The sequence below is a fragment of the Vibrio sp. A2-1 genome (assembly GCF_021728355.1).
In the GTDB taxonomy this organism is placed as follows: domain Bacteria; phylum Pseudomonadota; class Gammaproteobacteria; order Enterobacterales; family Vibrionaceae; genus Vibrio; species Vibrio splendidus_K.
This window is the reverse complement of record NZ_JAKKCO010000001.1, coordinates 980,417-1,038,087: the sequence shown is the minus strand read 5'-3', so window position 1 is coordinate 1,038,087 and position 57,671 is coordinate 980,417. Positions and strand designations below refer to the sequence as shown.

The 57,671-nt window shown below is 43.5% G+C and carries 51 protein-coding genes (2 of these 51 running past the window's edge); 28 read left to right on the top strand and 23 right to left on the bottom strand.

Features of this window, described 5'->3' with window-relative positions; genetic code table 11:
* Together L3V33_RS04380 and L3V33_RS04375 are read left to right on the top strand one after the other, a co-directional pair.
* Positions 1-911, top strand: the 3' portion of a protein-coding gene (locus L3V33_RS04380) for a HAMP domain-containing sensor histidine kinase (protein ID WP_237289315.1). It extends 343 nt beyond the left edge of the window; only the last 911 of its 1,254 coding nucleotides appear in the window; the start codon falls outside the window, past its left edge; it ends in the stop codon at positions 909-911.
* On the top strand, positions 911-1,522 hold the full coding sequence (locus tag L3V33_RS04375) for a class I SAM-dependent methyltransferase (protein ID WP_237289313.1): 612 nt from the start codon (positions 911-913) through the stop codon (positions 1,520-1,522). Before L3V33_RS04380 ends, L3V33_RS04375 begins: the two co-directional genes overlap by 1 nt.
* A 137-nt stretch (positions 1,523-1,659) precedes the next feature.
* Here the strand turns inward: L3V33_RS04375 and L3V33_RS04370 are convergent, their stop codons facing one another.
* Positions 1,660-2,808 carry a DUF3541 domain-containing protein gene (locus tag L3V33_RS04370; protein ID WP_171310736.1) on the bottom strand — a complete coding sequence of 383 codons (1,149 nt, stop codon included), beginning with the start codon at positions 2,806-2,808 and terminating at the stop codon, positions 1,660-1,662.
* Positions 2,809-3,091: 283 nt separating this feature from the next.
* On the opposite strand from L3V33_RS04370, the gene L3V33_RS04365 reads away from it, so the two are divergent.
* The gene (locus tag L3V33_RS04365) at positions 3,092-4,447 is read left to right on the top strand and encodes a diguanylate cyclase (RefSeq protein ID WP_171310735.1); all 1,356 of its coding nucleotides are present in this window, start codon (positions 3,092-3,094) and stop codon (positions 4,445-4,447) included.
* Positions 4,448-4,611: 164 nt separating this feature from the next.
* A complete protein-coding gene (locus L3V33_RS04360; protein ID WP_054543020.1) occupies positions 4,612-6,195 on the top strand; it encodes a DEAD/DEAH box helicase in 1,584 nt (527 codons plus the stop codon).
* 560 nt (positions 6,196-6,755) lie between these two features.
* Here the strand turns inward: L3V33_RS04360 and L3V33_RS04355 are convergent.
* Positions 6,756-8,285: a DUF3612 domain-containing protein gene (locus tag L3V33_RS04355; RefSeq protein WP_017085410.1), complete on the bottom strand. Its 1,530-nt coding sequence runs from the start codon at positions 8,283-8,285 to the stop codon at positions 6,756-6,758.
* Positions 8,286-8,454: 169 nt separating this feature from the next.
* On the opposite strand from L3V33_RS04355, the gene L3V33_RS04350 reads away from it, so the two are divergent.
* On the top strand, positions 8,455-9,051 hold the full coding sequence (locus L3V33_RS04350; RefSeq protein WP_171316518.1) for a hypothetical protein: 597 nt from the start codon (positions 8,455-8,457) through the stop codon (positions 9,049-9,051).
* A 187-nt stretch (positions 9,052-9,238) separates the two neighbouring features.
* Here L3V33_RS04350 and L3V33_RS04345 read toward each other — a convergent pair whose 3' ends face one another.
* The 6 genes from L3V33_RS04345 to L3V33_RS04320 form a co-directional block, all read right to left on the bottom strand.
* The gene (locus L3V33_RS04345; RefSeq protein WP_171308014.1) at positions 9,239-10,255 is read right to left on the bottom strand and encodes a GGDEF domain-containing protein; all 1,017 of its coding nucleotides are present in this window, start codon (positions 10,253-10,255) and stop codon (positions 9,239-9,241) included.
* Positions 10,256-10,656: 401 nt separating this feature from the next.
* Positions 10,657-10,869, bottom strand: a complete 213-nt coding sequence (locus L3V33_RS04340) for a cold-shock protein (protein WP_004730009.1) — start codon at positions 10,867-10,869, stop codon at positions 10,657-10,659.
* 360 nt (positions 10,870-11,229) lie between these two features.
* Positions 11,230-12,507, bottom strand: a complete 1,278-nt coding sequence (locus tag L3V33_RS04335; protein ID WP_017079618.1) for a cytosine deaminase — start codon at positions 12,505-12,507, stop codon at positions 11,230-11,232.
* A 9-nt stretch (positions 12,508-12,516) separates the two neighbouring features.
* Positions 12,517-13,755: a cytosine permease gene (gene codB / locus L3V33_RS04330; protein ID WP_054547135.1), complete on the bottom strand. Its 1,239-nt coding sequence runs from the start codon at positions 13,753-13,755 to the stop codon at positions 12,517-12,519.
* 719 nt (positions 13,756-14,474) lie between these two features.
* On the bottom strand, positions 14,475-15,698 hold the full coding sequence (locus L3V33_RS04325) for an HlyD family secretion protein (protein WP_054547134.1): 1,224 nt from the start codon (positions 15,696-15,698) through the stop codon (positions 14,475-14,477).
* Positions 15,692-16,042: an MFS transporter gene (locus L3V33_RS04320; RefSeq protein WP_054547133.1), complete on the bottom strand. Its 351-nt coding sequence runs from the start codon at positions 16,040-16,042 to the stop codon at positions 15,692-15,694. Before L3V33_RS04320 ends, L3V33_RS04325 begins: the two co-directional genes overlap by 7 nt.
* Before the next feature lie 133 nt (positions 16,043-16,175).
* On the opposite strand from L3V33_RS04320, the gene L3V33_RS04315 reads away from it, so the two are divergent.
* A complete protein-coding gene (locus L3V33_RS04315; RefSeq protein WP_237289311.1) occupies positions 16,176-17,183 on the top strand; it encodes an AraC family transcriptional regulator in 1,008 nt (335 codons plus the stop codon).
* A 310-nt stretch (positions 17,184-17,493) separates the two neighbouring features.
* Here the strand turns inward: L3V33_RS04315 and L3V33_RS04310 are convergent, their stop codons facing one another.
* Positions 17,494-18,450: a LysR family transcriptional regulator gene (locus tag L3V33_RS04310; RefSeq protein WP_237289309.1), complete on the bottom strand. Its 957-nt coding sequence runs from the start codon at positions 18,448-18,450 to the stop codon at positions 17,494-17,496.
* A 132-nt stretch (positions 18,451-18,582) separates the two neighbouring features.
* On the opposite strand from L3V33_RS04310, the gene L3V33_RS04305 reads away from it, so the two are divergent.
* The gene (locus tag L3V33_RS04305) at positions 18,583-19,344 is read left to right on the top strand and encodes a hypothetical protein (protein ID WP_237289308.1); all 762 of its coding nucleotides are present in this window, start codon (positions 18,583-18,585) and stop codon (positions 19,342-19,344) included.
* Positions 19,345-19,402: 58 nt separating this feature from the next.
* Here the strand turns inward: L3V33_RS04305 and L3V33_RS04300 are convergent, their stop codons facing one another.
* From L3V33_RS04300 to L3V33_RS04280, 5 genes are all read right to left on the bottom strand, one after another.
* Positions 19,403-20,578, bottom strand: coding sequence for an outer membrane protein transport protein (locus L3V33_RS04300; protein WP_171310730.1), 1,176 nt, complete (start codon positions 20,576-20,578; stop codon positions 19,403-19,405).
* Positions 20,579-21,223: 645 nt separating this feature from the next.
* Positions 21,224-22,447, bottom strand: coding sequence for an efflux RND transporter periplasmic adaptor subunit (locus tag L3V33_RS04295; protein WP_237289306.1), 1,224 nt, complete (start codon positions 22,445-22,447; stop codon positions 21,224-21,226).
* A gap of 2 nt (positions 22,448-22,449) precedes the next feature.
* Positions 22,450-22,773: an MFS transporter gene (locus L3V33_RS04290; RefSeq protein WP_065205853.1), complete on the bottom strand. Its 324-nt coding sequence runs from the start codon at positions 22,771-22,773 to the stop codon at positions 22,450-22,452.
* A gap of 250 nt (positions 22,774-23,023) precedes the next feature.
* Entirely contained in the window at positions 23,024-24,451 is a 1,428-nt protein-coding gene (locus tag L3V33_RS04285; protein ID WP_346730218.1) for a sodium-dependent transporter, read from the bottom strand.
* 476 nt (positions 24,452-24,927) lie between these two features.
* A complete protein-coding gene (locus tag L3V33_RS04280; protein ID WP_065205855.1) occupies positions 24,928-25,707 on the bottom strand; it encodes a LuxR C-terminal-related transcriptional regulator in 780 nt (259 codons plus the stop codon).
* 251 nt (positions 25,708-25,958) lie between these two features.
* Between L3V33_RS04280 and L3V33_RS04275 the strand changes: the two genes are divergently transcribed.
* The 10 genes from L3V33_RS04275 (at position 25,959) to L3V33_RS04230 (ending at position 37,209) form a co-directional block, all read left to right on the top strand.
* A complete protein-coding gene (locus tag L3V33_RS04275) occupies positions 25,959-27,506 on the top strand; it encodes an arylsulfatase (protein WP_237290165.1) in 1,548 nt (515 codons plus the stop codon).
* A gap of 292 nt (positions 27,507-27,798) precedes the next feature.
* Positions 27,799-29,103 carry an anaerobic sulfatase maturase gene (locus L3V33_RS04270; RefSeq protein ID WP_171316541.1) on the top strand — a complete coding sequence of 435 codons (1,305 nt, stop codon included), beginning with the start codon at positions 27,799-27,801 and terminating at the stop codon, positions 29,101-29,103.
* Positions 29,104-29,115: 12 nt separating this feature from the next.
* Positions 29,116-29,649: a hypothetical protein gene (locus L3V33_RS04265; RefSeq protein ID WP_237289304.1), complete on the top strand. Its 534-nt coding sequence runs from the start codon at positions 29,116-29,118 to the stop codon at positions 29,647-29,649.
* Positions 29,646-30,677: a hypothetical protein gene (locus L3V33_RS04260; RefSeq protein ID WP_237289301.1), complete on the top strand. Its 1,032-nt coding sequence runs from the start codon at positions 29,646-29,648 to the stop codon at positions 30,675-30,677. The genes L3V33_RS04265 and L3V33_RS04260 overlap by 4 nt, the downstream gene beginning before the upstream one ends.
* Before the next feature lie 63 nt (positions 30,678-30,740).
* Positions 30,741-31,769 (top strand): MoxR family ATPase, encoded by a 1,029-nt coding sequence (locus L3V33_RS04255; protein WP_237289299.1) that lies wholly within the window; start codon positions 30,741-30,743, stop codon positions 31,767-31,769.
* A gap of 11 nt (positions 31,770-31,780) precedes the next feature.
* Positions 31,781-32,725, top strand: coding sequence for a DUF58 domain-containing protein (locus L3V33_RS04250; RefSeq protein WP_237289298.1), 945 nt, complete (start codon positions 31,781-31,783; stop codon positions 32,723-32,725).
* The gene (locus L3V33_RS04245) at positions 32,715-33,227 is read left to right on the top strand and encodes a DUF4381 domain-containing protein (protein ID WP_237289296.1); all 513 of its coding nucleotides are present in this window, start codon (positions 32,715-32,717) and stop codon (positions 33,225-33,227) included. Before L3V33_RS04250 ends, L3V33_RS04245 begins: the two co-directional genes overlap by 11 nt.
* The gene (locus tag L3V33_RS04240) at positions 33,214-34,365 is read left to right on the top strand and encodes a VWA domain-containing protein (RefSeq protein WP_102559218.1); all 1,152 of its coding nucleotides are present in this window, start codon (positions 33,214-33,216) and stop codon (positions 34,363-34,365) included. Before L3V33_RS04245 ends, L3V33_RS04240 begins: the two co-directional genes overlap by 14 nt.
* Complete coding sequence (locus L3V33_RS04235; protein ID WP_237289294.1) at positions 34,362-35,957, top strand: VWA domain-containing protein; 1,596 nt, start codon at positions 34,362-34,364, stop codon at positions 35,955-35,957. The genes L3V33_RS04240 and L3V33_RS04235 overlap by 4 nt, the downstream gene beginning before the upstream one ends.
* Positions 35,944-37,209 (top strand): BatD family protein, encoded by a 1,266-nt coding sequence (locus L3V33_RS04230; protein WP_237289292.1) that lies wholly within the window; start codon positions 35,944-35,946, stop codon positions 37,207-37,209. Before L3V33_RS04235 ends, L3V33_RS04230 begins: the two co-directional genes overlap by 14 nt.
* Here the strand turns inward: L3V33_RS04230 and L3V33_RS04225 are convergent.
* Together L3V33_RS04225 and L3V33_RS04220 are read right to left on the bottom strand one after the other, a co-directional pair.
* The gene (locus tag L3V33_RS04225) at positions 37,206-38,111 is read right to left on the bottom strand and encodes an urea transporter (RefSeq protein WP_237289290.1); all 906 of its coding nucleotides are present in this window, start codon (positions 38,109-38,111) and stop codon (positions 37,206-37,208) included. The genes L3V33_RS04230 and L3V33_RS04225 overlap by 4 nt on opposite strands.
* An 82-nt stretch (positions 38,112-38,193) precedes the next feature.
* Entirely contained in the window at positions 38,194-38,853 is a 660-nt protein-coding gene (locus L3V33_RS04220; protein WP_237289288.1) for a pyridoxamine 5'-phosphate oxidase family protein, read from the bottom strand.
* Positions 38,854-38,943: 90 nt separating this feature from the next.
* On the opposite strand from L3V33_RS04220, the gene L3V33_RS04215 reads away from it, so the two are divergent.
* Positions 38,944-40,401, top strand: coding sequence for a PLP-dependent aminotransferase family protein (locus L3V33_RS04215; protein ID WP_237289287.1), 1,458 nt, complete (start codon positions 38,944-38,946; stop codon positions 40,399-40,401).
* A gap of 46 nt (positions 40,402-40,447) precedes the next feature.
* On the opposite strand, the gene yjeH is transcribed toward L3V33_RS04215, so the two are convergent.
* Entirely contained in the window at positions 40,448-41,716 is a 1,269-nt protein-coding gene (gene yjeH, locus L3V33_RS04210) for an L-methionine/branched-chain amino acid transporter (protein ID WP_237289285.1), read from the bottom strand.
* Positions 41,717-41,972: 256 nt separating this feature from the next.
* On the opposite strand from yjeH, the gene L3V33_RS04205 reads away from it, so the two are divergent.
* The 3 genes from L3V33_RS04205 to L3V33_RS04195 all read left to right on the top strand — a co-directional run bounded on the left by L3V33_RS04205 (position 41,973) and on the right by L3V33_RS04195 (position 44,090).
* Positions 41,973-42,434, top strand: coding sequence for an Lrp/AsnC family transcriptional regulator (locus L3V33_RS04205; RefSeq protein WP_237289273.1), 462 nt, complete (start codon positions 41,973-41,975; stop codon positions 42,432-42,434).
* Complete coding sequence (locus tag L3V33_RS04200; protein ID WP_054547126.1) at positions 42,428-43,348, top strand: LysR family transcriptional regulator; 921 nt, start codon at positions 42,428-42,430, stop codon at positions 43,346-43,348. Before L3V33_RS04205 ends, L3V33_RS04200 begins: the two co-directional genes overlap by 7 nt.
* Before the next feature lie 127 nt (positions 43,349-43,475).
* Positions 43,476-44,090 carry a LysE family translocator gene (locus L3V33_RS04195; RefSeq protein ID WP_237289271.1) on the top strand — a complete coding sequence of 205 codons (615 nt, stop codon included), beginning with the start codon at positions 43,476-43,478 and terminating at the stop codon, positions 44,088-44,090.
* A 103-nt stretch (positions 44,091-44,193) separates the two neighbouring features.
* Here the strand turns inward: L3V33_RS04195 and L3V33_RS04190 are convergent, their stop codons facing one another.
* Both L3V33_RS04190 and L3V33_RS04185 read right to left on the bottom strand, forming a co-directional pair.
* Positions 44,194-45,357 carry an alpha/beta fold hydrolase gene (locus tag L3V33_RS04190; RefSeq protein WP_237289269.1) on the bottom strand — a complete coding sequence of 388 codons (1,164 nt, stop codon included), beginning with the start codon at positions 45,355-45,357 and terminating at the stop codon, positions 44,194-44,196.
* 53 nt (positions 45,358-45,410) lie between these two features.
* Positions 45,411-45,641 carry a hypothetical protein gene (locus L3V33_RS04185; RefSeq protein ID WP_237289267.1) on the bottom strand — a complete coding sequence of 77 codons (231 nt, stop codon included), beginning with the start codon at positions 45,639-45,641 and terminating at the stop codon, positions 45,411-45,413.
* A 274-nt stretch (positions 45,642-45,915) separates the two neighbouring features.
* On the opposite strand from L3V33_RS04185, the gene hcp reads away from it, so the two are divergent.
* Both hcp and L3V33_RS04175 read left to right on the top strand, forming a co-directional pair.
* Complete coding sequence (gene hcp / locus L3V33_RS04180) at positions 45,916-47,577, top strand: hydroxylamine reductase (protein ID WP_237289266.1); 1,662 nt, start codon at positions 45,916-45,918, stop codon at positions 47,575-47,577.
* Positions 47,578-47,696: 119 nt separating this feature from the next.
* Positions 47,697-48,776, top strand: a complete 1,080-nt coding sequence (locus tag L3V33_RS04175) for a hybrid-cluster NAD(P)-dependent oxidoreductase (protein ID WP_237289264.1) — start codon at positions 47,697-47,699, stop codon at positions 48,774-48,776.
* 299 nt (positions 48,777-49,075) lie between these two features.
* On the opposite strand, the gene L3V33_RS04170 is transcribed toward L3V33_RS04175, so the two are convergent.
* A complete protein-coding gene (locus L3V33_RS04170; protein ID WP_004730041.1) occupies positions 49,076-50,512 on the bottom strand; it encodes a glyceraldehyde-3-phosphate dehydrogenase in 1,437 nt (478 codons plus the stop codon).
* 995 nt (positions 50,513-51,507) lie between these two features.
* Here L3V33_RS04170 and L3V33_RS04165 point away from each other — a divergent pair.
* The gene (locus tag L3V33_RS04165) at positions 51,508-54,099 is read left to right on the top strand and encodes an ATP-binding protein (protein ID WP_237290164.1); all 2,592 of its coding nucleotides are present in this window, start codon (positions 51,508-51,510) and stop codon (positions 54,097-54,099) included.
* 32 nt (positions 54,100-54,131) lie between these two features.
* Here L3V33_RS04165 and L3V33_RS04160 read toward each other — a convergent pair whose 3' ends face one another.
* From L3V33_RS04160 to L3V33_RS04150, 3 genes are all read right to left on the bottom strand, one after another.
* A complete protein-coding gene (locus L3V33_RS04160) occupies positions 54,132-54,368 on the bottom strand; it encodes a hypothetical protein (protein ID WP_004730045.1) in 237 nt (78 codons plus the stop codon).
* A 164-nt stretch (positions 54,369-54,532) separates the two neighbouring features.
* A complete protein-coding gene (locus tag L3V33_RS04155) occupies positions 54,533-55,159 on the bottom strand; it encodes a D-Ala-D-Ala carboxypeptidase family metallohydrolase (RefSeq protein ID WP_065205875.1) in 627 nt (208 codons plus the stop codon).
* 151 nt (positions 55,160-55,310) lie between these two features.
* Positions 55,311-55,625 (bottom strand): DUF496 family protein, encoded by a 315-nt coding sequence (locus L3V33_RS04150; RefSeq protein WP_004730049.1) that lies wholly within the window; start codon positions 55,623-55,625, stop codon positions 55,311-55,313.
* Between the two features lie 195 nt (positions 55,626-55,820).
* On the opposite strand from L3V33_RS04150, the gene L3V33_RS04145 reads away from it, so the two are divergent.
* From L3V33_RS04145 to L3V33_RS04130, 4 genes are all read left to right on the top strand, one after another.
* Complete coding sequence (locus tag L3V33_RS04145; RefSeq protein WP_004730052.1) at positions 55,821-56,021, top strand: hypothetical protein; 201 nt, start codon at positions 55,821-55,823, stop codon at positions 56,019-56,021.
* A gap of 63 nt (positions 56,022-56,084) precedes the next feature.
* Complete coding sequence (locus L3V33_RS04140; protein ID WP_054547119.1) at positions 56,085-56,741, top strand: YceH family protein; 657 nt, start codon at positions 56,085-56,087, stop codon at positions 56,739-56,741.
* Complete coding sequence (locus tag L3V33_RS04135; RefSeq protein ID WP_065205876.1) at positions 56,742-57,056, top strand: GIY-YIG nuclease family protein; 315 nt, start codon at positions 56,742-56,744, stop codon at positions 57,054-57,056. It abuts the gene before it with no gap.
* Between the two features lie 307 nt (positions 57,057-57,363).
* Positions 57,364-57,671: the start of an autoinducer 2-binding periplasmic protein LuxP gene (locus L3V33_RS04130; protein ID WP_237289263.1), read on the top strand. 787 nt of this gene lie beyond the right edge of the window; the window shows 308 of its 1,095 coding nt (coding positions 1-308); the start codon lies at positions 57,364-57,366; its stop codon lies off the right edge, out of view.

Below are 57,671 nucleotides of genomic sequence, written 5' to 3'. Positions count from 1 at the left end.
TGATGAAGGGAGCCGAAGTGCGTTACGTTTCTGCTGTGTTTAACCAAAAACAAGACCATTTCTTAGAAGACAAGGCACTGCCTCACTTTGTGACAATTTTCCTGACTGCGTTAGCCGCGATTGTCCTGTTTTTCGCGATTTTAGTTTTGATATTACGTAAAGTAGCATCGCCTGTTGAACAGCTAAAGAATTGGGCCAAGTCGTTAGACAAAGATAACCTCAATGAACCCACACCAGATTTTCACTTTAGTGAACTGAACACTTTGGCTAACATCATTCGTGATAGCTTGAGCTCTGTTCAAAACAGCTTAGAGCGGGAGCAGAAGTTCTTGGGCTATGCGAGCCACGAATTACGTACCCCTATTGCTGTCACAAGAACCAACAGTGAACTGCTAGAGAAGCTGATTCAAAAGGGTAAGAGCCCAGAAAAGCAGCTTGAAGTGATAGACCGAATTAAGCGCGCGGGTTTCACCATGACAGACCTGACAGAAACTTTGTTGTGGCTCACCCGACAACAAGACAAAGACCTGCCTCTGGAAAACGTACATCTTGGCGAACTGTCGCAACAGATTACCCACGATTTAACCTATCTATTGAATGGAAAGGCGGTGGTTGTGAATCTTGAAAGCGACGACACTCAATGCCAGTTACCAGCTGGACTAACCCGAATCGTGCTGACCAATTTGATTCGCAATGCTTTCCAGCACACAGGAAGCGGTACCGTGAATATCGTTCAAGTGGGTTCAAAAGTCACCATTGTTAACAACAACACTGATGGTACGGTGGAAGATAATCATTTGGGCTTTGGTCTAGGGTTAGAGCTCACCGAAAAGCTGCTTGCGCAATATCAATGGCAGTACCATAACCAAGAGCTGGCTGGTGGCCGTGAAGTGTGGGTGGATTTCTCGTAATGCACTGGCGTGATCGTTTTAAGGTGTATTGGTATCACCGAAAGCAGACTAACCGCTCAAATGGCGACCAAGCCAAAGCTCTAGGTTGGACTAGTGAAGAGAGTCAATTGTGTCGCTTTGAAGTGATCGCTCGTTCGGCTGACTTCGAAAAGAAGAGTGTTTTAGATTTGGGTTGTGGCTATGGCGAGTTGTTTGAACTGCTCGACAGCATCTATCGTATTCAATCTTACACCGGCGTTGACCAACACGCAGGCTTTCTAAAAAAGGCTAAGCAGAACTACACAGAAGATCGTTGTCAGTTTTTGTCGGGTGACATGAGCAAAATGAAACTTGAGGTGCATGACATTGTTATCGCTAGTGGTTCACTGAACTACATCTCTCGTGATCCTGACTATCTGACAAACATGATTACTCGTATGTTTGAGTTGGCGAATCAGACGGTGATTTTTAATCTTCTCAACTCAAGCCAATATCCTTCACGTAATACCTTGATGAGTTATCACACTCAAGGTGTCTATCGTTTCTGTAAAACGCTCTGTGATGATGTCTCTTTAATAGAGGGCTACGCAGAAGGGGATTTCATGATAGTGATGAACAAGGTCTGCTCCTAAACCTAAACCTAAACCTAAACCTAAACCTAAACTTGAGCCAGATCGAAGTGATGGTGTGGAAATAATTAAAAAAGCCGCAGGCCTTGAAAGGTATGCGGCTTTTTGGGTTCTATGACCAACCTAGGCTAGGTATGCTGCTAGTTCTTCGGTGGTTGGTTTTTAATAAGTCCGTAAGGGATGTTAGTAAACACTTTAGGATTGCCTTCATAGGTCGGCGCTTCATTCACTTGCTGCCAATCGAGCAGCATGATTGCTAACACGTTGCGGTGTTCACCGTACTCAAGATCAAAATCACCAGTGATAGAAGGAATCATGCCTTGTTTCTCATCGATAGAAGCTTGAATCGCGAGCCGAGTTTTCTCGACAACTGGGTCATCTTCTAAACCTGCCAGTAAGAAGGTTAATCCAACCTCAGCAATCACATCTTCTTTCGCACGTAGCAGAATCGTATCGATATTTTCTCTGAAGTAATCGTAGATCCATTGATGATCTTGCTCGCTCACTTGATGCTGATAGTACTCGGAATCGCCAAAGATGACGTGTGTCATGCCGTAGAGTTTGTTGCCAAATTGCTGACTTGAAAGCTTCTTATCTTCATCGTCTGGGTACGCTTTCTTGAAGGTGTCGACGAACTCATCAACGACATCTTGTTCACCTAATTGGCGCAGCCAGTAGACTTGATTGGCGAGTTGAGCCGCCCACGCTTTCACCATGTCTTCGTTGGTCACGTATCGTGAGAAATCATAGCGACGAATAATTTCGCGCAGCTTAGCATCGTTCTTGTGCTCTAAACCGTATTCATTAGCACGAGCCATAGAGCCTAGGAGGTCAACACCAAGATAAAGGTATTCAGGCATGTGCTTGGTGATGTTGTAGCGTCGAACACTGCGCTCATCGTTATCGCCAACATAAGAAGTAACGCGCTTCTCTGAGTAGAGTACGATTTGTTCCATGGTATGAACGTCATTAGACAGGGTGCTGAGCTTACTTGCCACTCGTGCCATGTCACTCCATACCGCAGCAGAATATTTATCGTCTAATGTTTGGCGATACATACGCAAACCATAGTGACCCTCTTTGAAGGCTGGCAGGGTATAGAGTTGGCTTTCGTAGGTCGTACGAATGAGGTCTGCAGATTGTTTGAAAGATTGTTCATTAGAGTTAAGAGAATCTGCTTGGATTTGAATACTCGGTACATTTGTCGCCAGAGCGTTCTCTTGTGCGTGAACAGCGACCGTAACTGAGGCCGATAGTAATGTGCACAGTGTAATCGTTTTTAGCTTCATGTCGTGAGGTACCAAGCTGATTAATAGTCTATGTAAAATAACATCGATGAATCCTTTAATGTAAGGTTTGAGTCAATACAATGTAAGCTTTATAAGGTTCACTAACCCTTTTTGATTAAGCAATTAGTATAACCAACAGACCTGAAGTGATGAATGGCACAATATTTGATAGATAGTAGACGTTAGTATAGATTTTTAGTGACTTAGCGGCATACTGGAGCAATAAGCCAGAAATGAGCCGTTATAAGGCAGTATATAGAACAAAAGTGTTAGAGGTTCGTAAATGCCAAGTGGTTCTAGCAAGCAGTGGTCTGCCAAAGTAGTATCTTTTCTTTTTTTCCTAGCGATAGTAGGCGCGATTGAGTTCTTTCACGCCAAGCAATTAACTTTTCTTAAGAATGAATCTTATTCTGAGGGGAAAAAACAATTATCCATTATTCGTTCTCGGATCGAAGCCGCGATCGTGTCAGATATGTATATCCTCAACAATTTCTCTACCTTAGTGACCATCAACCCTGATGGTGAGGTGAAAAGTTGGGACAAGATTGCTGAGAATATTATTCAAGATGGCTTCCATATTCGACTTATCGCACTCGCCAAAGACGACATTCTAAACTTTGTTTACCCAATGGAAGGCAATGAGCAGATTCTTGGTATTAATTATCGCGATTATCCCAACCAATGGGAGTCTGTTGAGATAGCCCGTAATCTCGGCAACACTGTTATTGCTGGGCCTTTTGAATTGTTTCAAGGTGGTCAAGCCCTCATTACGCGAACTCCGATCTTTCGAGACCCACCTTTTAATCAAGACTATTGGGGTGTATCCAGTGCTGTTATTGGTTTAGATGAGCTGTTTGACGATGTCGGAATTGGGAAAATCGAGAACAAGTACGAACTCGCGATTCGCGGTGCCAACAGTTCGGGTAAAGATGGCCCAGTCTTTTATGGCACCCAGGATGTGTTCGATAATGCGTTTGCCACCGAGCAGGTGAGCTTTCCTTACGGTGGTTGGTACCTTGCTCTCTCCGGTAATGAGCATGTATTGATGGACGTGCCTTGGTATCGAGTTCAAGCGGTAAGGCTGGTGGGTTACACCATAATGTTAGTACTAGCGATTGCCTTTATTACTATTTATCGCCTGTATCTAATTGCTGATAGCCGTTCTATGCATGATGAGCTTACGATGTTACCGAATCGTCGATACTTCATGTACAGCCTCAAGCAGGCATTTAAAACCACTCAAAAGCAGAGAGCGAGAACCTTTGCGGTTGTCAATATCGATCTGGATGGGTTTAAAGCGATCAACGACACGTTTGGTCATGCAGCTGGCGATCAGGTGTTAGTTGAATGTGCCAAGCGTATAAAGAGTGAGTTGCGCGGTTCAGACATCGTGGCAAGGATAGGGGGGGATGAGTTCTTAGTCTTATTGCCACGCATCATCGATGATCAACATGTATCGTCGATTGTGGCTAAACTTCGTAAGGTGATATGTACGACACCAGTGGTCTACGAGACGTACTCAATTTATCTTCGAATTAGTGTCGGTTGGGTTATTCATAACAATAACTACGATGATGTCGATGCACTCTTGAAAGCGGCTGATGAAAAAATGTACGAACATAAGCGACAAGTTATGTAGGTTGAATTGGAGCTGTGATTAGAATTTAGTTGCTGAATGTGGGGAAAAGCCTCAGAATACCGCGCTTTGCTCCTTATCAATCCTATTGATGAGCGAAAGCTGTAGCAACGACTTCTTTCTGCGCGTTGCTCATACTAAATGTTATTCAACTGAGAAAATAATCTATGAGTTTTACCTCCCTGGGCCTTTCTGAACCGATCCTTAAAGCTATTGAAGCACAAGGTTACGATAAGCCATCACCAATACAAGAGAAAGCCGTACCTGCTGTCCTAACGGGCAAAGATGTTATGGCCGCTGCTCAAACAGGTACAGGTAAAACTGCAGGCTTCACGCTACCTATTCTTGAAATGCTGTCAAAAGGCCCTCGTGTACGTCAGAACCAAGTACGTGCGCTAGTGCTAACACCAACCCGTGAGCTTGCTGCGCAAGTGAATGGCAGCGTAGTGAAGTATGGTATTAACTTACCTCTTACTTCTACGGTGGTGTTTGGTGGTGTGAAAATTAACCCTCAGATGCAAAAATTGCGTAAAGGTAGTGATGTACTGGTAGCAACACCGGGTCGTCTACTTGACCTATACAACCAAAATGCTGTGCGTTTTGATCAACTAGAAATTCTAGTGCTAGATGAAGCTGACCGCATGCTAGACATGGGCTTCATTCGCGATATCCGTAAGATCTTGGCTTTTCTACCTAAGAAGCGCCAAAACCTACTGTTCTCAGCGACGTTCTCTGATGATATTCGTGGCTTGGCGAAAGGTTTAGTTAACAACCCAGTTGAAATCTCGGTAAGCCCTGCGAACTCAACAGCACCAACCGTTGAGCAAAGCATCTACCCAGTAGATAAAAAGAAAAAAAGCGCAATGCTAGCAAAGCTCATCAAAGATAATGATTGGCGACAAGTGCTTGTGTTTAGCAAAACGAAACATGGCGCAAACAAGCTTTCACACTTCCTTGACGAGCAAGGCATCTCAGCGGCTCCTATTCATGGTAACAAGAGCCAAGGCGCGCGTACGAAAGCCCTAGAGAACTTCAAAACGGGTAAAGTCCGAGTATTAGTGGCGACAGATATTGCAGCGCGTGGTATCGATATTCCGCAACTGCCTCAAGTAGTGAATTTCGACCTTCCAAACGTATCAGAAGATTACGTTCACCGTATTGGTCGTACTGGCCGTGCTGGTGAAGTGGGTAAGGCAATTTCATTGGTTTGTGCTGATGAAGTGGGTGAACTGTTTGGTATCGAGCGCCTTATTCAGCAAGTGCTTGAGCGCCGTGAACTTGAAGGTTTTGCACCTGTAAACAAACTGCCTGAATCTCGTTTGGATTCGCGTCCGATTAAGCCTAAGAAGCCGAAAAAGACACGTGAACACTCTGATGGTCAACGTTCTGGTGAGAATGCTCGCGGGCACAAACCAGCAGGTAAGAACAAGCGTCATGTCTCTGGTTCAGGTTCTGCTCCTAAGCGTAAGCCTAATGCGAACAAGCCTAATTCAGGCAACAAAGCTTCTGACAGCAACTCAACAGTTGCGGGTGATGATAAATCTTTAAGAAATAATGGCAGTAACTATAAGCGTGGCAATGCGGCAAACAAGCCTTCTACGAATAGTTCTGGTAAGCCAGCTGGTGCAGGTAAACCTAAGAAGTCTGGTTTCGGTGGCGGTAATGGCTCGAGCAAACCAGCAGGTAATAAGCCTACAGGTAACAAGCCTTCACCATCTAGAAGCCGTTCTAAGCCTGCACCTCAGAAATAGTAGCTCTTTGGTAGACCGAAAGGTTGATAAGGCAGCTTTGTAGCGTTTCAGTAACGAGAATTACTTTTTTAAAAGGTTCTCGTTTATTAGCGTAGCGAATTTCTGCAATTTAACTCGAATAAGCGCGAATATTGAATTTCAATGTTCGCGTTTTTTTATGGGTATTATTTTGCGAATTAGAAGTGATTTCTTGGCTGTAAAAACGACTGAATCAAGAAGAAATACGCTATTGAGAGGAAAGGTAATGATTCGTTAATGATTTATTAATAACAACATAATCACTAGCGTTTTTGTGGATCTTTGCAATTTGCAATTCCAGTTTGCAAAACAAGCAGGGATTTACGGCCAATACGTGTTCAGATGCTTAGTAAATACGTGTTTCAAAAGTTGGCACGTATGCTGCATTAGTAATGGTGACCCTTCTTAAGCCGAGGGTCACCTAGCCAACTGACGTTGTTAGTGAACCCATATTGTTCACACAAAATATATGACCAATCACCTTTATTGTGGTTGGTTTTTTTTTGCCTGAATTTTGAGTTCGACTTGTTGGTTTTACTTTTTTACTCACCACACTTCGAGTAACAGCTTGGTTGGCGAGGGCACTCTCCACCTCTGGAGCAGATAAGCCTAGCCTCTGTCTCAATCCCACGTTCAATCCAATTTATATTTAGAATCTTGGCTATTGTCGTGAGATCTTTCTTGATGTTACGTGGGATTACCACAGAGCCACCATTGTTGACGCATGACGCCTTAAGCTGCTCTGCTATATCTCTTGAATTACCGCCTTGAGCATCAATCGCTGGGTTTAAGTCTATACCAGCACACAACACGCGATTGTTACCCGCAGGATCCGTCATATTGATGGATTCACAGCAATAGATTCTTGGCTCATCTCCCACATTTAAAATGGAGATCTGAGCTGAGCTACCTGCCCGAGGTTCTGACAATCGACGGAATACAGCCCAATGTTGACATGGGTCAGCGACCGTTCTCATATTCCCCCAAGGCAGTGGAATCCCGTTCCCGCGGTATACCGCCTTGAGTTTCCCCGGCCCATAAGCATCAAAGTAGTGCCAGTGAGGGTAGGGCGATACTACCGTCATTCTACGCATCGCAACAGAGGGGGAAACCCCCGCTCTCTTATGAACGTCTATTTCGTAACCAGTGCGGTCTAGCAGCTGTCTAAACGGGACTTTCGGGCACAGAAGTGCTCCTGCAAAGAAACTGGATTCAAAGTCTCGCCACGCTTGCAGAATGTCTTGAGAGTTCAGCTGTGAAGAGCCTGAAACCTGGTTGTCATCCCATGTGTTGTTGTTACCGACCGACAACACACTCTTTAATCCTTCTTTGCTATGCAGAATGCAATGGCCGATATAAACCGAGAGATCGTATTTCAGACGAGTGGGGTACTCTTTGAGGATTTCGTTTAAAAAGATCGTACCGGGAGGCTCAAAGAATGAAGTAACCAGTTGCTTGGCATTAATTCCTAGCTCGTCAACCACGTCTTGCGGCGTGCGCGTAACCCAGCGGATATTAATACCAAGGGTTCTAGCGATGTCTATAAGGTCTTCTACGCTCAGGTTAAGACGTTTTAGGCCAACCTCCTCTGCGGCGCGCTCAAGGTCAGGAAAGTGGTTCTGGTTGCTTTCTTGGTGTGCCCTAATCAAGAGGTGCGCAAACTGACGGCCAGATATCCCCGTTTGTGACAGCATCTCAGGAATCGCAATCTGCAGGATGTCGTTGGAGAAAAGAAAGCTAGGCTCGAGTGCCATGCCACTTATCCCACCACGATTCCCTTTGTCAGGTGCAATGGCTTGTTGTTCTGATTCGTCGTCGAGGAACCACGTTGGGGTCTTCTGAAAAACCTGCGCAATCACTTCCAGCATGTCGATGCTTGGCACACGCTTTCCACGTTCAATCATTGAAAGGTAAGATACGGAAGGTGCGTATTCTGGGTTGATTCGAATACAACGCGCAGACAGATCTTCCATCGTTAAATGGTTACGTTTTCTTAGGTTACGTATTTTCGTACCTAGGAAATGAGACTGACGAACTAAACTTTTTGACAAGGCCATATTTGTAAAATTCACATTGTAAAATTTTTGTTGTGAAATTGTATGTAAAAAAGCGCTAATCTACAAACTAAGCAATTCACAAAATGACAAATAAGTTAAACGTTAGTTTGGAATAATTGCTCTAGGACACATTTTTGCTGTAGAAATCGGTGGTTATCACCGGGCTAGTCAAGAGGGAAAGACTATGAATATGCTTACATTCGATAAAACAGAAATCCAAAAACAATCAAAACCATTTATCGCTGAAGCTGTCTTTGCCGTGGAGACAATCAGTGCCAACCAGCAAACAGAGAAGCAAGTGAAAGCAAAACAGCTGCTTGATCGACTGTTCCCACTAGAGAATGGTTCACATCAAGACGTAACCAGCTACGTAGTTGATTACCGCCATATCATGGCTTACTTTAAAGATGGCCAGCACGGCGGCCTAAAGCACCCTAAACAGTTTGTAGCGTACATGGGTGAGAAGAATGACCCAGACTCTATCTTGTTCCGAGATGGCAGTGGCAGTCACTTAGAAGTGATGTTTGGATGTCATAAAGGGACGGGGTGTATTGAATTGGTAGAGATCGATGATATTCAGTTAGAATCATGTACCACGTTCGGTCAATCGCCAGTGGAAGCAACCAACACAATGCGCGAAGAGACCATTGCAGCAATGCGCCACTGGATCAGTTTGATTCAAGGTGATGCAAAGGGCAAACCAAAGGCATGCAGCGAAGATAAAGAGTTCAGAGCAAAGAGTGGTGAAGATTACTGCCTGAATTACTGCTACCAACTTTAGTCGTATGAAATAAGGTTTGGAACGCTGAAGGGTTTGACCCCAGTAAGTACTAAGCCGATACACATAGCCAACGAAAAAGCCCCAAAGATTAACGTACTAGTTAGTCTTTGGGGCTTTTTGTTGTTTTTTTAAATGTATATCAATTCGCGTTCACGGGTTCTCATTAAGCGGAACCAGCGGTGAAACCTTAAAGAGGCATGACTCGGTTGCGGCCAAGTGATTTAGCTTCGTAAAGTAGCTTATCAGCTCGTTCGATCAGTGATTGCGCCGACTCACCGGGCTCAAGTTCAGCGACACCAAACGATGCGGTGATACTACCGACTTGTTGACCACTGCGACGATCTTTAATAGACAGCTTTTCTAGAGAGCGTCGATTAGTATCTGCGAGCTGACGAGCAATACGCAAAGACTTGTTTGGCACGATGAGTGCGAACTCTTCACCACCAAATCGATACGCAGAAATACCCTCACGACAACTTAGCTTCAGCTTGCGAGCTATCCCTTTAAGAACCATATCGCCAAACAAGTGGCCATAGGTGTCATTGAAATTTTTAAAATGATCGATGTCGAGAAGAATTAAACACAAAGATTCTTTCGCTTCACACAAGGTTTCTATATCACGGTCGAAAGAGCGACGGTTATAGAGTGTCGTTGTACTGTCAAAGAGCGCATCTTTCTGCACTTCTACAAGTTGGGTTTTAAGCTTGGAAATTTCTGATGTAGCAGAGTGCAGCTGAGAATTTAGAAACTGAGTAGAGTGACGAATATGACGAGACTCAGAAACCAGCTGACGAACCAACGACATGACTTCGTCGATCGATAAACTTTCATTATCAACACGAGCCAAATCCTCGAAGCTTTTATCGATCATGTCGGAAAAAGCGGAGGTATCGGTGAGAGTATCATTCATTGAATTCGAAACTTCAGAAACTAACAGTTCTAGGTTAGCGCGAAGATCGTTGATATTGGTTTCAGATTTACTCGCAACGTAATTGTTGTAAAGCTGCTCACCAACGGCTGGAGGACAAATGCCGTAGTGTTCTAAAATACCATCCATGTCTTTAGTTAGCTGTGGGATAGCATTATCGACATAGGTGTACCAAAGTGCGTAATTTGCAGGTGTGGTAGACACTCTGTTCTTCATCATAAGAGGTACCGCTTTTTTTAGATTAGCGGTGGATTTCTGGAATTCGTCTTTTTTCATTATTTTTACTGCAGATACCAAACTAACTCAAGCCACTTGTGGACAAGGTTAGCGGATTTCGCAGGTCTTTGCTTTAAAAATTATATGATTAATCGATGAGGATTGGATAAATAACTCATTTTTATTATGAATATCGATTGCGTATTCATAAATGGTGTCTAATGGATTGTTCTTTAACCATATTTTTGGTTATTCACTATGGAACATAGGTTAAGTTTTTTATTAAAACCTTAGTCTGGGAGAGAACTGTGATTTCAGAATCGATTGGAGAAGTAACTCGATTGAAGAAGTAACGCAGAAATTTGAATCGAGAGAGGGAAAGGATGAAAACATTGATGAGCAGATACAAAAAAGCGCCGATAAAAATCAGCGCTTTAAAATTCTTTTTAGCTAAAAGCTAATTATTGAGCAACAACGTTTGCTGCTTGTAGGCCTTTTTGACCGTTTTCAACTTCGAAAGAAACCTTTTGGCCTTCTTTCAGAGTTTTGAAACCTTCTGAAGCGATTGCACGGAAGTGTACGAATACGTCAGCACCGCCGTTGTCTTGAGAAATGAAACCGAAACCTTTCTCTTCGTTAAACCATTTTACAGTGCCAGTATTTGTGTTAGACATAATTTGTCCCTTATTCATAAATTTTCTAAATTGTTGATTGCATTACTGCAATGCGCTGATAATTGAATTATTTAATGTTGCTAAGAAATAAGGAAAAACTACTTACAAAAACGGGTAACGATTTTACATGTCATTTTTTACTATTCATCTAACTTAAATAACTCCGGCTAACAGAGCGAGTGCATGTTAACACAGTCTTTCCGGTTGTACACTCATTGATTGAGAAATCAGCGAGTTTTTTTGTCATGTTGTGCTCGTTAACAAAACCACCTGAAATAGCTGATGGTTTTATAAAATTACACGCCGTGACAAAGTAAAAAGGACGCCTAAGCCTCCTTTTCATCATTAGTATAGACGATATTATCGTTTGAAGTTGATATCTTCAGTTTTATCTAAATTAATTTTTGTTTTCGCTGGTTGAGTCTCTGCGATTACCTTGCCGTGGCGAATTGAGTACTGCACTGGTACTTGGCGGCGCACGGCATCAAAGCCATCGTCAGCAGGAAGAATTAGCAGGCTTCCTGGCTTACCTTCCTCAATACCGTAGTTGTCTTGGATGTTCAATGTACGAGCTGAGTTCTTGCTGATTAAATCAAGAGAGGTGTTAATTTGGTCGTAGCCCATAACTTGTGTTACGTGCAGTCCCATGTGCAGAACTTGAAGCATATTCGCTGTACCCAGCGGGTACCATGGGTCAAACACATCATCATGGCCGAAACACACATTGATATTAGCCGCTAGCATCTCTTTAACACGAGTCACACCACGACGTTTCGGGTAGTCGTCGAAACGGCCTTGTAAGTGGATGTTCACTAACGGGTTTGCCACGAAGTTAATGCCAGACATCTTTAATAGACGGAATAGGCGAGATGCGTAAGCACCATTGTAAGAACCCATTGCTGTAGTATGGCTTGCCGTTACCTTATCACCCATGTCGAATTTATGAGCAAGGGCCGCCAGTGTTTCAACAAATCGAGATTGCTCGTCATCGATTTCATCACAGTGAACGTCGATCAGACAGTCGTACTTGCGAGCAAGCTCAAACGCATAGTGCAGAGATTCAATACCGTACTCACGAGTGAATTCGAAGTGAGGGATAGCACCAATAACGTCAGCACCAATTTTCACGGCTTCTTCAAGCAACTCTTTGCCGTTAGGGTATGAAAGAATACCTTCCTGAGGGAATGCAACGATCTGGATGTCGACCCACTCTTTCATCTCTTCACGAACTTCAACCATCGCGCGTAACGCAACTAACGTTGGATCAGATACGTCAACGTGAGTACGCACGTGTTGAACACCGTTAGCAATCTGCCATTTCAGTGTTTGTTTCGCACGAGACTTTACGTCTTCGATTGATAACAATTCTTTACGCTCAGCCCAACGCTCAATACCTTCAAACAAAGTACCAGAGATGTTCCAGTTAGGTTCTCCAGCCGTTTGCGTCGTATCTAGGTGAATATGCGGTTCACAGAAAGGAGAAACTGCAATGCCACCTTCAGCATCAAGGATGTCACCTTGATGATTGATTGGTGCGTCATTATCGAGAATGCGAGAAAATTGACCATTTTCAATCAGGATTTGTTTCAAGCCGTCTTGGTCTTGAAGCTTCGCGTTCTTGATTAATAAGGTTGTCATAGTGTGTCCTTAAGCGGCCTGAGATTTCAGAGCGTTTTTATTCAATAGAGGGTTAAGCACGAGGTAACTGATTGCACCACCAAACACGGCATTCAAAGGAACGATGCCAGGAAGGAAGTGACCGGCGGCTACGCCTGTTGCTACCGCGATAATGCCAGCCCAGTTAACGGTTTGGAACTCTGCTTTTGCAAAATCTTTGTAACGTTTACGGTTCGCAAAGAAGTCGGCGATGATTACGCCACCAATGGGTGGAATTGCCAGCGAAAGGAAGGTTAACCAGCCAACGAAGTTGTTGTACAACCAAAGCGCGAAAATCGTACCTACGATACCGTTAATGATAGACATTGTAGTACTTGAGCGACCTGTGATGTTAGATAAACCAAGACCTGACGCATAAAGTGCGTTTTCATTGGTTGTCCAGATGTTCAAGCCTAGCACGATGATAGCTGGAAGAAGTAGTCCTTGCGCAATCATCACGTCTGAAATGTCAGAGAGCCCCGTCGCTGCAGCACCTGCCGCGCCAAAGATAAACATCAGTGAGTTACCGATGAAGAATGCGACCATGGTAATTAACACAGCGCTCGCTGGCTTTTTACCAAAGCGAACGAAGTCGGCAGTCAGCGTACCTGCACTCACAAACGAACCGACAACCATTGCTAACGCCATTGAGAAGTCCATTGGTGTTTCCGGCTCAATCAGTTGTAGCTGTTCTAGCCCGCCAACACTGTCTACCGCAGTCAGTACTGAGTAACCACCCAGAATTGCAATTGCAGGAACCGCAATCGCTGAAAGCACCATGAGTGCTTTAATACCGAAGTACACTGTACCCGTCATCAACAAGCCAGATACGATAATCAAGGTGTTGGTATCAATGCCCGTGGCTTTCTGAACTGGAATGGCAAACATTGCCACGCCCACACCAAACCAACCGACTTGTGTACCACCAAGTAAAGCCGAAGGAAGCCATGAGCCTTTAGTACCGAAAGAGAAACGAGCAAGGAGGTGAGTAGAGAGGCCAGTAGATGAGCCGATGTAGCCAAGAAAAGAAGTGTAAATACCGAGAATTAGGTTACCGATGAGTACGGCGAGGAAGAAATCGTTGAATGAAAGACCTGTCCCGAGTGAACCACCTGTCCACATACTTGCAGAGAAGAAAGTGAGTCCAAGCATTACCATGGTGAGTGAAGCGACTCCTTTCCTAGCCGATGTAGGAACCGGCCCAAGACTGTAGTTATTATCAGCAGCCATTTTTTACCTCCGCAAATGATCAAAATTAAATTTAACGGTCGCCGTATTGCAGGCAAACGTGCGCATTATGGTGATATAAATCACGTAGTCAATGGTAATTTTGTCAATGAAAGCGGTTTGGAATCAGTTATTGAACTAAAAGCAATATAAAACATAAGGTTATGTTTTGTGATTTTTTAATTAAAATAAATAGAAAACGTTTTCTATAACGCATCAGGTATCTGTTGTTCATAGTTGGCTATGAATGTTGATTATTATATTTATGAATGGGTGTCTGTATATTGGGCGGGCGATGTTTCTTAAATGACAGGCAAAAAAATGGCCAATCGCAATATTCGCAATTGGCCTATATATATTGTGAACAACAAAGGTTCACTAACAACGTCAGTTGGCTAGGTGACCCTCGGCTTAAGAAGGGTCACTGTATACATTGCAGTTAGTGTGCCAACTTTTAAAATGACGAAAAGTGGGTGTTTTATAGCAATCTGGTGCGTATTTAAGCGTTTATTTCGCGTTTTTGTAATACTCCGTTGCGTTTTGCAAGTGCGTTTTGCAATGTGTGGTAATTACGTAAGGGTAAGGTTGGTGAAGCGATTACCGAATGTTGCTTAATCTTTTGACTTCTGTGGTGTTCTTCTTGCAATAAATGGTGAAATAAACAAAAAGCCCGTGCGATCTCAGATTTCACGGGCTTTGTATTGTTGCATCTAAGAGAAGTATTAGATGGAGTAGAAGAAGTACAACTGAGACTTCATTCGAATGATGATTCCTCGTATTACGTCTAGGAATGCCATAAAGCTAATTGGCTTCTCACCGCTTACCCAAGCTAGCCCAACGGAGCCGACAGGAATATCGTAACCTTCCGCTTCGTCAATTTTTAAGCGAACAAAGTGGTGTTTGTTCTGGAGGTTTCTGCCTGTGGTAACGCGAACCTGTTCATCAATACCTAATAAGCTAGCTTGTGCCTCACCCGTCGCTTCAACAATGCCTTCTACGGTTGCAGAGAATATTTTTCCTGGGTATACCGCGGTCGAAAATTCTGCTGGCTGACCTACCTTAACATTGCGAATCGCTTGGTGATTGACTCGCATTAATACGTACTTCTCTTCGGTATACATCTGGATACGAGGCATCATCGAAACGCGCTGACCCTCACGAAGGATAAAGTTCGTTACAAAGCCGTCAGTCGGTGCAGTGACTTTGGTGCTGTTTAGATCCCATTGTGCTTGCGCCAGTGTTGCCTTAGAAGAATCAACCTCAGTTTGCTTCTTGCTCACATTGGTTTCAGCTTTGTGGATATTTAATTTCGCATTCTCGGCATCGACTTCTTTTTTACTGAGTTGTGACTCTAGCGTAGTGACATTGTGAGTTGCTAGGTCAACCTTTGCTGTTTGTTGGTCGATGTCAGTTTCTGTAATCGTATGTTCTACGACGCTGTTTTGTTTCTGGTACCGGTCAAGGGTCTTAGATTGCAGCACTAGATCTGTCTTTGCTGACTCTATCTGTGCAATAGATGTTTTGATGTCTTCTAGCGCCGACTGGTAGCTAATTTTAGCAATGCTGACTTCTTGGCGAGCTGTGTCTAAAGCGACTTTTGTTGACTCAAGTTGAACGCTTGCTTTGTCTCTCGCAATCACATATTTGGTGTCATCAATTTCGTAAAGAAGTTGCCCTTCAACCACATCTTGGTTTGGGCTGATGTGAACCTTGGTGGTTTTTCCTGTGACCGCTGTTGAGTCCGGACGTAATTGAATATGCGGAGATTGAACAACTGAACCGCCCGAGAGATCCATCGGCGTGAAGTTGATTAACCCAACCCATACGAACATTAACCAAGATGTACCACCTAAGTAAGCAAACGCTTTGGTGCCTTTGTTCCAAGGCATACCTACCAATCTCAGTAAGTAAATGAACAGTGCCCAAATAGCTAAGCCTTCTAACATACTGGGTTCTCCTCATTTTTATCACTGTGTTCTGGTTGAACGTCAGACTTTGTCGGCGCTTTCCAGGTGTCTCTCAGATTGATGATCGCTTTTTCCATATCAACAAAGGCCAAGATGACGGCGAGTACCCATACCCAGTGCCAGATAAAACCAATCCAAGTTAATGCGGTGATTAAGCCGAGCTGTTGGTGCTCTTTGCTGTGAGCTTTATTGATTGGTAATTCATGCACACGCCAGAACCCATAACATGCAGCAGCGATAGTTGCGATCAATACAACGCCTGCTACGACGTGTAGAGCGGTATCGGCGCCGGTTCCGACAAATGGGACACTTACTAAACTCATTGATAAATCCTAAGTTAAATGATGCTCCGAGTGTGATGGGTGTAGGATTTACAAGTTGTAAATTTACTAATTACTTCGATAATGCTATCTATATGATTTGATCTGTCATTGAATTTATAAAGGTCTGCCATTAATGAGTAATTGTAACTTCTTAAGAGCGTTAGGGATTTTGGGAATCTATCGGTACGCCGTGACGAATCCTATGGTTAATGCGGACAGTTTGGGTATTCCGAAGTCTGTATTTAATAATTCAATGAACCTTATTCCAGTTAGTGAAGTCGACAAATGGTTTGGCTTGTTGGAATTACAAACCAATGATCCGGATATCATTTTGAAATTGGCTGACCGAGTTGATATTGAAAGGTTAGGCCCGTTAACTAATTGGTTTTTTTCTGGGCATGATCTTGCTTCGACGATCCGTAGAGTCAACATCGGACTTCATTGTTTGCAGTCGGGTGCTTTCTTATATGGTGCACAGGTAGGGACAATGATTAAATGGTGCTACGACAACCCTGCGTACTCGGAAACGGGTAAAGTGCATGACTCGATAAGAGTGGCAATTTTCATTATGAAGATTTTACGTCGATATTTGGGTGATGATTTTAAACCCGTTGCGGTATCAATTGCGGGCCACCGAGATAACGTCGATCTTTACCAAGAGTATTTCGGTTGCACGATTCAGTGGGGGCAGCCGCGCACTGAAGTTTGGATCCCTAGTGAGTCGAGGTTATCCATCAATCAATCACCATCGAATAGTAAAACAAATCTGGCGATGAATTTTCATGACTTGGATAATTATCTCAATATGCCGGATGCTGGTGATGAACATAAGGTGACTTATGAGATGATCAATTATAGTCGTCATTTTGGTTTGCCTACCTTACATAAAGTTTCCAGTTTACTCGGTCTATCTGAACAGCAGTTCCAGCGACGATTACACAAATTGGGTGTTAACTTTTCTACCATAATGGGATACGCGTTAAGCAACGTGGCCGTGGAACTGTTGTTGTATTCAGTGCCGATAGAAGAAGTTGCAACGAGATTAGGTTATACCAACGTTGCGAGCTTTAATCGGATGTTTAAGAAACATCGAGGTTTGACGCCCAAGCAATATATTGAGCGCTTAAAAAACGGTCTTTAAATGACTCGACTTGATTACCCTAGGCACTTACTGTCTTCTGATCTTGTAATTTTTGTACCAGTAGCCCGGATATAGGTACAGGTGGTGACGAGTACACGTTTCATAGAGTATTTATTCACCAAGGTGGGTGTCCAATTTTATTTATATCGAGAATTACGACCTTAATGGAACTAAAATAAACACTGTGCAGAAAAAATACTGCAAATAAAGTGGTGTTTAAGAAAGTGAGTCATAATTTATTTAAATATTAAAAATCACCACTTCATTATCATTTTTTTAGTCACATGTAAGCAGTAAATATACGTAATGGCTATATGTTAATTTCGGTTTTTGTTTTTAATATATCTAATTTCTCTTGAAGAGAGTTACGGACAATATTGATACAGAATCGATATAAAGGGTGGTTGTGATTTCGTTCTAGGTAATAAATTGCATGATACGTTTTGTCAGGAGCTAAATCAGTTAGCCATGCAGGTTGTACGCAATCAATAGAGATCGGACACATCGATGCTGAGAGCGTCTCTGTTATCGCTAGAATGTCTGAGTGCTCAGCGAGGCATGTTAAAACAGACATACTGGCAGACCGGTATTTGAAATCAAAAATCTCAGGATGTCGACGTTCAAGTATCGCGTTAAAGTTAGTCAGTCCAGGAACAAGAATCCCTCCTGTAGGATAATGGTTAAAGTGTTCCAATTTGAAATTACCATGAGACCATGGGTGGCCTTTTCTCATGATAACAATGGGTTCACTGGAAGTTAGCTCAACGGAACGGATCGATTTCGGAGTGTCAATTGGGCCGAAATTCAACCCAATATGGACATCGCCATTTTGTATGTCGGTGAGTGTTCGATCTGTCCAGGTGGTAACATTCAGTTTTGCTTTTGGAAATGAGTTAAACACAACCGAGCTAGTTAATTCTGTAGCCATAGCTTCAAGGAATACACTTGATACTGCGATAGTGAGCTCACCATCGAATTCACTTGGATCTTCAAAAAGCTCTGAAAAGATCCGATTGTCTAACGCATCGAGTTGCTCATTTAAGCCCAAACCAATAGCATCTGCTCTATGGGTTGACTGTAATTGACCATTGGCTGAATAAAATAACTTGTCGCCAGTATGGTCACGTAATTTCGCTAATGTTTGGCTAACCGCCGATTGGCTAATACCCAATGCCGATGCAGCTAACTTGGTGCTTCTATGAATATAAATAGCATCAAACACGCGTAGATAATTTAGGTTCACCTGTTCATTATATTTTTTGTACATAATATTCCTAGCCTCTGCTTAACATTATTAATCGATAGAATAAGTGATGCTTATTTTTCGTATAAGTAGCGTGGAAATAGTCATCTACATATAGTTGCACCATCTTCTTAAGTGTCAGTTTTGGTGTATACAATGAAAAATATTAAAATAGCTTCTCTTTCTTTAATAAGCACAGCATTAGTTTTAGCTTCAACTTCGGTATTTGCAGAGCAAAATTCTGAAAAAAACAGTCATGAGTATCATGATGCGGACCCTCGAAACAGCAGCATGAGAGCGGCGGTATTTTCAGACGATGAAGGAGAGCTCAAGCTCCTTGCTGGTGGTGGTGCTTCAGGGCTAACGAGTGATATATCCCAGACCGTTGGTTTTGCTGAATATTACACTCAGTCAGAGAATGCTCGATTGAGAGCCGCTCATTTTGATTCTCTTGGTGGTGTCTATGTTGACGTTTACCAACTAAAAGACGCAGCTAACATGTACACCACAGGCTATATGCTGCCTCTAGGTAGTGAAGATGGCACCTTGTTCTTCCCTTCGTTGAACTATACCTATGTCGACGGTGGTGACGCATACTCAACATTGAATGGACTAGGCGTGCCTCTACAGGGTAATGAAGAAGCTCACTTAGGCTCAGTTAACATGTACGCGCTACACCCTTGGAACGATACCCACTTCTCTGTGTTTAATATCAATCTTGGCTCATCATACGGTGGTGCTGAAATGCAGGTGGCTAATCTAATGTGGTTGCAAGGCATTAAAACTAAGGTTCAAGACAAAGACTTCAACATCATGTTTGAATTTAAATACGATGTGATTTCTATCCAAAATGAGCGCGGCATTGATGAAACTTCCGAAGAAGTGACGGCTTCTATTGGTATTGATTACCGCTTCTAACACCGAGAGTAAAACGTTGAACTCGAGAGTTCAGCGTTTGAAGTTACTGCGAGCAACATTAGAAAGTGATGTTAGTACCAATGAAGTGAATATGGCCGTCGAATGAACCAGTTACATCAACTTTTTGTTTTTCAACATCAACAGTACCAAGGTCTGCGAACTCATAGAACATGTCGATACGTACGTCGTCCCAATGTGTGCTTGCGCCAACAGAGTAGCGATACTGCTCACCAACTGGTAGGTCAACCCATTGCTTTGTTGGGTCGTCTTGTGGAGACGTTTCGTAAGAGAAGCCCGCTTTTAGGGTCCAATCAGCGTTAAGTTGGTAATCGGTACCGATGGCGAATTTCCACACGTCATCCCAGTCACGTTCGACAGATACAATTTCGTTACCATCACCGCCATAAATAGGAGTTTCTGGGTAGTCGCTCCATTTGTGCCACTGTACTGAGCCAAGTAAGGTAAGTTGTTGGTTTAGATCATAGCTGCCGCTTAGGTCAACTATGGTCGGGAACATGAGTTCAGTACTTAGCTTAGTATCTCTGACTTGATTTAGATTTACAGTGGCGTCTACGTCAAATTCGTGTTCTAGCTTAGAACGGTAGCTAAGTCCGACAGACCAGTCGTCTTCTTTATACATTGCACCAGCATTAAAGCCCCAAGCGAAGTCGCCGTCTAAATCGGTTTCTAAAGTGGAGGTTTTTGCTTCCAAAATGCCATAGTTTAGTTGAGCACCAATACCGACAGATACTTTCTCCGTCACCTTAAAGCTTAGTGCTGGGTTAAACTGCACCGCCGTGACTAAGGCTTCGTCTAGGCCAATCGCACCTTCCCAATCATTGCCATAGTCGACAGCGGTTCCGCCAATAGAGCCGAACATCAGGCCTAAGTGGACATCTTCGTTTAATTGAGTGACATGGAAAATACCGATAGATGGCATAACGGTATGTGCACTTGCATCTCCTTGGGCTTTGCCAAAGTTACCATTGTTTTGGTCTGGCGTATCGGTGTAATCCATATGCAGATCTAGAACCATGGCATTAACTGTCGTTTTGCTTTGACCCATGTGGGACATGGTTGCAGGGTTCGTATACGCAGCAGTAGCGGTCTCGGTATAAACGCCGTCGCCAGCGCCAGCGGCACCTGCATTTGCATAAGTCGCTTCTTGCATGAGTGTGCCACTAGCATTGGCTAGATTTGAAAAGATAAGTAAAGCGAGAGCCGTTTTTCTCATGGTGGTTTCCTGCAGGTTAGCTTTGAGGGCATGGATTAGTAAACTGCAGATAGTGTAAGGAAGGACTGGTTGGAGATATTCAGTATTTTTTCTGTATTGAATCAATTCCAAGTATTGAAAGTTCCGAAAACAATGTGATTTCGAGAAGAGTACTAGGGCGTGTTGATCTTTCGAGCTGATTTTTGCAGCGAGTTGCTGGGTATTTATACAAGGCAGAGGCGTCGATGTGTAGCTAGCCTACATGAGAAGCCGATAACGTAGTAGAAATGGCCAGCAAACGCTGCCCGAAGGGTTCGGCTAAAAGCGTTTTACTCTTTGTTAAGGGGGATTTGCTTAGAGTGACTAGGCTACTTCCCCCTCGCCGCGATTAAAACGCTTTTATCTCGAACAAAATTTAACCACGAAAGGTCAACACGCCCTAGCCAAAAGCCTTGTTCGCTGAAGGTGGAGTTTTCATTAAGTTAAGAAACCCAGCAGCCTATAGGGGGAAGGTTGCTGGGTTTCTGATGTGTTTTGTTATCGTGAATTAACTAATAAGTGCAGCGTAAAACAAGATAAATGAATGCTGAGAATAGAATCAATTGACTCTTTTTCCTATGCGTAACATCTATGAAATCACAAATCTTATGGAATTTATTCATAGTCTTACATGCTATATATGAAGTAAATCTGAGCTTTCATTCGGATAATGATGCCGCGAATGACGTTCAAGAAATTCAAGAATGGAATAGGCTTTTCTGCATTAACCCAAGCGAGTCCAACGGCGCCCACTGGTATGTCATAGCCTTCAGATTCGTTGATACGCAGACGCACAAAGTGGTGCTTGTTCATGACGTTCTTTCCTGTTGTGGCACGGACGTTTGTTTCACGAGCAAGCAAAGAACCTTGAGACTCACCTGTCGCTTCAACAATACCCTCTACGTGAGCGTTAAATACTTTCCCTGGATAAATCGCGGTAGCAAACTCAGCTTCTTGGCCTACTTTGATGTTTCTAAACGCTTGATGGTTAATTCGCATCAAGACGAATTTTTCGTCGCTGTACATTTTTAAGCGAGGTATTGCGCCAACAAACTGACCTTCACGTGCCATAAAGTTGGTTACATAACCATCCGTTGGTGCGTAGATTTTTGTTTGGGCCAAGTCCCATTCTGACTGGGCTAGTGCTGCTCTCTTATTTTTAAGGTCAGCCTCTTTGCTCGTCATAGAAATTTGTGACTTTTCAATTAAATTTAGGTTCTTATTTGCCGTAATTTCAGACTTTTGATACTGAGATTCGATGATTGTTAACTGGTTCTTCGCAACTTCAACGGCTGTTCGTTGTTGGTCAAGAACGCTTTCGGTAATCGTACTTTTTACTTTTGCATTCTGGTCAACATAGCGCTTTAGCGTACGTTGCTTTAGCGTCAGGTCTTGTTTTGCTGCTGATATCTGGTTCTTGATTATCTCAATGTCTTCAAGCGAAGCTTGGTAGTTTGTCTTTGCGATATTGATATCTTGTACAGCAGCTTTGTGGCCCATCTTAGCAATCGCTAGTTGTGCTTTTGCTTTGTCAACGGCATTAACGTATGAGTCATCGTCAAGCTCGTAAATTAATTGACCCTTTTTGATCTCACTATTCGGCGAGATGTGAAGAGATTCAATATTCCCCGTGATTCGTGTTGATCCTGGTCTTAATTGAATATGCGGAGATTGCACGACAGAACCGCCAGATAGATCCATTGGTGCCCAAGTAATTAGGCCAACCCAAACAAATACAAGCCAGAACGAACCACCACCATAAGCAAAAATCTTAAATGGTTTGGTCCAAGGCATGCCTACAAGGCGAAGCAAATAAATAAACAAAGCCCAAACAGCTAAACCTTCTAACATTGTTATTCTCCTGCCTTTGTCATTTGAGTCGGTGTAGTGTCATGCCAAATATGACGAATACGACGTATGCTTTGTTCTGTATCGATAAACGCAATGATTACAGCAAGCACCCAAACCCAGTGCCAGATGAATCCTATCCAGGTGAGTATGGTAACTAACCCCATCTGACCGTGCTTTTTCTTGTCTGCGTGGTGGATTGGCAATTCGTGAAATTTCCAAAATGCATAGAGCGCTCCAACAATAGTACCGATGAGTACTACTGCTGCTACAACATGTAGGCCAATGTCGAAACCAGTGTCGACAAAAGGCATAGTTATTAAACTCATAAAGCTTCCTAAAGTGTGTAGTTAAAATTTGAGCCAGAGTTGTTTCACCGACCGTAGTGGTGAACGATTATCGTGATAGTACGTAGCTGGTTAAGAGATCGAATCAGTAAAAATACGGGTCATAACTTTTAGTAGAGGAAAACATGATCTGGAACGAATCTAAAAGGGGAGGTAGATTGAATGGAAGGCCAAAAATAAAGCCTGTCTCTGATGACAGGCTTAAGTAAGTTATCGTGAACAGGAACGGGTATTAGAATCGTTTAGAGATCACCGCGGTGAACGCGATAAATGCGATACCCATTAACATGACTTCACCTTTACCACTGTCAAAACCAGCCTTCACGCCCATAAAAGCAACGATTGCGATTGCAAAAGGAATGACGTATTTAACCAAGCCGTACCAAAGGTTAAACAGAGGAAACGATATTTCACCGTTGTTAGTGATTTCATTTTCTAGATCTTTCTTGTTCAACCTCCAACCCGCAAAGATACAGATGAACATGCCACAAACGGCTAAGAAGATCTTGTCAGTCAACAGATCGAAGATATCGAATACACCAGTATCGAACAACTTAGGGCCAATACCACCAAGTGATAGCGACGAAAGGGTACACATACTGATCATAGTAATGCTTGATATCAACACCGCTTTAAAGCGTGTCATCTGTTTTTCATCGATTAAGTATGAAACAGCAACTTCTAATAGAGATACTGAAGACGTAAGCGCAGCCACGCTGAGACCAACGAAGAAAAGCAGTGCGAATAGCAAGCCGATCACGCCACCCATTTCGGCGAAGAGCTGTGGTACAACAACAAACACCAAGCCTGGGCCTGCCGCTGGCTCCATACCAAATGCAAACATTGCAGGGAACATCGCGATGCCAGCCAGTAGTGCAACACTGCTGTCCATGGCAACGACCATTGCTGTGGTTTGTACTAGGTTCTCTTTTTTCTTTAGGTAGCTACCGTATGTGATCATACAACCTGTTGCTAGGCTCAAAGAGAAGAAGGCTTGTCCGAGTGCAGCAAGTACTACGTTGCTGTCTACTTTAGAAAAGTCTGGACTAAACAAGAATGTTAGACCTGCACTTGAACCGGGTAGAGATAACCCTTTAACAGACACGATAACCAAGATCATGAACAGCATTGGCATCAGGATTTTACCTGCTTTTTCAATACCGCCTGAAATACCTTTCATCACAATAAGTACGTTTAGAATTAGGTATACACTCATCCACATTAATGGCTCTACAGGGGTTGAGATAAAACCACTAAAGCTATCTCCAATTAACTCAGGAGTGCTGAGTAGGCCTGTCGCCACTTTGTAGATGTAAGCGATAGACCAGCCACCCACAACGGGGTAAAAGCCCATAATTAACAAGCCACTTACCACGCTGATAACGCCGGTAAATGTCCAGCGTCGGTCGGTTGCTTTAAATGCACCGACTGCTGATTTTTGTGTATGTCGACCGATAGCAAATTCCGTTAGCATGACACTAAAGCCAATGAAAATAACAAAGGCTAAGTAGATAAGAACGAAGGCACCACCACCACTCTCCCCCGCGGTATAGGGGAATTTCCAAATATTCCCAAGGCCAACAGCGGACCCTGCTGCTGCCATTACAAAGCCAAGCTTTGATCCCCATGTATCTCTTGATTGTGAAAGGTTACTTGCCACAACATCTCCGAAAGTGTTCTAAATAAAATGATTGAATTTGATTACGTTTTTTAATGATCATGAGAACAATGTGCCGTTGTAAATCTGACATCGCTTCAAACCACCGCGCAGTGTAGGGGGCGAGAACGTGAAGCTAAACCGTAGAATTACGGTATAAGCGCGTGTTGGTTATACTAAGAACCAACTTTTTATTAATGTCAAAGGGAGTACCAGCGGGCCATATATTTTTGACAAACATAGACAAGCCCTAGGTAAATAATCAAGAAGCGAAGGCGAATGAAAATATATATGGATTTGTGGTGGCTTTTATAAATTATAGAACCAATAGCGGTAGGAATATATTTAAGGGGTAGGTTTGCTGATGTTCTAAATTAAAGCCTGTCGTTGGCTTTATAAGCAGTAGTATTACGAAAATCATGCAAAAATGGTATGCATGATTTTCAGCAATTAGGAGTGAGACTTATGGGGGGAGAGGACTATTGGGCGATTCCAAGACCGTTGCGCAGTGCAAACTGGACAAGCTCGGTATTGTTTTCAAGCTCCAGTATATCGATCATTCGGTACTTATGTGACTCGATGGTTCGAGGGCTTAAAAACAATTTTTCTGCACATTGTTTTGCCGTAAAACCTTGAGCAAGTAGAGTGAGAACTGAGCATTGTTTAGGCGATAATAAGAGAAGTTTTTCACTTTCATTCGCATTCGTGGGTTGGTCTTGTTTTAAATTACGCACCATCGTTGAATGCTGCCAGTAGCAAAGCCAAATGTCACAAATTAGTTTTAGGCGTTTCATGTCTTGTTCTGTTAAAGGTTCTAAATCACTGGTGAACCTAGAGAAGGACAGTGCCCCCCAGTCTTGGCCAAATAGCTTTAGAGGAATGATACCGTGCCAACGACCGCCTTCTGCATGTAAAGTCTGTATCACGGATATTTTATGGTTACTCATTTCTTGATCATCAAAAGTAAGCCAACTTTTCTTTGTTCGAAGCTGCTTAAAATAATCTAAATAATTACCATTAATGAAGATTGTTTTCTTAAGTTCCGGGATGCCATCTCTCGATACTGTCGATACCTTACCATCATTGAGTATGATCATTGAGTTTGGGAAAAGTGTGACTCTGTCTATTTCAAACCAATCTAAGACTGACTGCGCTATTTTTCGCCAAGTCACATCAAAGTCTTTAGGTGGCGAACCAATTAGCGCATCGGATTGCTCTGTCACCAAATCCTCAAAAGACATATCAGCAGTATTTTTCATCGTAAATAATCAACCTCAACAGTAATATTACTATGTATAAGCTAGCTTTTTATCGGACTGCAAGTCAAATGTTAAACCATATAATCGAATAATATTATCTATGTTCGATATATCAGTATTCTTTGAATCAGTAATACTACTGATTACCAATTCCTCAGTTTCTTAAATAATAGCTCACGGAAAGAAATTACTTTTAAAATTACAAAAGGTCTTGAGCTATGTTCAAAAAGAAAACCTTCCTACAACTTGCGATGGGCGCGGCACTTGCATCGACTGCAATGGCAAGTTATGCGACAACGGATACAAGCCACCCCAACATCCTAGCTATCTGGGGTGATGATATCGGTATCGATAATATTTCGGCGTATACACGAGGACAAGCAGGTCACTGGACTCCGAACATCGATCGTATCGCGAATGAAGGCGTGCTGTTTACTGACTTCTATGGTGAAAACTCTTGTACAGCTGGTCGTAGTGCATTTATTACGGGTCAACACCCAATGCGTACTGGTTTGACAAAAGTAGGCATGCCTGGCGCTGCTGAAGGTATGCGCCAAGAAGATCCTACAATCGCAACCATGCTCAAAGCTAAAGGTTACATGACAGGTCAGTTCGGTAAGAACCACCTTGGTGACCGCGATGAACATCTACCAACCGCTAACGGTTTTGATGAGTTTATGGGTAGCCTTTACCACCTAAATGCTGAAGAAGAACCAGAGCATCCGGATTACCCGCAAGCGCCAGGTTTTAAGAAAAAATTTGGCCCGCGTGGCGTTATCCATTCATACGCTGATGGCCGTATCGAAGATACAGGTGCTCTAACGATTAAACGTATGGAAACCGTTGATGAAGAGTTCCTAGAAGCTGCTTTAGACTTTATCGACCGTGCTCATAAAGAGAAAAAACCATTCTTTGTTTGGTTTAACTCAACGCGTATGCACGTTTGGACTCACCTGAAAGAAGAATCAAAAGGTCTATCAAAACGTGGTGGTCTATACGGTGATGGTCTAGTTGAGCACGACAACATGGTCGGTCAACTACTTGATAAGCTAGACGATCTGAAGATCGCTGATAACACTATCGTTTCGTACACCACCGATAATGGTGCAGAGAAATGGTCTTGGCCAGATGGTGCGACATCTCGTTACTACGGTGAGAAGAACTCGACGTGGGAAGGCGGCTTCCGTGTACCAGCAATGATGCGCTGGCCGAACAAGATCCCAGCAGGCTCTGTTGCAAACGAAATTGCGGCGCACAATGACTGGGCTCCTACATTCTTGGGTGCGGCTGGCGAGAAAAATATTGTTGCTGACCTGAAGAAAGGTAAAAAGCTTAATGGTAAAGAGTACAAAGTTCATTTAGATGGATTTGACCTAATGCCAGCGCTTAAGAAAGGCAACAACACAACGGCAGACAACTCTGTTGATTGGCCTCGTAAGGGCTTCGTTTATGCAGCTGATGATGGTCATATTTCAGCTGTTCGTATGGGCGACTTTAAAGTGATGTTTACTGCAAACGAATGTCACGGTATTGAAACTTGGCAATGTCAGTTCGAAGAACTGCGTTTCCCGTATATCTTTAACCTGCGTCAAGACCCGTATGAAAATGCGCATAAAGATGGCATTGGTTACTCTCAATGGCGTGTTGAGCATGTTCCATACATGTACTTAGGTGCGGCTTACACATTCCAATTCTTGAAAACATTCCAAGAATTCCCACCTCGCCAAGTCCCGGGTTCTTTCTCTATCGACAAGATCGTTGAGAAGATGAATATCTGGCAGCGTGCTCAATACCAATAGTTATTGAGTAATAAACTCATATTATTGAGCTTATAGGTGAGTCAAGCCAGCCCTCGCTGAAAAACTGATGAGCCACTTAAAAGAGCGATCCTTGTGATCGCTCTTTTTGTTTTCTAACGCTCTTTTGTTTTTAGGCGCCCTTTGGTTCTCATGAACAATGAACAGAATCCGTAATACTACTGATTACGGCTGCTAAGTGCTGTTGAATAATAGTCACAGATAACCGTTACAGGTTTCCATCTTAGGGAAGTAATCGCACAGTGAATGTGAGTGAACGAGAAGAGGAATAACAATGACCCAATCAGCTCAACACAATACCATTATGTTGCCAAAAGCAGCCCCGGCGAAACGTATGAATATCATGACTAAGCCCATTGGCTCGGCATGTAATATTGATTGCACGTACTGTTACTACCTAAGTAAAGAGGAGTTGTTAGGCCATGAGCGTGGCTGTGCGACTCAAATGAGCGAAGAAATGCTCGACACCTACATTAAAACCTATATCGAACAACAAAATTTTCCAGAGATTGTTTTCCATTGGCAAGGCGGAGAACCAACGTTACTAGGGGTGAACTTCTTTCGTGACGTAGTTCGCCTGCAAAAAAAATACTGCCCAAAAGGCGTGAAAATTGAGAACAACCTGCAGACTAACGGGACGTTACTTAATGATGATTGGGGCAAGTTCTTAAGTAAAAACAATTTCATGGTCGGCTTGAGCATTGATGGGCCGGAGATGATTCACAATGCATACCGTACCAACCGTTCGGGGCGAGGCACGTTTAAACAAACCATGAAAGGTGTCGGCATTCTGCATAAACACAAGGTTAACTTTGCGACGCTGACCTGTGTAAATAACCTCACTGGTTCAAACCCACTCGAAGTATACCGCTTTCTGCGCGATGAAATTTGCTCACCACAGATGCAGTTCATCCCGATCGTAGAACCAAAATCATTCCGAGAGACAGCACCACAGAAGTGGTCAGAAGAAGAGATTCTTTTTCAAGGTATGCCTGAAACCGAGCCTAGTCACCCAAATTCAATTGTTGAATCTTGGTGCGTTTCTGCTCACCAATGGGGTGATTTCCTGTGTACCATTTTTGATGAGTGGTTGGAAAACGACATCGGCAAAGTGAATGTTCCGTATTTTGAATCTTGTGTTGAAACGTGGATGGGGCGAGTTAACCCGCTTTGTACACTGGCTCCTATGTGTGGAAAAGGTTTGGCTATTGAGCACAACGGCGATGTATTCGCGTGTGATCACTATGTCTACCCGGAATATAAGCTCGGCAATATCAAGGATGCCAAGCTTGAAGATCTGCAATTTTCAAAAGGCCAAGAAGAATTTGGCCGAGCAAAAGAGTCAACGTTACCTAAACAGTGCCGCGAGTGTAATTATCAGTTTGCCTGTTTTGGTGAGTGTCCGAAAAATCGCTTCATTAAAACCCTCGATGGTGAAACAGGCTTGAACTATTTGTGTGCAGGCTGGAAGCAGTTTTTCTCACATATTGACCCTTATATTTCAATGGTTGTTGCGACTATGGGCTACCCAGTGAATAAAGGCATCAATGGCGATGCAATGAAGATTAATTTTAAATAGAGGCGTTATCCGATGAAACTAAAAACTATTGTGCTGCTTGTTGCACTGATTAGCCAAACGGTTACCGCTCAGACTAACGCGGTATCACCTACAGACACTCTATTTAATCAAGGATCGGTAAAAGCTGTGATTGATATGGCTTTTAATACCAAGAGTGAACGATATACAGAGTTTGCTTCGCTTTTTAATCTTTGCCAAAAGCGCCCTAATAACCCTCAATGTGGTGAAAAATACAAGACCAAACGTACTAATTACGAGGTGGCGAATGCGAATTACAATGTACTATTAATGACTAATGAGCCGCAATTTATCACGTTGATGATGCCTCCGGTTAACTATGAAGAGTTGGTTTCTGGCTTACAAATATTGGGCTATCTAGATTGTGAGCAAGAAAGTGTAGATCTCGTACAAACACTTGATGCTCTGAACGAGTGGCTCGTCTTACATCGTTTTGCAAAAACAGATGAGATTTATTTCATGCACGCTCTAATGGTGAGAGCTGAAGAGTTATCCCAGAAACTGCATACAGAGCGTTACCCAGTATGAAACATAAGCTAATCAATTGGTCAGCAGTGTTGCTCATTATTGTTGGAACGCTACTTACCTTTTATTCTTGTGCCTCTCTGGCGAATAGTGTTCAACCTTTAAGTAATGGAAGCACAAGCCAAGTTGTCACCGTTGTTGATCAGCGTGAGCAGTTGCTAGCGGAGCACTCTCAAAATGAAGCTCTACCCATAGAACAACGTGCTGGCGCAACCGTTGAGTTAGGGATGTATTATGGCCCGAACTCGATCATTGCGGTAGCCAGAGCATCGCGTTCTGAACATCCACAAATGCGTTTGGCAGCAATACAAGCTGCAGAACAGTGGCAGGGTAAAGCAAAGTGGGATGTTGTCTCGCCGATGCTAGATGATGTGGATCGTGATGTAGAGGCCCAAGCCGTCCGTACGCTGGTCGTTCTTTGGCCTCAGTTATCCGGAGAGTATCTTGATCGTTTAGTTCCAGCGGTCGATAGGCATTTAGCCTTACTATCTAACGATCTTGATGGAGACTTAGAGCGAGCTTGGGTTTACACCTTACAACGCAATTTCCAACAGGCCGAGTTGATCTACTCAGAACGGTTTGAGAATCACCAAGACCCTAGGATTACTATTGCTTACGCAGAGTATTTGAAAGGCATTGATGACGATGAGCAAGCTCAGCATGTTTTAAAGCAGACGCTAACAGATTTTCCTGAATCGGCGGCATTGCATTATAGCCTTGGCCTGTCTTACCTGCGAACAGGGGAAAGAGTGAAGGCGCTACGTCGCCTGAGAAATGCGTATGATCTGGAACCTAATAGCGGGTCCTACGGATACACCTACGCGACCTTGGTCCGAGAAAATGACGCTGAGACCGCGATTACTGTCTACCGAGCTATCTATCAAAATCATGCTCAACCCGCTTATCTATATGCTTTGTGCGACACATTGTTGAATGCTGGACAAGATGCGAATACGTGCCTTGCTGAGCTTGAATCTATCGCTCCTCAAAATGTTGTCTCAAAACTAAAACAACTCTATCTGCCAAATTAAATCAATGCTGATATCCCAATTCAGGTACTACAGCTTATTTAGGTAGCCTTACAAGGTAACGTTATGTCCACAGATACTCGTGCAGCAGTTTGTCATTTAATTGAACAGACAAACCTATCTATTATCGGCCAAGCTCATGTTACACAATCTATGATGATTGCGTTGTTGTCGGGCGGTCATATTTTATTGGAAGGGCTTCCTGGAACGGCAAAAACTCGCGCTGCTAAAATATTGGCAGAACAATTAAATATGGCTTTTAGCCGTGTGCAATTCACGCCCGATCTACTTCCTTCTGATGTAACTGGCACGCAGATTTATCATCAAGAGCAGTCGAAGCTGGCGTTCCAACCTGGCCCTATTTTCAGTTCGATGGTGTTGGCCGATGAAATTAATCGAGCCCCAGCCAAAGTTCAAGCCGCACTGTTAGAAGCGATGGCTGAAGGCACAGTAACGGTTGCGGGTGAAACAATGTCATTGCCAGAACCTTTCTTAGTGATAGCAACACAGAACCCTGTTGAGCAAGAGGGCACCTATCCGTTACCAGAAGCGCAGATGGATCGCTTCATGATGAAAGTGAATGTTGACTATCCAGATCGAGACTCTGAAATGTTGATTATTGATTTAGTGCGTCAGGAAGAGCTCGCAGTAATGGATGAGGAAGTGAACAAGAGTATGGATACAGGAACCCTACAACAAGAACAAAATGAATTGCTAGCTGCGGTATTTGAAGGCGGTGTTGAGCACATTGCAGCTGGCAAAGAGGCGGTAAAGCGAATCCATACCTCACAACCGATCAAGCAATATATTGTGGATCTTGTGATGGCTACTCGTTTTCCTCATCTGTATCCAGATTCTAATTTAGACAAATGGATCGATGTTGGCGTAAGTCCTCGTGCATCAATTGCCTTGGATAAATGTAGCCGTGCACACGCATGGCTAGCTGGGCGTGATTATGTGACACCAGACGACGTGAGAACGGTCGTGGTCTCGGTATTGGGTCATCGTATTACTCCAAGTTTTGATGCTTTGTCGAGTTCGGTGACAGCAGAGCAGATTGTTGATGAGCTACTGCTCAATGTGCCTCTTTCTTAGGGAGCGTTGTTATGAATGTGTCCGATGACGTAAGGGTTGTTAGTTCTTTTGAATCTCTGATGGCGACAAAATTGAAGTCGACAGGTTTCTCGTTGCCACCCATAGCTAAAAGCCGTTCTCGACAAGCGGGTAACCATTTATCTCGTTACCGTGGTCGAGGGCTTAACTTTGAAGAGTTTCGACACTATCAAATGGGTGATGATATTCGCAGTATTGACTGGAATGTCACACAGAGAATGCTTGAACCTCATGTAAGGGTTCAAAGTGAAGAAAAAGATCTGCCGGTGGTGTTGCTCGTCGATCAACGCAGTAGCATGTTCTTTTCATCGGTCGATACTATGAAATCTGTGGCGGCAGCTCAAGTTGCTGCTTGCTGTGCTTGGAAAGTATTAAAAGACAGTGATCGCATTGGAGCGTTAATCTTTTCAAATGAGCAGTTGTACTGGCATAAACCACAACGTCATTCAGCACATGTTGCACGAATTCTTCAGTCTCTGGCTCTCGCTAATCAAGATTTGTCTCGTGCAGAACATAAAAGTAAAGAAGTCGCAGGTTCAGGGTTATCCGATGCTTTGACTAAGCTAACGCAGCAAAAGCTTAAGGGTTGTTTGATCGTGATGATCAGCGACTTCAATGATGCTACAGAACAAGATGTTCAACGAATCAAATGGTTAAAGCAGCACAATGATTTGATGGGTATCGCTGTCAACGACCCTATGGAACTGGAACTTCAATTTTCTCAACCGATTCATATTAGTGATGGTGAGTGGCAGCTATTGGCTGATACTGCATTGAACGAGAGGCTTCATCGATACAACCAAGCAATCCAACAGGGCTACCAAGATATCCATCAGTTATTGAGTGCTGGTGGAGTTGATATGGTTAGATTAGACACGTCTGGGAACCACATAGCTGATCTTATTCAAAAAATGAGTGGGGGCTACCGTGTCCGATAATCGAGTTTTACTCAAAGGTTTTATCGATCCTGCCTCTACTGTTGATGTCAGTTGGTTGCCAACAACAATTGGTTGGAAAGTCACCTTTGTTCTGATCTTGGTGTGGGGGGCTTGGAAGTCGTTCCACCTTTTTCACTCCTACAAAGCGAACAAATATCGTCGTCTGGCGGTAAAAGCGATCAGTAGAAGTAAACAAGATCCCATTGATAATCAGCGCCAGCAACAAGAGTTACGCAGAATAAACAGTCTGTTGAAGCAAGTAGCTTGTTGTTCGTTCCCTGGAAGTAAGGTCGCGATGCTCAGTGGCAATGAATGGGGGGAGTTCCTCACTGTTTCTTCACCGCATCAGGTTTTTGACCGAGCGCTTTTATTGCAATGGCAGCAAGATATCTACAAGCCCGCATCAGATTATGGTTGGACCGAAGGTGAATTAAGTCAGGTTCGTTTAAGTGCTATTGCGTGGATAAAAGGCCATGTGAGAGGTTCTGATGGTCGAGTTTGAATACCTTTGGGTCTTTGCCCTATTGCCCTTGCCGATTCTTATCTACTGTTTTGTGCCGAGTCATCAAACCCCTCAAATTGCCTTGAAAGTCCCTTTTTTTGATGCGCTGGCATCAAGTTTAGGTCTGAGTGCAGAGAAAGGCTCAAACCAGATTAAGGCGGGTATTTGGCAACGTTCTTCCCTGATTTTAGGTTGGCTTTTAGTCGTGTTGGCAGCAGCAAAACCTGTTTGGCTAGGGCCTGAAGAGACGAGAGAGCTTGCTGGACGTGATGTGATGATTGTTCTGGATCTGTCGGGCTCTATGGCGACGGACGATTTCTCTAATACTGTTGGTAATCAAGTGACTCGTTTGGCGGCCTCAAAAGAGGTGTTGGACACGTTCAGTCAAAAGCGAAGTGGCGACCGACTCGGCTTGATAGTCTTCGGTGATTCTGCTTTTTTACAATCGCCCTTTACGGCTGATCACACGGCATGGCTAGCGTTGTTAAATGAAACCGAGCCTGCAATGGCAGGGCAAAGTACCCATTTGGGCGATGCAATTGGACTCGGTATTAAGACCTTTCTTTCCGAGAATCAGAAAGACAAGCAAGAGCAGTCATCCGACTTACATAGCACTCAACCTGATCAGCTTTCTCCTGAAGACCTTGTTCCTGAAAACCGAGATCCTCAAAACCTGGCTCCTGAAAAACATGAGCATGAAAGCCTTACTCACGAACACCTTAGCCGAGATCACTTGATGATAGTGCTTACCGATGGCAATGATACCGACAGCTTAGTGCCGCCGATTGATGCCGCGAAAGTGGCTGCTGCGCATAACATTAAAATTCATCTTGTGGCAATGGGGAGCCCTAACACTTCAGGTGAGCAAGCGATTGATATGGAAGTCATTGATACTGTCGCCAAGTTAACGGGAGGACAGAGCTTTCTAGCGATGTCACCGACTGAACTGGATAACGTATACGACACCATCAATGAACTCGAACCTAGTGTGTTTGAAAGTTACCGTTACCAGCCAAAACAAAGCCTTCATTATGTGCCTTTGCTTATCGCCTTCATTTATCACCTGCTGTTTATGGTGGTTCGATCTGTTTTGCGATTTCGTAACAAGCCAGAGACACTAAAAGCGAGAGCTTTATGATGGGAAACTTTCATTTTATTCGCTCTGAATGGCTGTTACTAATCGTGCCACTTGTTGTGGTTCTGATCATGAATTGGCGCCGCAGCCAAAAGCAGAATTCGTGGGTAACTCATTTGCCCAAGCACTTGTCTGATGCTTTGCGTGTTGGTGAGTCGTCTCGAGTGAAGCACCTTCCGATCATTCTGCTCAGCGTAATCTGTTTGGCCGTGATAGTGATTGCTTCCGGGCCCAGTTGGTATCGTCAGTCTTCGCCTTTTGCAGAAGACACCACGCCATTGGTGATTGTGCTCGATGTCTCTGAGTCGATGCTACAAAAGGATATTGCGCCAAGTCGTCTGTTTAGAGCGAAACAAAAAATAGCGGAGCTTATTGATCTGCAAGGTAAAGGAAAAACAGCGTTAGTCGTCTACTCGGGTACCGCTCATTTAGCGATGCCTTTAACGCAAGACGTTGCGGTGTTTAAGCCTTTATTAGAGGCTATTCACCCCGAAGTAATGCCAAGAGAGGGGAAGTTTGCGGAATATACCCTGCCTATCATCAACAAATTGGTACCTGAAACTGACAATGCAACGGTATTGCTGGTGACCGATGCCGTTAACCAACTGGCTTACCGTGAGTATCAAGGTTATTTCAAGGAAAAAGGTTATCAACTGCTGATTTATGGTGTTGGCAATCAAGACGTTCCATCTCCGTTACCTATGGAAATTGAAACTCTGTCGAAATTAGCCAGCTCGGTACATGGTGATTTTGTTGCTTTTACTCAAGATAACCAAGATATTCAAAATCTTAGTGGGGAAATAACATCTTTTGCTGAGCTTTCAGCAGACCAAGCTGAGCCTTGGTTTGATGCAAGTTACCCTTTGGTGTGGGTGGTGCTGGTACCGTATTTGTTGTGGTTTAGAAAAGGCTGGCTAGTTCAATGGTGCGTTATGGTTTCTTTATTTTATAGCGCGACTTACAGCCCTAATTTATACGCAGCAGAGTTTTCGTTGGTCGATATTTGGCTAACTAAAGATCAGCAGGGCGCTCTGTATTATCAAGATCAAGAATACCAACAAGCCGCGCAAATCTTTGAAAATGAGTACTGGAAAGCAACGGCCTATTACCAAGCTGGCGAATACGAAGTGGCACAACAATTCTACATGCGCAGTGATACTTTACAGGGGCAATTAGGTGCGGCGGCTTCATTGGCGAATCAAAAAGAGTTTGTTGCGGCAAGGTCTTTGTATCGAGAGATCTTGGAGCAATACCCTGACAATCAAGAAGCTCTTCATAACTTAAAGATTGTTGAAGATGTGATTGCTTATATTGATCGTTTTACGAAGGAACAATCGAAAAGCAATGAACGTCAGGTGAGCCGAGAAAATGGTGATAAGCCAAAACGCTCGGATGGTGTAAAGCAGCAAGTAGAACAAGATCAAGTGATTCAAGAAGTCTTATCCGCTGAACAAATCTTGAGTGATCCAGGCGCCAACGAAAAATGGATGAAGCGAGTTCAGAGTGACCTATCGAGCTTTATCTCAACCAAGTTTGCATTGCAGTATCAACAAGGGGCGGCTAATCAAACGGAGTGGAAAGATGAAGCTAAGTAGGTTATTTCAGCTTTTGTGTTTGGTTATTAGCTTAACGAGTCATTTTGCTTATAGTCAGCAGCTAGCTTCGCTCTATGATCAAGGCAGTGTAAAACTTAATGTCTGGCTGAGTCATGCCAGTTCGGATATTGCAGTGCATGAGCAGGTTACTCTCAATATCGAAGTGATGACAGACACATGGTTCAGCAAAGGCACCAAGGTGCATCGTGTTGAGGTTGATAATGCGGTCGTGTTGCCTATGAGTTCTTTTGCTGTGAACTCCACAGAACGTGTTGATGGGAAAGTGTACTCCAAACAACTCTGGGAAATCGTGCTTTACCCATTACAGAGTGGAGAGTATCAAATCCCTCCTGTCGCGCTTGAGATTGGCGTAAAGCAGGGCAGTAATAATATTGATGGGGTGGTGATGACGAAGGCTTTGTCTTTCAATGCTCATAAGCCTTCTGCCAATATGACGTCTGATCAGAAATGGTTGACAGGTACTGAAGCTAACCTGAAAGAAAAATGGACGTTCGTCTCTCAAAATGAAAGCTCACGGGGCTTGGAAGAACAGCTCAGTGTGGGCGACGCGATTACCCGTGAAATTACATTATCTGCACACGACACTATCAGCGCACTTTTGCCGGAAATCACAACACTCCCTGATACCTTAACGAGTCAATTATTGGTATATCCTGAGTCAACTCAGTATCGAGATGATGAGCAAAGGGGTGTGCGTCAGGCTCAAAGGTTAGAAAGGGTGACTTATATAGTGAACAACGCTGGCCGGGTGACGCTTCCTGCGGTTAGTGTATTTTGGTGGGATTCAGAGTTTCAACAGCAAAGGAACCTTGTCTTGCCTGAGCGAAGTTGGCAAGTGTCGCACACCTTCGCTTCCTTTGTGGAACAGTACAAGGTGCTATTGGCCGGGCTCGCTGTCATCGTTGTTGTTGTGATTTTGAGTACAGCACTGTTGTACCGCTATGTTAAAACAAGGCCTAAAAGCAAATGGCTTTGTTTAGCTCAAGCTATCTATAAGAAAGATATACCTTTGTTCGAGAATTCGATTTATCTGGTTTTACTTGAGCATTTTCAGTCTAGAGTGCTGACTCCAAGAGTAGAAACGGTCGAAGGTATTGAGGTGATATGGCAAAGATATAAGAAAAGCCCTGAGCATGAAAAACTACGAGAGGGTGAATATTCTCGATTAGTCTTGTTTAAAGTACTGATAGCTTTTCTCTTGTCAGCTCAATCGGCTGGATTAAACCGTTAACTAGTAGCGCGATTTTTTTTCATCAACCCAGATAGATAGACAATCCCCCAAGTACTTAAAATAAAAGGGGCGGTGAGTGGTAGCAGTGACAGTGCATGAAAACCAAGTGTGATTAGGCAGCTCAACAGCATGCCTAATAGGATCAACGGCCAAGGGATTCGCGGATAGAGCACAAGTGCTAGAGTGGTAAGAATGGCATTGTAACCATACAGGCCTTGTTTGGTCAGTTCGTCAGACGCACCGATTAACTGGCTGAAAACGGTGCCGACGGTCACCGCAAGTATTACCCATAGCGCTTGCTTGATATTGTTGAACGCAATCGCAGCCAAGATAACTAACCCCGATAACTCATTGTTGATGAAGCTGACTTGGCTGATGCCTTTTAACAACGTTATGGCCATGCTTGGTAGGTTCAACCAATCGTTGAATGTTAAAAACGCTGTCGACTGTAGCGTAGTGTTTGAGGGGGTGAAAAAAGGGAGGTTCAAACCTGATTGAAGCATGTAGATAGACCAAGAGGTGACAATGAAGGCACTGGTGTAACCGCGATACTTCTTAAAGCTGAATACAATGTTGGCAATGGGGACTGTGAGTAATGCGCCTAACACAGTCACTAGAACCAATAATGGTGTGACACCAAAAAAGTTACCAATAAATAAACCAATTAGAGCCCCATTTAACGCGAACATCCCATTATCAAGGTCTTTGCTTTGTTTGATGGAATAACGAGCCAATGCATAACTGCAACTTGCGCCAAGCAGGGTAAGGAAAGCAAGTGAAAGTGATTCAATCGAAATGGCAAGCAGCAGCAAAAGCGACGTCATGGCAGACGGTGTGAAATAGACTTGCCCAATGCCATTGAGCAAGCCTTGAAATGGTAGAATATCCTTATTCGTTTTCATCGTCTGATTACATTATTGAGTCATGTTGATTTTTTGTAATTCAGATTGTATATAACTCCATCCTTTTGACTACCTAAGTGTGTTAATTTTGATACCAACGTTCACCATAAGCTTGTTGGTAATCTGGCGTTTCAATGATGCCTTCTTGCTCTGGAACCGTTTCTAATGGCCCTACAACGGTGCGATAAGGCAACACACCCGCCCAGACGGGAATATCCATGTCAGCCTTATCATCATTCACACCGTGCTTTCCAATTTTGACGGAGGCTTCCGTTAACGGTATTGCCAATAACTCGGTCGCGGTGAGCTCTTTCTCATTACTGAGCCTGACTTCGTCGGTTCTTCCCGGCGCAATTTGCTCAATAAAGATATTCAACAAGCGATCCTTTTCTCGATTGTCATCGATGACTGAAAATGACCCCAATACTACAGCAGAACGATAATGCGCACTGTGGTGAAATGCAGAGCGGGCTAACACCCAACCATCGAACAGAGTGAACGTTAAGCAGGTTGGGTCTCCCTTTTTCAGACCTTTCAATAAGCGACTGTTTTTGGCTCCATGAATGTAAACCATGTCATCGACTCGCCACGCAAGCATCGGGATAACCATTGGTCCTTGTTCGCCTTGTAATGCAATGTGCGCGATTAAGCTTTCATCAATAATTTGGTGTAGTTTCTCTTGTTCAAATACGGCTTTGTGAGCCCCTTTTTTAATCGTGGTTCTTTTCGTGTTAGATAACATAATCGCTCCTTAGTCATTGCCTTTTGATTAATGTAGCGATTAACTGGTCTATTAAATAGAGCCACTTTTAAACACTATTTGGATCCAGTTATGCAGCCTATTGATGTCGGTGATCTACAGTTAGACGAACAACACGACACGCGCCAAACCGCCTTGTTTCACGCGATCAGAGAGAAGATCGTTCACGATTTATGGAGCAAGGGCAGTAAGTTACCTTCAACACGTAAGTTAGCTGCTGAGTTATCGGTGAGTCGAAATACGGTGATTTACGCGTACGAACAACTGGTCACCGAAGGTTATATCGAGAGCAAGCAAGGTTCAGGTTTTTATGTCTCGGTTGAACAGCCAGAGCACTTCCTAAGTTTGTCTCAGCCAAACAGTGTTCAGGATGCACCGGTTAAGCACGTAATAAGTCAACCGATGGCAAACATAGCGACACCTAACGACATTAACCGCAGCTTTGCCCCTGGAGTTCCTGATTTAGATGCATTCCCTTTTGCGAAATGGCAGAGGCTGCTGCAACGTCACTCTACGCGGCAGAACATCGCGGGCAATCAAGAGGTTCAGGGAAGCTTGGCCTTGAGGGGTGCATTGAGCGGGTATCTTGCGAGTAGTCGCTCGGTCAATTGTAGTGCTGACAGAATCATCATCACCGCTGGTGCGCAGCAAGCCATCTCAATCGGATTAATGGCGACGTTAGCGATGGGCGATAAAATCCTTGTGGAAGAGCCGGGCTATCGACAAGTGCATAAAATTATCGATCTGTTGAGGCTAGAGCTAGACGGTGTGAGTGTGCGTGAAAAGGTGGGGCTAGATATTGAAAAAGTGTTGTCCAGTAATGCTAAGGCTCTCTATGTCACGCCGAGTAATCAATACCCAATGGGCACGACCCTCAATACTGAACAACGCCTCAAGTTGATCGATTGGGCTAACAAACATCAGTCATGGATCATTGAAGATGACTACGACAGTGAGTTCCAGTTTGCTCATCGCCCTTATACCTGCATGCAAGGCTTAGCGGGAAAATTAGGATTCGATGATCGCATCATCTATGTCGGTTCCCTGAGCAAGGTGATGTTCAATGGCCTGCGACTAGGTTACTTAGTGGTGCCTGAAAGTTTGGTGGCGAAGTGTCTTGAGATTAAAGATGCGCTCACTGGAGACACGGCGTCTCATACACAAGAAGCTTTGGCGGATTTTGTTCGCGAAGGCGATTTATTGCGTCATATTAGAAAGATGCGTCGTTCATACAAACTCAAGCATGAAGCCATGATAGAAGCGATTAAAAGTGAGTTTCATGGCGATCTTGAAGTGATTAGCCAAGCGGCAGGGCTACATGTGACCGTGAAGTGGTATCAAGGCATATCTGAACATGAGTGGAGCCGTAGAGCAGGGCTTGAAAATATCATCATTCGTCCTTTTGACTTTTATGAATATGGATCAAGTGATGCTCGTGATTGGAATGGGGCGGTGTTGGGATTTGGAAATATCCGTTTGGCTGACATAAAGCCGAAGATCACACAGATCGCTCGGCTTTTTTATCAGTAATATTGGTAGGGCATGCTTACAGTTTGTCGATTCATCATTAATCGAGTTATAACTTGTCGACAGAAACGGTTTTACCTTTACCTAGCCACTTACGCCAAGGGAGTGACAATGTCACAAAAATAGTGACGGCATAGAGCATCGACCAGCTTAAACAGATAAACACTAAAGTACAGATGACCAATGAGAGCATGGCGGTGTATCTAGATGCGCCAGTCAGTAATCGGCAAGCCGCTAACATTGCAAGCAGATAAACCAGAACGAAAATACCGTTGGCGAGTTTAAGAAAGAATTCGAGATCGAGATTAGACAACTCACCAATCACACAAGAGATAAGCGCGACAAAGCCAATTGCTAAGGTTGGGTAAAGTGGTACGCCACGGCAATTGAGTTGAGCCATTCTACTCGTAGGAGTGTGTTGGCGAGCCTGAGCCCAAATCATACGAGACAAGCTTTGTGTGTAAAGGTTTAGGCTAGCAAAACAAGCAAAGAAACCAAGCACACTGATGACGGTTTTGAAGCCATTACCAAACAGTTGTTCTGTTACCCACGGGATGGATGCAGCATCAAATTCAGGTGAACCATAAGCGCCTAGCTTGATAATAACCACCGAGCAAGCCCAGTACACTATGCCCGCAACGAAACACCCTGCAATGATTGCGATGGGAAAGTCACGCTGTGGATTTTTAAATTCTTCTCCCATGTGAGCAAAGGCTTCTATCCCGACAAAGCACCAAAACATCACCGCTAAGGCTGCGCCAATCGACCACATCGAATCAGACGTCATGGTCGGAACTGCGATGTCCGCTGCAGTGATGTCGGCTTTCCAAACAAAGGCGCTAACCAAGGCAAAAATCGACAAGGCGATCACCGTTTGTAAGCGCCCAGAAGACTTACTGCCCATCAAATTGACAGCAATAAGCAGAGCGACGGTAAAGGACTGAGCGCCAAGTGGTGTGTCGAGTGGCGCTGGCAATAGTTGTTGTGCAAAACCTCCAGCCAATGCAATGGCAGCCGGAATACCGACAGGAATAACACTCACAAACAACCAAGCCACGCTGGTTTCTAATCGCTCACTGAACGCCTTGCGAACAAAATAGGCCGTGCCACCTGCATTGGGGTAGCGTTTTCCTAATGCGGCAAAGGTGAGTGCAATCGGGCAAATAGCGATAAACAGGATTAACCACGCGAGTAGTGACAACTGTCCTGCAATGCCTGCTGCGATCGCAGGGATCATAAATAATCCAGTGCCTAGCAAGGTAGTCGAGAGTTGTCCGATTCCTGAAATAAGCGTGATTTCTTGTTTGAGTTGTGTCATTCGCTCTCCTAGCTATTGGCTTATCATATCGGCCTTATTGTGCCTGTCTTCTGCTGTATGGGTGATGCTATGAATGAGAGCATACATTGTCGACATCAATAATACAGCTAGCGAAACGTCTTAAGACACCGTCAATTTAACGGTTTTAACTTGATTAAGCGTGAAAGTGTCGGCTGTCATAATGGCTGTTATAAGTAGGAAAGTTGTGTCAAATTAGGCGTTATAAATAGAACAATAAATGGAAAGAATCAGAAGCATGGATAAATTTGATCGCCAAATTTTGGATATTCTCAAAACCAATGCACGATGCTCAGTGAGCGATATCGCCCGAGATGTCAGTCTTTCGCGTTCGGCGGTGAATGCCAGAATCAAGAAACTGGAAAGCGACAAAGTGATTACGGGTTATTGTGCTCAAGTGGCAGAGCCCAACCAAACTAAGAATGTGTGCGCTTACATCTTGTTGAAGTTCGACATGTCGAGCAGCGACCATAGTTGTGAGTCTTACGCGAAACGTATCCAGAGTATTGATGAGGTGCAATGGTGCCACTCTATTAGCGGTGAGACAGACATGATGCTTTATGTTGAAGTTGAAAGCATGGAACGTTTGAATCAAATCCGCGACCGCCTGCAAAGCTATCCAGAACTTCGACACCTCATGACTCATACGGTTTTGACGGAGTTTTTTAACAAACAGAATGCGAAGGTGCATTCATGCTAGGCAATATCAACTTAAACCTACTGCGTTCTCTGCATGTGCTTCTTGAAGAGTGTCATGTCAGTCGAACAGCTCAGCGTTTGCACATCACGCAGTCGGCGGTTAGCCGTCAGTTGGCTCAGCTTAGAGATCTATGTGGCGATCCTTTGCTGGTTCGTGATGGCAACAAACTGGTTCCGACTAACCGTGCTTTGTTGCTCAAAGGCAAACTCGATGACTTGCTTGGAGAGTTTGACCACCTTTTAGACGATAAACCTTTTGAACCGCAAGACTGGCAGGGTGAACTGGTATTGTCTTCGAGTGACTATGTGGCTCAGTATATTCTTCCTGTTATTGTTGCAGAGGTGTCCGCCGACGCCCCGAACATTAATTTGGCTTTCCGCTTGTGGCAGCCAAACTACCTTGAAGCTCTGAACGAGTCGGGTATTCATTTGGCTTCCAGTATGTTTCCCACAAAGCCAGAACATGTATCAAGCATTAAGCTCGGTGAAGATAAATCGGTGTGTTTGATGCGCAAGTCGCACCCATTGGCTCAACAAGCGGCTTTGAGTGCAGAAGATATCGTCAACTATTCTCACATCAAAGTGACGGGTGGCGGAGATAAAGACAGCTACGCGGACATAGCATTGAAGAAAAAAGGACTTAAACGAAGAGTGGCTCTGCAGGTTCCGTTCTTTTCATCCGCTGGAACTGTATTAATGCAAGACGACTATCTGATGATCGTGCCTGAACATATCGCCTATAACCTAGGTCGGCACCTCGATACTGCCTATTTTTCTTTGCCATTTGATACGGAAATGCACACTTATTGGTTAATGTGGCACCCCAAGTATGACAACGATTCTGCCCACAAATGGGCGAGAGAAAAGGCATTCCAAGCTATGCAGAAGTCGAGTTATAACATCAGTATGACTTGAAATCATAGGTGTAATGATAATCTTTGATTTCAAATAATACCTTCTGCGAATTATGGTAAGTGCTAAGTATTGAATATTAAGCAAAGAGGGTTCAGCTAGGACGCTTTGTTTTACTAGGAATGGAATAATGACAGTAACAATTTGGTTTTCTTTATTAGCGATTTGCTTGTTGGGTGCAATGTCTCCTGGCCCAAGCTTGGCTATGATTGCAAAACACAGTCTGGCTGGTGGCCGCATGAACGGGCTTATCGCGGCTTGGTCTCACGCCGTAGGCATCGGTATTTATGCGTTCGCAACCATTGTTGGTTTAGCCGTTGTACTTGAGCAATCCCCCATGTTGTTCAAAGCCATTAGTTTCGCGGGTGCAGCGTATCTGTTTTATCTCGGCGTGAATGCGTTGCGTTCGAAAGGTGGTGTTGCCGCGAAATTGGAAGCGGGTGAGCAGATGAGTTACATGCAGTCTGCTCGCGAGGCTTTCTTGATCTCTATTTTGAGCCCAAAGATCGCACTGTTCTTCATCGCTCTGTTTAGCCAATTTGTTGCACTAGGTAATGAGCTGACTAATCAAGTGATTATCGTATCAACACCGCTACTTGTAGACGGTTTATGGTACACATTTATCACCTTGGTGTTGTCTAGCCCTTTGATTGTTGAACGTATTCGCTCGAAAGCTCAGTTGATTGATCGACTATCTGGCGTGGTGTTGATTCTACTTGCTGTGCGTGTGGTGTGGATGATTTAGTCATCACTAGACCTTAAGATCTAAAACGGCTCACAAGAGATTATCTTGTGAGCCGTTTTTGTTTCTACTTATCTAAACGCTAACAGTTAACAGCTAAAAGAAGTTAGCCTGCTGAGTTTAGAACCGTATCTAATTCTTTCATTGAGTCAGCAAAGTAAGGGTTATAGGTCAAACGAGCATGGTTCTTCCCTTCTTCACGATACCCCCATGCTGAGTACCAAACTTCACTTGTCGCGTTGCACTGTTCTTCAAAACCTTCCTCTTGACCATTGGAGCAGATCTTCTCGCTACCATTGATTCCGTAATACGGATTGCTTGGCGAGAACAGTAAACCCATGTGAGAACCGTTCGAGATGCGTTGCTCCGGGAGCTTCATGCTGTACTGAACCGCTCGCGGATCATCGAGTGTCGTCTCTCCTTGCCAAATCAACACATTGTTTGGGTTGGGCATGGATTCAGTAAACGCTTGTTGAACGAAACTGGTGTCAATCACGCTGTCGCCTTCACTCATCATAATAAACACCGGTTTATCGAAGTGCTTATCTTGTAAGTCATCACGAACGACCTCTGATGTCTCGTAGTAAACCGAGGCACCGTTCATTGGCAATGAGTTGTAACGCAATACATTGTCTTCAGGATCTTGATCCGCCCAAGTGACGAAGTAGCTTGCTAGCCCAGCGTATTGAACGGCAGACGAGCTTGGTTGAAACGCAGGAGAAAACAGCAGCAACCCGGAGATCTTTGGATCGTTCATCGCCTGTGACGTGACGAGATTTGCACCTGTTGAGTAGCCACCAAGCCACACAGAATCATACTCTTGCTCAAGCAACTTAGTATGGTGAGCTACCACACCTTGCCAATCTTTTAAGCTCGGTTGCATTAGGTCACCCACACGACTGCCGTGACCCGGAAGCAATACGGTTCTCACTAAGTAACCTTGCTCAGCCAAATGGGTAGCGATGTCTTTAAACGAATAGGGTGAATCGCCTAATCCATGGACCAATAACACTGCCTTGCCGTTAGGTTTGGTAGGTTTGTATTCAGTCGGGGAGTTCAGTTGAATCTCAAGCTGCTTGTCTTTTGTCATGAACACGCGGTTTTTCAGCAGCCAATCTTGGGTCTCATTGACGTAGGCATCAAAGCTATCTTGCTGATAGGCCGGCAAGCTTGGAGATGTTTCGTAAGCGGGTATAGATGTCTCATTGGAACAACCAACGAGACTTAAAGTCGTTAAGGCGAGCAGCGTTAGAATGGTATTTCTATGCATTTTTTAATGTTGTCTCTGTTGTGCTTTCACTATGTTTGAAACTAAAGTTTAGATTACTTTCTGCTTGAAAGGTCTTCGTATTCGCCTTCAATAACACCGGCATCATTGGTTGATGACTGACGCGTGTTCATATTCGCTGCGAAGCCTTGTTTTTTCATTTGATTCTGAATGCGCTTGCCAGTGATTAAAGCTGCAATAGCTAAAGGAATAGCAAGGATCAAGCTAGTGAATAGCGCCAATAGGCCAGTAAACAACGCAACAATCGTAACTAATATATTTTTCATATTCATTCCTCTTTTTCTATGTTGTTACTTTATCGCTTCTATTCTGAACGAAACATGAACACCACCAAATAATTCTAGAGAGTCACTATGACACAGGTGTGTGTGGATTGAGAGTCTATATGTAGTCATAATCACGCACTAAAACAAGGGAATAAAGGCAAGGCCAATAAAATCAATGAGTTAAAAGTTGGCACGGTTGATGCTCTATAGGGTTTGGAATAAGTCACTGTAAGCAAAGCACTTACAGCTAATAAAAAATTACTGGAGCCCCTTTATGTTCTGTATTCAATGTGAACAAACGATTCAAACCCCAACCGTAAAAGGCTGTTCTTTCGCACAAGGCATGTGTGGAAAAACCTCGGAAGTATCCGACCTTCAAGACGTGTTGGTGCATTCTCTTCAAGGTGTTTCTTTTTGGGCAAGCCTAGGTCGCACTTGCGATGTTATTGATACAGAAGTTGATGAGTGGGCGCCAAAAGCGTTCTTCGCAACACTGACTAACGTTAACTTCGACCCTGCTCGTATTATCGAATTCGCTCAACAGTCTCATGAATTCAAGCAGCGTTTAGAGCAAAAAGTGCGCGCAGCAGCAACATTGATTGGTTTTGAAATTCCAGAGCTTTCTGCTGCTGCGCAATTCGATCTACCAACAGATTCTTCAGAGCTATTGGCACTTGCCCCTCAAGCTGCGGTAAACCGTGGTCACGACTCTCAACACGAAGATGTGATTGGTCTTCGCCTTCTTTGCCTATACGGTCTAAAAGGTGCTGCAGCCTACATGGAGCACGCGCGTGTTCTTGGTCAAACTGACAATGCTATTTTTGCTGAATACCACGAAATCATGGCTTTCTTAGGTACTGATCCATCTGACCTAAAACAACTGCTAGATACGTCTATGCAAATTGGCTTGATGAACTACAAAGTAATGGAAATGCTGGATAAAGGTGAGACAGATACATTTGGTCACCCTCAACCAACAACCGTGAATGTTAAGACTAAGAAAGGCCACTGTATTCTTGTTTCTGGTCACGACTTACATGATCTAGAAAAGATCCTTCAACAAACTGAAGGCAAGGGCATCAACGTTTACACCAATGGTGAGATGCTACCTGCACACGGTTACCCTGAACTGAACAAGTACCCACACCTTGCGGGTAACTACGGCAGCGCTTGGCAGAACCAGCAAAAAGAATTCGCTAACTTCCCTGGTGCCATCGTAATGACATCTAACTGTCTGCTTAACCCTGATGTAGGTTCATACGCAGACCGTCTATTTACACGTAGCATTGTAGGCTGGCCGGGTGTTGATCACCTTGAAGGCGACGATTTCAGCGCAGTAATCGACTGTGCTCTTGCGCAAGAAGGTTTCAAACACGACGAGATCGAGCAGATGATCACTGTCGGTTTTGGTCGTAACGCACTGATGGAAGCGGCACCTGCGGTTATTGAGCAAGTGAAAGAAGGCAACATCAAGCACTTCTTCCTAGTCGGTGGTTGTGACGGTGACAAGTCTGAGCGTAGCTACTACACAGACTTCACAGCTCAAGCGCCAGAAGATTCAGTAATCCTGACATTGGCATGTGGTAAATTCCGTTTCAACAAGAACCAATTTGGTGACATTAACGGTATCCCACGTCTGTTAGATGTTGGCCAATGCAACGATGCTTACTCAGCGATTCAGCTTGCTATCGCACTGTCTCAAGAGTTTGATTGTGGTATCAACGAACTTCCGTTAACGCTAGTTCTATCTTGGTTCGAGCAAAAAGCGATCGTGATCCTGCTTACCCTGTTCGCTCTTGGTGTGAAAGGTATTTACACGGGCCCAACAGCACCTGCCTTCCTAACAGAAAACCTATTAAAGATTATGCAAGACGAGTTCGATATGCGTTCTATCTCAACGCCAGAGCAAGATCTTAAAACAATCTTAGCGGCTTAATTTAAGCCAACTCTAAGCCTCGTTGTTGTGACGTTTTTCTAAAACAGACAACGGCGGGGCTTTTTCGATTTAAATCTTTAGTCATTTAATCATCTAGTCATTAGCAAGGTACACGAACTATGTATGCATGGTCGGATAGCGATTCAATCAATTTAGTGTGTTTAAAGAAATGGCACGAGACGCCAGATACGGTCAGCTTTGAGCTTGGCAGCGTTCCACAAGACTTACATTTCAACTTTAAGCCAGGGCAATTTATTACTCTGGGTTTGGATATGCCGACGAAAACCGATTACCGTGCCTATTCTGTAGCGTCTTGTCCTGAAGATAACCGCCTGAAACTGACGGTAAAGCGTGTGGAAGGTGGCTTGGTTTCGAACTTTATTGTTGATGAACTTGATGAAGGTGATGAGGTTTCTGTATTGAAGCCTGCTGGTGCGTTTAACTGTATTGATTGCATGCCAACGACGACAAAAAAAGTAACGTTAGTGAGTGCGGGTTGCGGTATCACTCCTGTGATGGCGATGGCAAAGTATTGGTTGGCTCAAGGCAGTGATATTGAAATCGATTTTGTTCACATGGCACGTAATCGACGCGAGACCATCTACTTTGAAGAGCTTAACCAACTCGATGAGACACACGCTAATTTTAACCTTAAGTTACTTCTGAAAGACAGTGAAGGAACAACTGCTCCCCAAGGTCGTCTAGACAAGAGCTGGTTGGTAACACTCAGCCCAGACATTTTAGACAGAACCGTTTACTTGTGTGGGCCGGTTAACTTTATGCAAGACATAGAAAACTACCTGAAAGAACTTGAGTTCAACATGGATAACTTCTACCAAGAAAGTTTTACTCCAGCGACTCAAAGTAATAATTCACTAGCCAATAGCAATACTGCTTCAGAAGAACCACAAACAGAAGCGTCAGCAGATTCAAATAGTGCCGTTAAGGTGTTTGTTCCTGCATTTGGCGCAGAAGTAGAAGCGGAGGCGGGTACACCACTCGCTGATTCATTAGAGAAAGCAGGCGTTCCAATTATCATCGCTTGTCGCAGTGGGATTTGTGGTTCTTGCAAGTGTAAAGTAACCAAAGGTTCAGTGGAATCAAGCAGCCAAGAGACTTTGACGCCAGAACAGATTGAGCAAGGTTATGTACTTGCGTGTTCAAGTGCGATTCAGTCAGATGTTGAGGTTGAGTTGTAACAGATGTGAAGTGAAGCTTTCCAAGAGTGACGAGGATAAAGTTCTTGTCATAGCGATAAAAGTTAGCTTGCCAGATGTAAAAAGGCCACTTAGATCAGATAGAGAGAGCAGATCTAAGTGGCAACCTTCCTGTTTATACGGGGGAGTAAAACAAGAAGGGTTGCAAAGCCCATTACAGACCTCGCAGATATAATTATTATGTTGTGGAGCTGGTTAACTAAAACTGTTTATAGAATCTAAGGAAGTAATAGAATCTAAGCAATTTACAGGCTCTAAACAATTGACAGTTTCTAAACAATTTATACTTCAGGATATGTCTTGTAACGAACACCCATCATCTGTTCCATACAGTGAACAACCTGACAGCTGTAGCCAAACTCGTTGTCGTACCAAATATACAGAACAGCACGGTTGTCTTGTGCGATAGTCGCAACACCGTCAACCACGCCTGGGTGGCGAGAGCCAACCAAGTCCGTAGATACAATCTCAGTCGAGTCTGTGTAATCAATTTGTGCAGACAGAGAAGAAGACAGCGCCATTTCACGCAGGTACTCGTTCAATTCTTCTTTGTTTGTGCCTTTCTCAAGGTTTAGGTTTGCTACTGCCATCGAAACGTTTGGCGTAGGTACGCGAATCGCATTACCTGTTAGCTTGCCTTCCATTTCTGGCATCGCTTTTGATACCGCTTTAGCAGCACCAGTCGATGTCAGTACCATGTTCAATGATGCAGCACGACCACGACGATCGCCTGAGTGGAAGTTATCGATTAGGTTTTGGTCATTGGTAAATGAGTGAACCGTTTCAATGTGACCAGACAGTACGCCGAATTTGTCGTGAACCGCTTTCAATACTGGCGTGATTGCGTTTGTCGTACAGCTTGCAGCAGAGATGATCGTGTCTTCTGGTTGAATGACATTCTCGTTCACACCAAATACTACGTTCTTGATGTCGCCTTTGCCTGGCGCAGTCAGTAGTACTTTCTTTGCACCGTTACATGCAACGTGTTGGCTTAGGCCTTCCGCGTCACGCCATACGCCTGTGTTATCAACCACAAGTGCATTTTCAATACCGTAAGTCGTGTAATCCACTTCTTCTGGCTTGTTTGCGTAGATAACTTGAATGAAGTTGCCGTTTACGATGATTGCTTTACGTTCTTGGTCAACTACGATGCTGCCGTTGAACTGGCCGTGAACAGAGTCACGACGAAGTAGGCTAGCACGTTTTTCTAGGTCGCCGTCTTTGCCACCACGTACAACGATTGCACGTAAACGAAGTGGGTAACCTGGGCCACTTTTCTCGATCAATAGACGAGTTAGCAGTCGGCCAATACGACCAAAACCGTACAATACAACGTCACGAGGTTCTGTCATTGCATCGCCTTGAAGCGATTCTACAAGTGCAGTTTGTAGAAAATCATCCAACCCGTGAGTATCTTCGCGATCTTGCCAGAATGCATGGGCAAGGCGACCAACATCAATACGACATGGAGACAAGTCCATAGAGAGAAGGTGTTGAATGATTGGTTGAGTCTGTTCTGCTGTAAGAGGAGAACCAGTGTAACGTTTTGCGATACGGTGAGCTTTGATGATGTCGATAGTTGTCGCGTTAACCAGGGTCTTACCGAAGAGGATAACTTCTACGCCTTTTTGACGGTATAACTGACCTAAAGTTGGAGCGATGGATTCAGCAATAGTTTGACTAGTTTGCCAGTCTAGGAGGTGCTTTTCGGGACTCATCTTTACTCGGGACCTTTCACGTTAAGTTTCTGCATTCATGGCGGTTGTAGGGAAGCCAATCAGCATAGGGGATTTGAGGCATCAGGCTGTGGTCTTTATTGCCACTTAAATGTGCTTGATATGCCCTGTGTGCAACTTGTAATTTTTATGTGGCAGGATTGTAAGGTACGACGGGTTATTCTGCTAGGAAAAATAAATGCAGACAAATTATCTGTAAGTTGGCTTTATATTAGCCATAAATCAAGTTTTAAGTGTCGATAAAGGCTATTGACTTTAACAATCTGTAGCACTTATTTTTCGCCAAAAAATACTCAAATCAAAATATTATATGTAATAAAAGTCATAGTGATCATTAAAGGTGTGATCGTGATATCAAATTACACGTAAACAGTAAACTACAAATAAGGTGATCAATGCGTTTTCTTCTTCGATCTTTGAATACGCCGAATTCGAGTGCGAAAAGTGCATGACGCAAACGATTGGATCTCACAAATTTCACTTAACTTCGGTGTTTGTTGGTTTATAGAGTCATTACTCCCAACCTTGTGGAGCCGAGAAGCGTGGCCGTTTGCTTATTATGCGAGTGATAATAACTGGATAAAGCTTGCTTCGTTAAACTTCACTTGTTCATACCTCGTTTGTAAACAGCTCTCTCATCTATACTCCTCCTGTTTAAACATCTTGTGTTTAGAGCTCGCGTGTTTAAAGCACACTTGTTTACAGCACAACTGCTTAAAGCATATTTGTTTTGAGTCTATCTGTTTAGTTAAAGCCCCCCTTTAAAGCCTAAACATGGAGGTAAGTTGATCATAATTTACCGTTCTGGGCTCAGAGTATCGTTTGTTCATATCCAATTTGATCAATAAGTCCTGTTAATGTCCTATTCTTAACTTGGGCTAGGTAAAATTACTTTCGGGAAGGGAGTCGTTATAAAAATGATAAACATGTCAATTAGATGGCGTCTTATATTTCTTTCCACGGTTTCTGTATTCATCATGTTTGGTTTTACAGTCAATGAAGTGCTCAAGAACGATAAGAAGATGAATCACCTTGAAACAACTCGTATTAAGGTTGAAGCGCTTCAATCTTTTAATACCGTTTCAAGCGATGCTTATCGATGGTTGGTTCTGTCTAATGACTCTCCAGAGAAAGAGCTGCTGCTGTTAAAGCTGCAAGCTGATTTAGCTAGACTGGCTCAGAACGAAAAACAGCTTCGACAGTTCGATAGCAATTGGACTGTTGAACCGCAGTTGGTTGAGCTTAAGAGTGTGTTAGCGAAACTCGCTCGCGTAACCTCCAGTATGAACAACGACGCATCACAAATTACGGACAACAACACGCAACTGACAGAACATGCCTTTGACTTGCTAAAAGGTGTGTTAATGGAGCTATCTGAATATCGCATTATCATCGTGGACGAAAAGATCAGTCAAGCTGACGCGATGTTTATCAATCTTACTCACTACGTGTTCTGGACTCAGCGAGAAGCGTGGTTGAGCTACCGCTTGTATCGTTCTCCAGAGCTGATAGATCAATATTTATTGAGTTATGTTGGTGCTTTAGAAAGGCAGCAGCAGTTATTAGATACGTTTTTCCGATCAGGGAGCCGTTCGCCTGAAATTAGAAAGCTATTAAGTACGTTTTCTAAAGATGAATTTCAAAACCGTTTTACAGCTCGAATCCTCAAAGGTGACTTCTCGTCGCCTGAAATATATGAACATGTGGAAGGTTTAGAACGAAAGAAGTTAGCGATTTCAAAGGCAGTGGGTGCTTACACGAAGCAATTACAGTTTGATCTGACCAAAAATATAGCGCTGCAAAAAAGGCAAACCTTGGTTATGACATTGCTTATTCTTGTCGTGTCAGGTGTGTTGTTATGGCTTGGTGTAGCGACATCTCTTCGCTTAAATCGAAACCTATCGATTATTTTGAAAGGGGTGTCTGAATGCGCGGATAGCTACGGCAAGCCCAAGGTCATTCATATTCAAGGCAACGATGAACTTGCCGAGTTCACGGAAACTCTGAATCGAGTGATGGAGCGCAACTATCAACATAACAAAGAGTTAGTAGAAGCAAAGGAAGATGCAATTTCGGCTAACAAGGCGAAGAGCGCATTTTTAGCCAATATGTCCCATGAGATACGTACACCACTCAACGGGATTATTGGGATGGCTGAGATCTTATCTCAAAGCCAACTGAGCGCAAATCAACAAGAAGTGTTAGGAGATATCGAATCGTCTTCTCACTCATTACTGGTTCTGCTTAATGACATTCTTGACCTTTCCAAAATCGAGTCGGGCAACTTAATGCTATCGCCACATAATGCTGATCTGAGAGAGGCGGTTTACGACTCAGTAAGTGTGATTTTATCCAAAGCGATAAGTAAGGATATCGAACTCGACATCAATATCGATTCCCAAACTCCATCGCAGCTGTTTTTCGATGAGTACCGTGTGAGACAAGTACTGACCAATTTACTGTCTAATGCCATCAAATTTACGTCAAAGGGCACGATTACGACGGACATTGCATACACACCTATGTCTTTGGGTAGAGGCAAGCTTGAATGCAGTGTGTCTGATACCGGGATTGGGATTGAGCCTGAGAAGTTAGAGTCCATATTTGAACCTTTCACTCAAGAAGATGGCAGTATTACTCGCCAATTCGGTGGGACAGGGTTAGGGCTTGCGATTTGTCGACAGCTTGTTGATTTAATGGGTGGTTACATTACCGCACGTTCAGTGAAAGGAGAGGGCTCAACGTTCACTTTTTGTTTGTATGTCGACACTGTCGAAACTCATCTTCAAACCTTCGACAACCTAAACCGTGCGACTATTATTTCGAATTCTTTCAATTACCTCGATCAACTGGTCAAAGAGTGTGAACGCTTAAATGTTCGACCTAATGTTGTGTCATCCATTTCGGATCTTGATGAAAACCTGAAAGAAAGTGACTTCATACTTTATTGTCATACGCTGCATCACTCCATGGATAAAGATCTTGCGACGTTGAAGGCGTTATACCCTTTGGCTCGCGTTATCGTGTGTCAGCATCATCTCTTTAAAACCAATCTAATCACAGAAACGGTTCACTCAACTCATACATTGCCATTCTTGGGTCGACGATTCTTAAACAGCTTACAATCGCTCGATATCGGTGAAGAACAAGCGCCGACGGTGGAAGTAAAAGATGAAGAGGTTCGTTCTCTGAACCGACGTATTCTGATTGTTGAAGACAACCTAATGAATCAGAAGATAGCGAGCTTCTTCCTTGAGCAAGCGGGCTATGAATATTTGATTGCCAGTAATGGCCAAGAAGCGGTGGATGTCATTACTCAAGGCGCTCAGTTTGATGCCATCTTAATGGACTGCATGATGCCTGTTATGGATGGTATAACGGCGACTCGTGCGATTCGACAGTGGGAGATTGATCAGCAAGCTGCGCCATTACCCATCATTGCTTTAACCGCTAGTGTGCTGGAAGAAGACATCAAAGATTGCTTTGAAGCGGGCATGAATGCCTACTTGCCGAAACCTTATAAATCCCACCAACTGTATGACCTTTTCAGTAGCCTTGATATTGTCTAACTAGCTCATTATCAAGGCTAGCACTGTACGATTTAGCGAACTTCTAACCCAAGGTTGTATTGCGCAAGGCATCGACCGACATAACTAATCTTTAGTAATGCAGCCACTAAGATCGTGCTGATGTGTGCGACAATTTGAATTGGCAGTGAGAAGTGATCGGCCATCGGATAAGCAACAATAATACTGAGTAGCATAAGCAAGGCGGTGGTTGCTAGACTGAAGTTTGAAACAGAAAGTAGCGTTTGAAAGCGTTGAGTCATCGTCTTCATATTGAATTCCTAATTGCTATTAATAATTATGATACTCGTTATCAATAGCAATTAGCGTTCCAGTTTTATTTTAATAATTAAATCAATTAGTTAAGGTGTCCTGCTAATTATTTGAGTCATAATGACCTTGATGATCATCGGGTCTTTATGACTCCATTGGGTGATTACCACTGTCTGAACCCGCAAGTATCGATGTGGAATCGAACACCAGAATACAAACCCAGCCCAACGTTATTTTTTTGCCCAAATTCAGCATGAATCTTTTTAAGTTTCACGTGTAGATCTTCGCGAGTAATATCATTCGCAGGAACTAAGTCTAAGGCGCAGAATTCCAAGTGTTTACTTCGCAGTGCGCCGCCAGCTTGTTGATTGTAGATATTGGTTCGCTCTCCGGATACAGGGATAACAACGCCAATTTCAGGCTCAATATATTGTTGTATGTACTTAAGGGTATTGATCATGTTTGGCACATGTTTCTTATTGGGAAGGGTGAACAGGGTCGTATTACTCATTGCCCAATCCGTGCCTTGCAACAAGACTAAATGTAGAGGCATGCTCTGAGTGATGCCGTTGTCTTTGAGTTGTTGACCGATCGCTTTGACTTGATCTTGAGCGTGGTTAAGGAGCATCCAACCTCGAAATGCTGATCGGGTCGGAACCTTGTAGCCATGAACATCGACCACGAGATCGTCATAAGTGATTTCGGTTTCTTCGGTATAAAGTTTCTCAAATTTTTCAGGGTAAGGTTGTGTCGTTGATAACGCTAAGGTAATTAGAATACTTGCGTACATAGGTCACTCCGTTGCTTACGTTCACCTAGTTAGTTTTACAGTTGCTCAGTTTTACGTTCGCTTAAGTATAGACGTTAGAATTTGGGCATAAAAAAACCCACTACTAAGAGTGGGTTACTAACATTGTTGCAAGTAAATTCGCGAGGTTAGATTACTTCTTACCTTGAGTTTGCTTGTCTTCTTCTGTTAGTTCACGAATGCGTCGGCTGATGTCGCGACGAGCTTTAGAGATCTCTGCACTCTTGATGATGTGATCATCAACGCGGTCTTCGTAGTCAGCTTTCATGTTTTTGATAATGCCTAAGATCTCGTCGTGAGTCATCTCTGGCTTGATGTAATCAAGTAGGTTATCAAGAAGGTCGACACGCTTGCGGTTGTCGCGAACTTTCTTTTCGTTGTCTAAAAGTTCACGCTTAAGTTTGTTCTTACGTCGTGCTTGGTTAACAATTTCAAATACGCTGCTCATAGATTCCTTTTCCTAATCGTCAAATACGTTGTCTGGTTCTGATTAAAGCACATCAGTTAGTGTTGTAACAGTCTTTAGATCAAAGCAAAAGTAAGGTTGTATAATTATTCGGCACTCTCGCTAAAGTGCGATTGTTTTTATCTAACTGTTCAAGTTAGTATCCAGTATAGACACTGCATTGATACGAAATGTGAAATGAATCAACAACAACTGGAAACAGAAGATTTGGGCGACGATGTCACTGAACCTTCGGCAGAGCAAAACAAGCTTCGTGATGCGTATGTACAAGAACGTACTTATTTGGAAGTCGTGGAAATAGAGCTAAATCGTTCTAAGATCATAATGATTGATGAACAAGGCAGAAAGAAACGAGTACCGATTTTGTCTGAGCATTAGCCATTACTGGCTGCATTGTTAAATGTTGAGATGGAATTATCAAAATAATAAAAAGGAAAAACGATGAACACAGTACTTTCCCCAATTGAAGCGAGAATTATCGGTTGCTTGATCGAGAAAGAAGTCACTACCCCGGATCATTACCCGTTAACGTTAAACAGCTTAACGACTGCATGTAACCAAAAGAGTAACCGTGAGCCAGTTCTCTCTCTGTCTGAGTCGGACGTTTTAGATGCGGTTGATGGTTTGATAGCTCGCCGCATGGTGAGTGATGAGAGCAGCTTCAATAGCCGTGTTAATAAGTATCAGCATCGTTTCTGTAATACTGAATTTGGGGATTTGCAATTTACAGAGCAAGAGCGCGCAATCATCTGCTGTATGCTGCTTCGTGGGGCGCAAACTCCTGGCGAACTGCGCACTCGTACTGGTCGTCTTGCTAATTTTAGTGATGTGAAAGAGGTTGAAGCGACACTCGATAAATTAGCCGTAAGAGAAGCGGGCGCTTTAGTCGTGAAGTTACCACGTGAAGCGGGTAAACGCGAATCACGCTACCAGCACTTATTGAGTGGTGAAGTAGATGTTGAAGCGTTTGCGACGGCATCGGTAAGTGCGGCGGCACCTTCTGCGACAAGCGAAAAGTTTGAAGAACTTGAATCAGAAGTCGCAAGCCTACGTGAAGAAGTGGCAGAGCTTAAGGCTTTGGTTGAATCACTGCTTTAGATGTCTGAGTCTGATAAAAATGCGGATTGGGTCGTGTACTTAATCCGCAATCGTCACAATGCCCTTTATTGTGGCGTGACGAATAATTTAGAACGTCGATTTGAACAACATCAAACCGGTAAAGGCGCCAAAGCTTTAAAAGGTAAAGGCCCGCTTAAGCTAGTTTGGAGTTTTGGTGTTGGGTCAAAAAGTGAGGCGTTGAAAACCGAATACGCGATCAAACAACTACCAAAATCTCGCAAAGAAAAACTGGTATCACTTAAACTGATTATTGAGTGGCAACAAGGCAGAATTCAATATATCGAAGTCTCATAATTCATAGCCAAAATGTTTGTTATTGATTAAATCTTAATAATGTAAACCTTACGCTGGATTATTTTAAGTTATTGATTATATGTATTAATTCACTTTCGTCTTGAGAGCCTTATTTCATCATCTAGCTTGTTATTACTAATCTCCATTCCAAATTAACATATCGCTCATTTAGAATGTCGTTCTAATTATTATGAGGCGCTATCATTTATCACCGTTGTCCTACATAATATCTTTTAGCCATACAAAGAGATGGTGTCATGCTAGGTTAAAAAATGAGCCAAAGTAGCTCATATAGAACGAGAAAAATATGAAACGTTTATTGATGTTGTTTGGACTTGCCGTATTTTCTGCGTCCGCTCTCTCTCACGGAACTCATGTCCTCAATGGGTACTGGGAATACCAAGATTATCTTTCCAACTTTCCAGAACAAAAAGCACTGACCGATAAAATGGTCGAAGCTGTGCAAAATCATCCTGTGCCATTGAGACGAGTTCAAGACAGGCCTATTACGATTTCAGTCGTGTATCCGGGTCAACAGATCTCTGATTATTGGGTTCGTAATATCCAAGCTTTTGAGAAACGTCTCGATAAGCTGAGAATTCGCTATCAAATTAA

Bases quoted from the DNA above. Each gene is read 5' to 3' on its own strand.
- L3V33_RS04375 (WP_237289313.1), top strand. From the start codon at position 911: ATGCACTGGCGTGATCGTTTTAAGGTGTATTGGTATCACCGAAAGCAG.
- L3V33_RS04370 (WP_171310736.1), bottom strand. From the start codon at position 2,808: ATGAAGCTAAAAACGATTACACTGTGCACATTACTATCGGCCTCAGTT.
- L3V33_RS04365 (WP_171310735.1), top strand. From the start codon at position 3,092: ATGCCAAGTGGTTCTAGCAAGCAGTGGTCTGCCAAAGTAGTATCTTTT.
- L3V33_RS04360 (WP_054543020.1), top strand. From the start codon at position 4,612: ATGAGTTTTACCTCCCTGGGCCTTTCTGAACCGATCCTTAAAGCTATT.
- L3V33_RS04350 (WP_171316518.1), top strand. From the start codon at position 8,455: ATGAATATGCTTACATTCGATAAAACAGAAATCCAAAAACAATCAAAA.
- L3V33_RS04345 (WP_171308014.1), bottom strand. From the start codon at position 10,255: ATGAAAAAAGACGAATTCCAGAAATCCACCGCTAATCTAAAAAAAGCG.
- L3V33_RS04340 (WP_004730009.1), bottom strand. From the start codon at position 10,869: ATGTCTAACACAAATACTGGCACTGTAAAATGGTTTAACGAAGAGAAA.
- L3V33_RS04335 (WP_017079618.1), bottom strand. From the start codon at position 12,507: ATGACAACCTTATTAATCAAGAACGCGAAGCTTCAAGACCAAGACGGC.
- codB (WP_054547135.1), bottom strand. From the start codon at position 13,755: ATGGCTGCTGATAATAACTACAGTCTTGGGCCGGTTCCTACATCGGCT.
- L3V33_RS04325 (WP_054547134.1), bottom strand. From the start codon at position 15,698: ATGTTAGAAGGCTTAGCTATTTGGGCACTGTTCATTTACTTACTGAGA.
- L3V33_RS04320 (WP_054547133.1), bottom strand. From the start codon at position 16,042: ATGAGTTTAGTAAGTGTCCCATTTGTCGGAACCGGCGCCGATACCGCT.
- L3V33_RS04315 (WP_237289311.1), top strand. From the start codon at position 16,176: ATGAGTAATTGTAACTTCTTAAGAGCGTTAGGGATTTTGGGAATCTAT.
- L3V33_RS04310 (WP_237289309.1), bottom strand. From the start codon at position 18,450: ATGTACAAAAAATATAATGAACAGGTGAACCTAAATTATCTACGCGTG.
- L3V33_RS04305 (WP_237289308.1), top strand. From the start codon at position 18,583: ATGAAAAATATTAAAATAGCTTCTCTTTCTTTAATAAGCACAGCATTA.
- L3V33_RS04300 (WP_171310730.1), bottom strand. From the start codon at position 20,578: ATGAGAAAAACGGCTCTCGCTTTACTTATCTTTTCAAATCTAGCCAAT.
- L3V33_RS04295 (WP_237289306.1), bottom strand. From the start codon at position 22,447: ATGTTAGAAGGTTTAGCTGTTTGGGCTTTGTTTATTTATTTGCTTCGC.
- L3V33_RS04290 (WP_065205853.1), bottom strand. From the start codon at position 22,773: ATGAGTTTAATAACTATGCCTTTTGTCGACACTGGTTTCGACATTGGC.
- L3V33_RS04280 (WP_065205855.1), bottom strand. From the start codon at position 25,707: ATGAAAAATACTGCTGATATGTCTTTTGAGGATTTGGTGACAGAGCAA.
- L3V33_RS04275 (WP_237290165.1), top strand. From the start codon at position 25,959: ATGGGCGCGGCACTTGCATCGACTGCAATGGCAAGTTATGCGACAACG.
- L3V33_RS04270 (WP_171316541.1), top strand. From the start codon at position 27,799: ATGACCCAATCAGCTCAACACAATACCATTATGTTGCCAAAAGCAGCC.
- L3V33_RS04265 (WP_237289304.1), top strand. From the start codon at position 29,116: ATGAAACTAAAAACTATTGTGCTGCTTGTTGCACTGATTAGCCAAACG.
- L3V33_RS04260 (WP_237289301.1), top strand. From the start codon at position 29,646: ATGAAACATAAGCTAATCAATTGGTCAGCAGTGTTGCTCATTATTGTT.
- L3V33_RS04255 (WP_237289299.1), top strand. From the start codon at position 30,741: ATGTCCACAGATACTCGTGCAGCAGTTTGTCATTTAATTGAACAGACA.
- L3V33_RS04250 (WP_237289298.1), top strand. From the start codon at position 31,781: ATGAATGTGTCCGATGACGTAAGGGTTGTTAGTTCTTTTGAATCTCTG.
- L3V33_RS04240 (WP_102559218.1), top strand. From the start codon at position 33,214: ATGGTCGAGTTTGAATACCTTTGGGTCTTTGCCCTATTGCCCTTGCCG.
- L3V33_RS04235 (WP_237289294.1), top strand. From the start codon at position 34,362: ATGATGGGAAACTTTCATTTTATTCGCTCTGAATGGCTGTTACTAATC.
- L3V33_RS04230 (WP_237289292.1), top strand. From the start codon at position 35,944: ATGAAGCTAAGTAGGTTATTTCAGCTTTTGTGTTTGGTTATTAGCTTA.
- L3V33_RS04225 (WP_237289290.1), bottom strand. From the start codon at position 38,111: ATGAAAACGAATAAGGATATTCTACCATTTCAAGGCTTGCTCAATGGC.
- L3V33_RS04220 (WP_237289288.1), bottom strand. From the start codon at position 38,853: ATGTTATCTAACACGAAAAGAACCACGATTAAAAAAGGGGCTCACAAA.
- L3V33_RS04215 (WP_237289287.1), top strand. From the start codon at position 38,944: ATGCAGCCTATTGATGTCGGTGATCTACAGTTAGACGAACAACACGAC.
- yjeH (WP_237289285.1), bottom strand. From the start codon at position 41,716: ATGACACAACTCAAACAAGAAATCACGCTTATTTCAGGAATCGGACAA.
- L3V33_RS04205 (WP_237289273.1), top strand. From the start codon at position 41,973: ATGGATAAATTTGATCGCCAAATTTTGGATATTCTCAAAACCAATGCA.
- L3V33_RS04200 (WP_054547126.1), top strand. From the start codon at position 42,428: ATGCTAGGCAATATCAACTTAAACCTACTGCGTTCTCTGCATGTGCTT.
- L3V33_RS04195 (WP_237289271.1), top strand. From the start codon at position 43,476: ATGACAGTAACAATTTGGTTTTCTTTATTAGCGATTTGCTTGTTGGGT.
- L3V33_RS04190 (WP_237289269.1), bottom strand. From the start codon at position 45,357: ATGCATAGAAATACCATTCTAACGCTGCTCGCCTTAACGACTTTAAGT.
- L3V33_RS04185 (WP_237289267.1), bottom strand. From the start codon at position 45,641: ATGAAAAATATATTAGTTACGATTGTTGCGTTGTTTACTGGCCTATTG.
- hcp (WP_237289266.1), top strand. From the start codon at position 45,916: ATGTTCTGTATTCAATGTGAACAAACGATTCAAACCCCAACCGTAAAA.
- L3V33_RS04175 (WP_237289264.1), top strand. From the start codon at position 47,697: ATGTATGCATGGTCGGATAGCGATTCAATCAATTTAGTGTGTTTAAAG.
- L3V33_RS04170 (WP_004730041.1), bottom strand. From the start codon at position 50,512: ATGAGTCCCGAAAAGCACCTCCTAGACTGGCAAACTAGTCAAACTATT.
- L3V33_RS04165 (WP_237290164.1), top strand. From the start codon at position 51,508: ATGTTTGGTTTTACAGTCAATGAAGTGCTCAAGAACGATAAGAAGATG.
- L3V33_RS04160 (WP_004730045.1), bottom strand. From the start codon at position 54,368: ATGAAGACGATGACTCAACGCTTTCAAACGCTACTTTCTGTTTCAAAC.
- L3V33_RS04155 (WP_065205875.1), bottom strand. From the start codon at position 55,159: ATGTACGCAAGTATTCTAATTACCTTAGCGTTATCAACGACACAACCT.
- L3V33_RS04150 (WP_004730049.1), bottom strand. From the start codon at position 55,625: ATGAGCAGCGTATTTGAAATTGTTAACCAAGCACGACGTAAGAACAAA.
- L3V33_RS04145 (WP_004730052.1), top strand. From the start codon at position 55,821: ATGAATCAACAACAACTGGAAACAGAAGATTTGGGCGACGATGTCACT.
- L3V33_RS04140 (WP_054547119.1), top strand. From the start codon at position 56,085: ATGAACACAGTACTTTCCCCAATTGAAGCGAGAATTATCGGTTGCTTG.
- L3V33_RS04135 (WP_065205876.1), top strand. From the start codon at position 56,742: ATGTCTGAGTCTGATAAAAATGCGGATTGGGTCGTGTACTTAATCCGC.